We start from the raw sequence: 57,671 nt of genomic DNA, 5'->3' as shown, positions 1-57,671 counted from the left end.
GTGTGCACCTTGCCGCTGGCCACGTCGAGATAGAGCTGGAAGATTTCCCAACCCAGTTCGTCGAGGGTCATGCGCCCGGAGGTGACCCGGCCGGCGTCGACGTCGATCAGGTCCGGCCAGCGCTCGGCCAGCTCGGTGCGCGTGGCCACCTTGATCACCGGCGCCATGGCCAGCCCATAAGGCGTGCCGCGGCCCGTGGTGAAAATGTGCAGGTTCATCCCGGCGGCCAGTTGCAGGGTGCCGCAGATGAAGTCGCTGGCCGGGGTGGCGCAGTATTGCAGGCCCCTGCCCTTCACCCGCGCGCCGGGCGAAACGACCCCGGCGATGGCGCTGTTGCCGGACTTGGCGATGGAGCCCATGGCCTTCTCGACGATGTTGTTCAGCCCGCCCTTCTTGTTGCCGGGCGTCGTGTTGGCGCTGCGGTCGGCCATGCCGCGGGCGAGGTAGCGGTCGTACCAGTCCATCTCGGCGACCAGTTGCTCGGCCACCTCGCGGGTGGCCGCGCGGGCGGTGAGCAGGTGGATGCCGTCGCGCACCTCGGTGTTTTCGGAGAACATCACGGTGGCGCCAGCACGCACCAGCAGGTCCGCCGCCACACCGAGGCCGGGGTTGGCGGTGACGCCGGAGAAGGCATCGCTGCCGCCGCACTGCATGCCCACCACCAGCTCCGAGGCCGGCACGGTTTCGCGGCGGCGCTCGTTCAGCGCCACCAGACGCTCTTCGATCAGCTCGAGGATCTGCGCCACCATGCCCTGGAAGCCGTTGCCGGACTCCTGCAGGCGGTACAGCCACTGCGCCTCGTCCTGGCCGGCGGTGAGCGCATCGCCGTCCATCAGTTGCACCGGCTGCAGCTTCTCACACCCCAGGCCGATGACCAGCGCCTGGCCGCCTAGGTTGGGGTTGCGCGCCAGGTTGTACAACGTGCGAATCGGGATGATCGCGTCCGGCGCGTTGATCGCCACGCCGCAGCCGTAACTGTGGGTCAGCGCCACTACGTCATCGACGTGCGGGTACTTGGGCAGTAGCTCGCGGCGGGCGCGCTCCACGCAGTGGTCCAGCACGCCGGTCACGCACTGTACCGTGGTGCTGACGCCCAGCAGATTGCGCGTGCCGACGCTGCCGTCGGCGTTGCGGTAGCCCTCGAAGCTGTAGCCGGTCAGTGGCTCGGCGGCGGGCGGCACGTCGGTAGCCAGCGGCAGCGCATCCAGCGCCGGCGGCTCCGGCAGGCTGAGCAGCTGCTCGGTGACCCAGCGACCCTTGGCGATGGGTGCCAGCGCATAACCGATCACCGTGCCGTAGCGCAGCACCGGCGCACCTTCGGCTATGTCCACCAGCGCCACCTTGTGGCTCTGCGGGATCGACTCGGCAGCTACCAGTTCGTCTGGAAAGCGACCGCCAGCGGCCACGCCCTGGTCGTTGACGACGATGGCGACGTTATCGTCCGCGTGCAATTTCACGTAGCGCGGCGAGTCCTGGTGCGGGATCAACTGCATGACACTCATCTCCGAAATACCCCCGGAACTGCTCAGGAATTGGCCGGGGCCAGACGTTTTTCATCGACACGGCGCGGCGACTTGGGCGCTTCGTCGCTCAGCTCTACCCGCTCGATACGGCCGACGATGAACAGGTAGCTCAGCACCGCCACCAGGGCGTTGGCGCCGACGAACACCAGCGCCCACTTGAACGAGCCGGTGGCGCTGATCAGGTAGCCGATGACGATCGGCGTGGTGATCGAGGCCAGGTTGCCGAAGGTGTTGAACAGGCCACCGGAGAGGCCGGCGATCTGCTTGGGCGAGGTATCCGCCACCACCGCCCAGCCCAGCGCACCCAGGCCCTTGCCGAAGAACGCCAGGGTCATGAAGCCGACCACCATCCACTCGGCATCCACGTAGTTGCAGAACACCATGGTGGTGGACAGCAGCAGGCCGCAGACGATGGGCAGCTTGCGGGCGAAGGTCAGCGAATGGCCGCGGCGCAGCAGGTAGTCGGAGATGATCCCGCCCAGTACACCACCGAGGAAGCCCATCAGCGCGGGCAGCGAAGCGATGAAGCCGGCCTTGAGGATCGACATGCCGCGCTCCTGCACCAGGTACACCGGGAACCAGGTGAGGAAGAAGTAGGTGATCGCGTTGATGCAGTACTGGCCCAGGTACACGCCCAGCAGCATGCGGCTGCGCAGCAGCTGGCTGACGTAGTGCCATTTCGGACCGTCACTGGCGCGCTTCTGGTCCATGTCGACCATACCGCCGCCGGCCTCGATGGCGGCCACTTCAGCGGCGTTGGTGCGCGGGTGTTCCTTGGGGTTGTAGATGGTCTTCATCCAGATGCCGGCGAAGACCATGCCCAGCACACCCATCACCACGAACACGTGCTCCCAGCCGAAGTGGAAGACGATCCAGCCCATGATCGGGGCGAACAGCGCGGTGGCGAAGTACTGCGCCGAATTGAAGATGGCCGAGGCCGTGCCGCGTTCGGCGGTGGGGAACCAGGCAGCGACGATGCGCGCGTTACCGGGGAAGGACGGCGCCTCGGCGAAGCCCACCATGAAGCGCAGCAGGAACAGTGCGATCACCGCACTGGCCACCGGCAGGTAGCCGACGAAGCCCTGCAGGAAGGTGAACAGCGACCAGATGAAGATGCCCGCCGCATAGACCTTCTTCGAGCCGAAGCGATCCAGCAGCCAGCCGCCGGGAATCTGCCCGGCCACGTAGGCCCAGCCGAAGGCGGAGAAGATATAGCCGAGGGTGACCGCGTCGATGCCCAGGTCCTTCTGCAGGCTGGAGCCGGCGATGGAAATGGTGGCGCGGTCGGCGTAGTTGATGGTGGTTACCAGGAACAGCATCAGCAGGATCAGGTAACGCACATGCGTCGGTTTGGCGGTTGCTTGGCTCATCGATTGCGTCTCGTGTCTTGTTTTTATGGGAGCGACCGGCGCATGCCGGCCAGATTATCAGCCGGCCCGCTGCGGCGAGCCGTTACCGCCTCCTTGCCGACGTACGGCGGCCGGGGCCGGTACGTCCGTTCCGACTCGCGTACTGACGACATGCGCGAGCGACACAGGAAAGTGCGCGCCATGACCGGCAGGCAGCCGGATGGCGAAGTGCTTGAGAGCGTGGAGCGAAGAAAACAGCCCCGTCGGACGTCTGCCGAGCAGGCAAGACGACGCGACGCGGCCAGGGAACGGGCGCGGGGGAAGCCGGCGCGCGACGGCGCGGCGATGTGCAATCGGATGTGCGATCGATTGATTCAGCATGACGACCTACCAGCGAAAGTGAGCGGAGTGGGAAGCTCGCGGCGCGTTCAGCGCCTGGGTTCGCGGGTACGTGTCGACTGCGGGCAGACGATGGTCATGGTGGTTCCCCTGCTTTGTTCTTGTATCGGGGTTGCGGGTGCTTACGCAGCGGGCGGCGATGGCAAGGGCCGCCCGCTGAGCCGGTCAGGCGCCGACGTAGGCGGTCTTCACCGTGGTGTAGAACTCCTGGGCATAACGGCCCTGCTCGCGCGGCCCGTAGGACGAACCTTTGCGACCGCCGAACGGCACGTGGTAATCCACGCCGGCGGTGGGCAGGTTGACCATCACCATCCCGGCCTGGGCATGCCGCTTGAAGTGCGCGGCATGCTTGAGCGAGGTGGTGGCGATCCCGGCGGAGAGACCGAATTCGGTGGCGTTGGCCTGGGCCAGCGCTTCGTCGTAGTCCTTCACCTTGAGGATGCTGGCCACCGGGCCGAAGATTTCTTCGCGGTTGATGCGCATCTCCGGGGTGGTCTCGTCGAACAGCGCCGGGGCCATGTAGTAGCCGTCGGTGGCCAGCGCCAGACGCTCACCGCCGAACAGCAGGCGCGCGCCTTCGTTGCGGCCGATCTCGACGTAGTCCAGGTCCTGGCGCAGCTGCGCTTCGGAGACCACCGGGCCGATGTCGATACCTTCGTGCAACGCGTTGCCGACCTTGATCCTGCGCATGCGCTCGACCATGGCCTCGACGAAGCGCGGGTAGATACCTTCGGTGACGATCAGCCGGCTGGAAGCGGTGCAGCGCTGGCCGGTGGAGTAGAAGGCGCTCTGCACCGACAGTTCCACGGCGCTGGCGAGGTCTGCGTCGTCGAGGATGATCTGCGGGTTCTTGCCGCCCATCTCCAGCTGCACCTTGGCACCACGGGCCACGCATTGTGCGGCGATGCGCCGGCCGACACCGACCGAGCCGGTGAAGCTCACGGCGTCCACCTGCGGGTGGTTGACCAGGGCTTCGCCAATCACGCTGCCACGGCCCATCACCAGGTTGAACACGCCATTGGGGAAACCGGCGCGGGAGATGATTTCCGCCAGCGCCCAGGCACTGCCGGGCACCAGGTCGGCGGGCTTGATCACCACGCAGTTGCCGTAGGCCAGGGCCGGGGCGATCTTCCAGGCCGGGATGGCGATGGGGAAGTTCCACGGGGTGATCAGGCCGACCACGCCCACGGCTTCGCGGGTTATCTCGACGCTGACGCCGGGGCGAACCGAAGGCAGCAGGTCGCCGGCCAGGCGCAGGCATTCGCCGGCGAAGAACTTGAAGATGTTGCCGGCGCGGCCGACTTCGCCGATCGCTTCGGGCAGGGTCTTGCCCTCCTCCCGCGCCAGCAGCGCGCCCAGCTCGGCGCGACGGGCGAGGATCTCGCTGCCGACCTTGTCCAGTGCATCGGCGCGGGCCTGCACATTGCTGTTGGACCAGGCCGGGAATGCGGCGCGGGCCGCCTCCACTGCCTGGTTGACCAGCGCGGCGTCGCCCAGGGCGTAGTCGCCGACCACATCGGAGAGGTCGGACGGATTGCGGTTCGGGGTCGCGTCGGTAGCGGCCAGCCACTGGCCGTCGACGTAGTGCGAATACTGTTGTGCCACGGGAACCTCCGGCTTACTGCGGGCCGAGTTTCTTGATCAGCGCGTCGAGCATCTCGACTTCTTCGCCGGTGAGGTCGGTCAGCGGTGCGCGCACCGGACCCGCGTCATGGCCGACCAGCTTGGCGCCGGCCTTGATGATGCTCACGCCGTAACCTTCGCAGCGGTTGCGGATGGCCAGGTAAGGCAGGAAGAAATCGTCGATCAGGCGGTTGACCGTCGTGTGGTCGTCAGCGGCGATGGCGTTGTAGAACTCAATGGCAGTCTTCGGGATGAAGTTGAAGACGGCGGAGGAATACACCGGCACGCCCAGGGCCTTGTAGGCCGCCGCATAGACTTCGGCGGTCGGCAGGCCGCCGAGGTAGGTCAGGCGCTCGCCCAGGCGGCGGCGAATGGCGACCATCGGCTCGATCTCGCCGATGCCGTCCTTGAAGCCGATCAGGTTCGGGCAGCGATCCGCCAGTTTTTCCAGGCTGTCGGCGTTCAGGCGGCAGACGTTGCGGTTGTACACCACCACGCCGAAGTCCACCGAGCGGCAGACCTGCTCGACGTGGGCCACCAGGCCTTCCTGGCTGGCTTCGGTCAGGTAGTGCGGCAGCAGCAGGATGCCGGCGGCGCCCTGCCGTTCGGCTTCCTGGGCGTAGGCGATGGCCTGGCGGGTCGGGCCGCCGGCGCCAGCGAGGATCGGCACCTGGCCACGGCAGGTATCCACCGCGGTCTTGATGATCGAAGAGAACTCGTTGGGCTCCAGCGAGAAGAACTCGCCGGTGCCGCCAGCCGCGAAGAGTGCACTGGCGCCGTACGGGGCCAGCCACTCCAGGCGGCGGGCGTAGGTGTCCGCGCGGAAGTTGCCCTGGGTATCGAAGTCCGTCACGGGGAACGACAGCAGACCGGACGAAAGGGTGGACTTCAGTTCTTGTGGATTCATTGGCGATCACCCTGCAAAGCGAATTTTTATAGGAAGAGGTGGAACGACAATCGGCTTATGGCGTCTTGTTGTCAGTCATCGTACAACTACAAATAAAAGACGACAAGTCATCAGACAACCTTTTCTTCCGCCCGCTCGTCAGCCGAGTTTTTCTTCGGCCGATTCGTGGGCGCGGCGCAGGCGTTCGCGGGAGTTGGTGAGGTGCAGGCGCATGGCGGCGCGGGCGGCGTCGCTGTCGTGGCGGGCGATGGCCTCGAAGATGTCTTCGTGCTCGCGGTTGACGCGTGCCAGGTACTGGCCCTGGTCATCATGGGCCAGGCGCGCGGAGTTGAGCCGGGTACGCGGGATGATACTTGCCCCCAGGTGGCTCATGATGTCGGTGAAATAGCTGTTGCCGGTGGCCTCGGCGATGCGCAGGTGGAACTGGAAGTCCGAGGCCACGGCGTCGCGGCCATGGGCCTGGCTTTCCTCCAGGGCGTCCAGGGCTTCGCGCAGGCCCTGCAACTGCTCCGGCGTACGACGCTGGGCGGCGAGCCCGGCGGACTCCACCTCCAGGCTGATGCGCAGTTCCAGCACGGCGAGCACATCGCGCAGGGTCACGATGGTTGCCGGGTCAATGCGGAACGTGCCGTCCTTGGGCGTGTCCAGCACGAAGGTGCCGATACCGTGGCGCGTCTCCACCAGCCCTGCGGCCTGCAGCCGGGAGATCGCCTCGCGCACCACGGTGCGGCTGACACCCTGCTCGGCCATGATCGCCGACTCGGTGGGCAGCTTCTCCCCCGGTTTGATGCGACCGTCGCGGATACGCGCGGAAAGCTCGGCGACCACGTCGTGGGCGAGGCTGCGGGAACGTTTGCGGGGAAGCGGGCTGGTGGGCATGGGAGTCGCTGGATAGAAAATGAGAGGTAGTCATCGTACAACATCAGGCGCTACGGGGGCCATGGTCGACCAGGTTGTGTGATGACTGCCCTGCCCCACGCTCCCAGCTTCTTTATGTAGGAGCGAGCTTGCTCGCGAACGATTTTCCCGGTAGTTCCGGCGCTGGGAGGTTCGCGAGCAAGCTCGCTCCTACAGGAAGAACCGTAGTGGTGGATGCGAGGATCGACTGGCCGCCGTAGGAGCGAGCCGACCGCATGCCCCGCCCGGACATCCATGGCAGGTCGGCTCGCCCCTACAGTGCCACGCCCTTCCCTCCCCAGGTCCCCGGCCCTTTCCCGTCCGGGAAAGGAGGCGTACGCCGGGTGTTTCCGTGTTCACCTCATGGCCCGCCGGGCCATCCCCGGATGACCGTTCGTGCGGGGTACCTCGCTACATCAACCGCGCCTTGAGCAACGGCCGCAACAGGTAGTTCAGCACGCTGCGCTTGCCGCTGAGGATGTCCACTTCGGCGACCATGCCGGGGATGATCGGCAGCACCTCGCCGTTACGCGTCAACTGGCTACCGTCGGTCTTGATCAGCACCTGGTAGTAGTACTCCTTGCCGTGCACCGTCTCTTCTTCGATCGTATCGGCGCTGATCTGTTCCAGGGTGCCCTTCAAATCACCGTAGATGCTGTAGTCATAGGCAGTGATCTTCACCTTGGCCGGCATGCCCGGCACCAGGAAAGCCACGTCGCGCGGCTTGACCTTGGCCTCCACCAGCAGGCGCTCCTCCACCGGGATCACCTCCATGATCGGCTCACCCGGCTGCACCACGCCGCCACGGGTGCTGATCAGCACGGTGTTCACCCGCCCACGTACCGGCGAGAGGATTTCCGTGCGGCGCAACTGGTCCTTGCGCTGCTGGACGATGGGCTCGATCTGCGCCAGTTGGGCCTTCTTCTCCTGGCGTTCGGTGTAGGCGTCCTGGAAGTAGGTGTTCTTCAGTTCGGTGAGCTTGCCACTCAGGGTGGCGATGTCCTGGCTCAGCTTGAGTGCTTCCATCTGGCTCACCGCGCGTCGTGCCACCAGCGGTTCGACCAGGGCCAGCTGGCTCTGCGCCAGGCGGATCTGCTTCTGCAGCGAACGAGTATTTTCCTCCAGTTTGTCGCGCCGCGACTTGAACAGCTCGCGCTCGGAACGCGCCACCGGGCCATCGGCGGGCATGCCTTCGGGGAAGACGATGTGATCCTGGCCCATCACCTCGGCATCCAGCCGGGCAATGGCGGCGCCGAGCACTTCGGCCTGGTTGGCGGCTTCCTGCCAGGAGGTCTCGAAGTGCGTGCGATCCAGGCGTACCAGCGGCTGGCCCACCTGCACCAGCTCGCCCTCCTGCACCAGCAGACGGTCAAGGATGCCGCCCTCCAGGCTCTGGATCTTCTGCATGCGGCTGAACGGCACCACCCGGCCGTCGCCACGGGTCACCTCGTCCAGCTCGGCCCAGGCCGCCCAGGCAATGGCGGCGACCAGGCTCAACAGCAGCGCCCAGAGCAGCGGCCGCGACACCGGATGACTGGCGGCCAGCAGCGGGTCCTGCAACTCTCGGCGCAGGCGTTCGGCGGCACGGGATTCACTGGCCATGGACGGCTCCTTCCTGTCCGGGAATATGGACCGTGCGGTCCTTGACGATCTGGTCCAGGGTGCCGTCCATCACCACCTTGCCCTGGCTGAGCACCACAGCGCGAGAAGCCACGGCGAGCATGGTCTTCTTGTGCGTGGTCATCACCAGGGTGCGGCCTTCCAGCCAGCGTTGCAGATACCCGATGACGTGCAGCTCGGTACTCTGGTCAAAGGTGGCGGTGGGCTCGTCGAGCAATACCACGGGCGGGTCCTGCAGCAGCACCCGGGCCAGCCCCACGGCCTGGCGCTGGCCGCCGGACAGGCTGCCGTTGCCCAGCAGCGGCAGGTCCAGCCCCAGCGGGTGCGAGCGGACGAAATCGCCCAGGCCGACGCCGTCCAGCGCCTCGAACATCTCGTCGTCGCTGATCGCAGCGCCTTCCAGATTGAGGTTGTCACGCAGGGTGCCGAAGAACAGGGCGACGTCCTGAGGCAGATAGCCGATGTGCCGGCGGCGGTCGGAAGGGTCGATCTGCGCGATGGCCACGTCATCGAGCAGCAGACGACCGGATTGCGCGTCGTAAAGCCCGGCCAGCAGGCGCAGCAGGGTCGACTTGCCCGCGCCGTTGCCGCCCAGCAATGCGATGCGTTCGCCGGGACGAATCTCCAACGCCGTGATGTCCACCGCCGGCGGATTCTCGCCGTGGGCCAGCTTCAGGGCTTCCAGGCGGTAGTGCCCGGCGAGACGTTCCTTGCGCACGAAACGCTTGTCCTGCGGGCGCTCCATGGGCGCCTTCATCAATTGGTCGAGCCCTTCCATGGCCACTTTGGTGTGCTGCCAGCGGCCCAGGATGCCGGCGGCCTGGGCCAGCGGCGCCACCGCGCGGGATGCGAGGATCGAGCAGGCCACCAGCGCGCCGACGCTGAGCTCACCGGCACTGATGCGGTACACGCCGAACACCACTACGCCGACGTAGCACAGCTGCTGGACGATGCTCGCGCCATAGGACAGTGCCGTGGTCAGCGTGTGGGTGCGCATGGCGTTGCCAGCCAGCTGCGCGGTGAGATTTTCCCAGAGGTGCAGGCAGCGGCCCTCGGCACGGGTGGCCTTGACCGACTCGAGGTTCTCGATGGACTCCAGCAGGATGCCGTTCTTCACCGCGCCCTCGCGCAGGTTCTCCCGCGACAGCCGCGCCAGCAGCCCCTGGCAGAACAACCCGGGCAGCAGCATCAGCAGCGCCGCCACCGCCGGCACCCAGACCAGGTGCCCGCCGATCAGCGCGATGATCAGCAGGAACAGGAACACGAACGGCAGGTCGCTGATCATTGCAGCACTGGACGCCGTGAAGAATTCGCGCACGCCCTCGAACTCGCGCACCTGCGTACTGAACGCGCCCACCGAGCCGGGCTTGGCGGCCAGCCGGGTATTGAGCACGCGCTCGAACAGCAGGGTCGACAGCTGCAGGTCGATGCGCTTGCCCATGGTCGTCAGCAGGTGCCCCCGCAGGGCACGAATCACACCCTCCAGCACAATCGCCAGGCCCACGCCGGTGGCGAGAATCCACAAGGTGTCCATGGCCGCGTTGGGCACGACCCGGTCATACACCTGCATGGCGAACAGCGCTGAAGCAATCGCCAGCAGGTTCGCCATCATCGCCGCCATGGCGACTTCGAAGTAGGAGCGCCAGAGGCGTTTCAGCGGGCCAAAGAACCAGTGGTCCGGCTCGCGCCGGGCGAAGTCGCCGACGCGACCGTCCGCGCGGTAGCGGCACTTGGCGAAGATCGCCACGCCGCTGTAGCGGTGCTGCAGCTCGGCCAACGGAATTCGCTCGACGCCGCCGTCGCTGTACGGCACCAGCACGCTGGCCGTCTGTTCATCCTGCTCGCAGAGCACCAGGGTGCCGCCGTCTTCGAGCAGCAGCAGCGCGGGGAGCAGGTAGCTGTCCATCTTCGCCAGGGCCAGGCGCTCGACCCGCGCAACAATGTCTGCTCGGCGCAGGGCGCGGGGCACGAAGCGCAGCGGCAGGCGGCCCTGGTGCAGCGGCATGCCCTCCCCCAGCTCGGCCACTCCCAGCGGTCGGCCCAGCTGGCGGCACAGCAGGGAAAGCCCCTGGCGCAGCGGATCGGCTTCATCCTCGTGTTCCGCCAGCAGCACCACATTGTCGGCGTTCATCAGGAGGCTCCCGGAGACAGGTGGTTTTCCAGCATCGGCCCGAGCAGGCCGATCTGCGCGGCGGCGCGGTATTCCACGCGCTTGCGCTCGAAGCGCAGGTTGGCCAGCTGGCGTTCAGCCTCGAAGCGTTCGCGCTGCACGTTGAGCAGGTCGATCACGTCGCGCCGGCCGACTTCGAACTGGTCACGGTAGACGCCGCTCACCTGGTCCGATTCACGCACCTGCTGCACCAGCGAATCCTGCCGCCAGCGCAGGGTGTCGTCGGTGTCGAACAGGGTCTGCAGCTTGCGCTTGATGTCGCGTTGCATGGCATCGCGGGTCCAGCGGGTGGACTCCAGGTGTTGCTGGGCGGCGGTGGGCCGACGGAAGTTGGAGAGACCTTCGAAGGTATCCATGCGCAGGCGCAGCGAGACGACCGAGTCGTTCTCCAGGTGTCCACCGATCTCCCGGCGCAGCGACGAGGCCTCCAGGTTCACCTGCGGAAGCAGCGAGGCCTTGCTCTCGCGCAGCCTGGCCTCGGCCACCTCGGCGTCCTCGGCGGCCTTGCGGTACAGCGGGCTGTCGACGATCAGGCGATTCATGTCGGTTCCGACCAGGTAGCGTTGCATGGACAGGGGCTCCGGTTCGGCGAGGTCGGCCGGCGGCTTGCCGACCAGTACCTCGTACTGGTTGCGGGCGTCCTGCAGGGCGCCTTTCTCCAGCGCCAGCTGTTCCTGCGCGCGGGACAGTTCGAGGTTGGCGCGGTCCAGTTCGCTGCGGTCGGCATAGCCGTCGCCGCCGCGGGCCTGGGTCATCTCGCGGATGTCACCCAGGCGCTGGATGTGCTCGCGCACAGTCTCGATCCGCGCCTGTGCGGCAAGCACGTCGAGGTAGGTCTCGACGATGTCCAGGGCAGCGTCCTCGCGGCTCACCAGCGCGGACTCGTCGAGCTGGCGATGGGTGGCCTTGGCGCTGTCCACCTTGCTCTTCATCCGGCCCCAGTCGTAGAGCATCTGGGACGCGGTCAGGTCGTAGACGACTTCGCCGAAGTCGAATTCGTTGGGCCCTCCGGACATGCTCACCTGCGGGTAATAACCGCCCTTGCTGATCTCCACATCGGTCTTGCCGCGCTCCGCCTCCGCCACCGCGGCGCGGACTTCGGGATGGATGGCGAGGCCGGCGCGCACGGCCTCGTCCAGTGTCTGCCCCTGGCCTGCCGCGCTGATCAGCAGCAGGCCGTACAACCAGGCGTTGCGTGGTGTCATGCAGTGCTTTCCTTCTCCCGGAAACGACGGTTCAGGACACAACGACGTGGACGGTGTTTTCCTCCACCAGCAGCGTATTGCTGCCGAAGCTGTAGACGTCGTAGCTGACGCCGCCATGCACCTGGTTCACCCCCGTATCCACCGCGCCCCTTACCGTCAGCGTGTCGTTGGCGTCGCCGGTGACCTGCAGGACGTTGTTGGCATCGGTCACCGCGTCCACCTGGGCGGCGGTGAGCGTCAGGCTGCCGCCGGTATCGCCCTTGCCCATGTCCACCCGCTCGATGTTGGTCCAGGTGCCGGTGCCGGCCGCGCCGTAGTTGAGGGTGATGCCGTGGTCGAGCATCACGGTGTCGAAGCCGGTACCGCCGTCGATGGACTTGAAGTTGGTGGCCTGCAGCTGGACGGTGTCGTTGCCATCGCCGGCCTGGACGATGTCGCCGGTACCGACATGGAGGAACAGGTCCGCCCCGGCATTGCCGTAGAAATGCTCGGCACCGCTCTGCCCGACGAACACATCGGCACCCGCTGTCCCGGTGACACTGATCTCGCCGATGGCCAGGCTCAGCCCCGAGCCGGTGAGCGAGATGCCGTAGGTCGCGCTCTGGTGACCGCTGGCGTCATAGGCGATCAATTGCAGGCTGAGCTGGCTGCCCAGGTTGAGGATCTGCGTGACGGACAGGCCGAGCTGCCCCAGCAGGTCCGCCGCCAGCAGGTTGATGGTGAAGTGCCCGGTGGCATCGACAACCGGGTGCAGCGTGACGTTGGCCGCCGGCGTGATCACCTGCACCGCGAGGCTGCCCCCGGCGATCGCCGTGCCGCTGATGCCCAGTGCCGGCGGCAGCAACCCGACGGCCAGGCCGAGCCCGCCGATGGTCACAGTGTTCTGCGTGAGCACATTCTCCAGGTTGATGCTCGCCAGGTTGCCGAGGTTGCCGGCGGCATCCCGCGATCCCACCGACACACTGGCGTCCAGCAACTGGTCCCAGGTCAGGCTCAGGCCCAGGCCGCTGAACAGGTCCACCTGGGCGAGGCCCGCGTTACTGGCAGTCAGTTCGGTGTGCGAGGTCAGCCCACTGACGTTCACGTCCACCACCAGCGTGCTGTTGGCCTCACCACTGATACCCAGCAGGTTGCTCGCCAGGGTCAGTACCGGTGTGGCCGGCGCAAGGGTGTCGAGGACGAAGCTGGCCGGCGTCGCCGTCAGCCCGCCATTGACGTCTGCGGTGAGGGTCGCCGCGCCCTGCGGGATCACACCCACTCCGGCGGCAGGCAGCACGGTTACCAGGGCCACTCCCGCCAGAATCTCCGCGGCAGTGAGCACGTGGGCCTGGGTGTAGCTGTAGCCGCCCGGCTCGCTGTAGCGCAGGGTCAGGGTCTGCCCGGCGCGGGCACCAGCGGTCAGGCCGACACGCACCTGGATGCCGTCGCTCAGCTCGGCCTTGTTGATGTAGCCGTCGGCGGCCTCGGCGATGGTCAGCACCGGGCGCGTCAGGTCCGGCGCCTGGATCTGGATCGCCGCGCCGGCATTGCCGGCGGCATCCACGGCGTTCACCGTCAGCAACTGCCCTGCGGTCAGGGCCGGGCTGAGGTTGACGGTGAAGTTGCCGCTGGCGTTGGCCTGGACAGTGATCGGGTTGGCCGTGTCGCCATTGATGATGACCTTCACCGTGCTGTTCGCTTCGGCGATGCCGGTGAGCACTGTGCCATTGGCGGTCACGCTCAAGCCGCTGGGCGCGACCGGCGCCACGCTGTCGATGCCGATGGTGGTTGCCACACTGGTGTTGCCGGCAGCGTCCTTGGCCGTCACGCTGACCTGAGTGTTGTTCGCCAGCGGGCTGCCGGGCGTGAAGCTCCAGTTCCCGGTGGCATCGGCGGTGACCTGCGCGATGATGGCGCCGCCGACCTTGAGGATTACCGTCGAACCGATCTCCGCCGTGCCGCTGAGTACACTGCCGTTGCTCGGGGCGACTACCGGAGCGGTGGGCGCCACGGCATCCACCGTGACACTGGCGGCGACGCTGATATTGCCCACGGCGTCCTTGGCCACCACGCTGACCTGGGTGTTGTTGGCCAGCGCCACGCCAGGGGCGAAGCTCCATTGCCCCTGAGCGTTGGCGGTGACCTGGCCGATGATGTTGCCGCCCACGCTGAGCACCACCGTGGCGCCCGCCTCGGCCGTACCGGCAAGCAACACGCCATTGCTGGGATTGATCACCGGGGTGGCCGGCGGCAGCGCATCCACCGTGGTGCTGGCGGCGATGAGGCTGACGTTGCCGGCGGCATCCTTCGCCACCACGCTCACCACCACACCGTTGCCCACCGGTACTCCCGGTGTGAAGCTCCAGAGACCGCTGGCGTTGGCCGTGACCTGGCCGAGCAACGCGCCATTGGCTCCCGTGATGATGACCGTGGAGTTGGCTTCGGCAGTGCCGGTGAAGGTGATGCCGTTGCTGGCGGCAATGGTCGGCGTGTTGGGTGCGACGCTGTCCACCGTGACGCTCACCGCGCCACTGGTATTGCCCGTCGCATCCCGAGCCACCACGCTGACCTGCACGCCATTGGCCAGAGGCACACCGGGCGTGTAGGCCCAATGGCCGGTGCCGTCGACCACCACCTGGGCGATGGGCACGCCCCCGACGCTGAGTACCACCGTGGCACCCGCCTCTGCCGTGCCGGTGATCTGTCCGCCATTGCTCGGCGAGACCACCGGTACGTTCGGTGCCAGCGCGTCGACCACCAGGGTAGCGGCGCCGCTGAGGTTGTTGCTGGCGTCGCGCGCCACGACGCTGATCACGGCACCATCGGCCAGCGGTGCTGCGGGCGTGAAGCTCCAGCTGCCGTTGGCTTGCGCGGTCACCTGGCCGACGAACACACCGTCGACGCTCAGCAGGATAGTGACGTTGGCTTCGGCGGTGCCGCTGATCACCGTGCCGTTGCTCGGTGTGATGACCGGCACGGCCGGCAGGCTGGAGTCGATGACCACGCTGGTCCCCAGGCCTTCGTTGCCGACCGCGTCACGGGCGCTGACCACGACTTCCAGGCCGTCGGCCAGCGGCGAGCCCGGCACGTAGTGCCAGTTGCCGCTGGCATCGGCCTTCACTTCGATGATCAGGTTGCCGAAGCCATCGCGCAGGATGACCGTGGCATTGGCTTCCGCGGTGCCGGCGAGTACGGAGCCATCGCTGGGCGTAACGGTGGGGACCGGCGGCGCCAGGGCGTCGATGGTGACGCTGACGCTGGCGCTCAGGTTGCCCGTGGCGTCCACCGTCAGCACATCCACCACCGTGCCGTTGGCCAGCGCCGAGGGTACCGGGAAGGACCAGGTCCCATCGGCCTGCACCGCAACCCGCGCCAGTTCCACACCATTCACGCTGAGCACCACGGTGACGCCCAGTTCGGCGCTGCCGCTGAGCAGCGTGCCATTGCTGGGGTCGACCACCGGTGGCTCAGGCGCCTGGCTGTCGACTACCGTGGACGCAGGGCCGCTACTGTTGCCGGCGGCGTCCTGGGCCACGGCGGTGACCGTGGTGCCGTTGGCCAGCGCCGGGCTGGGACTGAATGTCCAGTCGCCGCTACCGTTGGCCTGGGTAGTGCCGATGAAGTTGCCGTTGCCATCGCGCAGGATGACGGTGGCGTTGATTTCGGCGGTACCGCTCAGCACGGTGCCATCGCTGGGCTCGATGGTCGGTGGCGGCGGCGCGACGTTGTCGACGGTGGTGCTGACCGTTGCACTGGTATTCCCGACCGCATCGCGGGTGGCGGCCTGGATGACCACGCCATTGCCCAGCGGCGTGGCCGGATCGAAGGACCAGTTGCCGGCGCTGTCGGCGACGGCGGTGCCGATGGGATTGCCGCCGCCATCGGTGAGCACCACGGTAACGCCGGCCGTGGCGGTACCGGTGATATGCACGCCATTGCTCGGGGCAATGGTCGGGACGGCCGGCGCCACGGCGTCCACCGTGGTGCTGGCTGAGCCGCTGGTATTGCCGGCAGCATCCCGCGCCACGACGTTGACCACGGTGCCATCGGGCAGCGCTGTGCCGGGTGCGAAGGACCACTGCCCCGCCCCATTGGCGCTGACCTGGCCGATGGGATTGCCGTTGCCGTCGGTGAGAATCACCGTGGCGTTGGCCTCGGCGGTCCCTTCGAGCAGCGTGCCGTTGCTGGCGTCAATGGTCGGGGTGGGCGGCGCCAGGTTGTCGACCGTGGTGCTGACCGGGCCGCTGGTGTTGCCGGTGGCATCCTGCGCCACTGCGTTCACCACAGTGCCATTGGCCAACGGGGTACCGGGTGTGAAGCTCCAGTTGCCGCTGCCGTTGGCCGTGGCCTGGCCGATCAGGTTGCCGTTGCCGTCGGTGAGGATGACGGTGGCGTTGATCTCGGCGGTGCCGTGCAGCTCGGTGCCGTTGCTCGCCGCGATGGTCGGTGCGGCGGGCGCGACCGAGTCCACGGTGGTGCTCACCGTGCCGCTGGTGTTGCCGGCGGCATCCTTGGCCTGGGCAATCACCTGCGTACCGTTGGCCAGCGCCGGGCTCACCGCCAGGCTCCAGGCGCCGTTGGCACCCGCGCGTACCTGGCCGATGGCGTTGCCATTGCCATCGGTGAGCAGTACCAGCGCATTCGCTTCTGCGGTGCCGGTCAGCAGCGTGCCGTTGCTCTGGTTGATGGTCGGGTCGGCCGGGGCGGTGGTGTCCACGGTGGTGCTGACCGAGGCGCTCTGGTTGCCGGCGGCGTCCACCGACACGGCATTCACCGTCGTGCCATTGGGCAACATCGTCGACGGCGTGAAGCTCCACTTGCCGTTGCCATCGACGCTGACCTGGGCGATCGAGTTGCCGTTACCGTCAGTGAGCACGATGCTCGAACCGGCCTCGCCGGTGCCGCTGAGCACAGTGCCGTTGCTGGGCAGGATGGTCGGCGTGGTCGGCGCGGTGGTGTCCACCTGGGTGCTGGCCGGGCCGCTGGTGTTGCCGGCGGCATCCTGGGCGATGGCGATCACTGTGGTACCGCCGAGCAGCGGTGGGTTGGGCGTGAAACTCCACTGCCCGGTGCCGGCATTGGCAATCACCTGGCCGATGGGGTTGCCGTTGCCGTCGATGAGGATGACCGTGGCCCCCGGTTCGACGCTGCCGGTCAGAACGTTGCCGTTGCTGGCGTCGATGGTTGGTGCGGCCGGTGCCAGCGCATCCACCGTGGTGCTGGCGGGTTGACTGGTGTTGCCGGCGGCGTCCTGCGCCACGGCATTGACCACCGTACCGTTTGCCAGCGGCGCGGCGGGCGAGAAGGTCCAGTGCCCACTGGGGTCGGCGGTAACTTGCGCGACCGGGTTGCCGTTGCCATCGCTGAGGATCACGGTGCTACCGGCCTCGGCAGTACCGCTGAGAACGGTGCCATTGCTCGGCTCAATGGTTGGAGCACCGGGCGCGAGGCCATCGATGGTGATGCTGGTTTCACCGCTGACCTGCCCGCCCTCCACCGCCACGGCGGAAATTTGTGTGCCATCGGGGAGCTTCGAGGGCGGCGTCCAGCTCCACTTGCCGTCGCTACCGGCGCCAACTTCGATCAGCATCACGCCGTTGCCATCGAGAATGCGCACGATGACGTTGGGCTCCGCGGTCCCGCTGATCACGCTGCCATCGCTGGGAGAGATGATCGGCGCACTCGGCAGCGTGGCGTCCACCGTCACCGTCGCTGGCGGGCTGATGTTGCCCGCCGCATCGCGGGCCAGGGCAGTCACCAGGGTCGTGTCGGCGATCGGACTGGCCGGTGTGAAGGTCCAGTGCCCACTGGCATCCGCCGTGGTCTGGCCGATGGCAGTGCCACCCACGCTCAGCAAGACGGTGCTGCCCGCCTCCGCCGTGCCGCTGAGCACTTCGCCGTTGCTGGCGCTGAGGGTCGGTGCGGCAGGCGGGTCGGCATCGATGGTGACGCTGGCCGGCGTGCTCTGGTTGCCGGCGGCGTCCCGCGCGATGACCTGCAGCACGTCGCCATCACCCGGCTGCGGGCTTGGGTTTAGCGTCCACTGGCCGTCCGGGCCGGCGGTGGTGCGGCCCAGTTCCTGGCCGCCCGCGGTAGTGACGATGACCGTGCTGCCCACCTCTGCCGTGCCGCTGAGTGCGCTGCCATTGCTCGGTGCGACGGTTGGCGCCGCCGGGGGCGCGGCATCGATGACGATGCTCGCCACGGCGCTGGCGTTGCCGGAAGCATCCTGGGCAATCACATCGATCCGGGTGCCGTCGGCCAGGGGCGGACTCGGGGTGAAGGTCCAGCTGCCGTCCGGGCCGGTGGTGGCCTGGCCGATCAGCACGTTGTTGGCGTAGACCAGCGTAATGGTGCTGGCGATCTCGGCGGTGCCGGTGATTACCGTGCCATTGCTCGGGTCGATGCTCGGGGCGACGGGCGCAGCGGAGTCCACCACCACACTGTCACTGCCACTGATGTTGCCGGCGGCATCCTGTGCGACTGCGCTGACGGTCACGCCGTTGCCCACCGCTGGAGTGGCGGTGTAGGTCCAGTGGCCCTCGGCATCCACCAGGGCGCGGCCGATCTCGCCGCCCGGCCCGCTGAGGATGACGGTGCTGCCCGCTTCGGCGGTGCCGCTGAAGGTGGTGCCGTTGCTCGGCAGGATATCCGGCGCGCCGGGAGCGACGCCGTCCACGCTGCCGTTGACGACAGGCGTGGTGTTGCCGGCCGCGTCGGTGCCCTGCACCGAGACGGCCGTGCCGTCGCCCAACGGGCTGCCGGGCGTGTAGCTCCAGCGGCCGTCCTGGCCGACCTGCACACGGGCGACCTCACTGCCGGCGACGCTGACGATGACCGTACTGCCGATTTCCCCGGTGCCGCCCAGGACGCTGCCGCTGCTTGGGTCGAGGGTCGGCGTGGTGGGCGCGCTGGAGTCCACCGTCACCTGGACCGGGCCGCTCTCGTTGCCTGCAGCATCGCGGGCGACGATGGTCACCACGGTTCCGTCGGCCAGAGGCTGGTCCGGGGTGAAGGTCCAGTTGCCGCCCGCACCGACGGTGACCTGCCCCAGCGCGTTGCCGGCGCCGTCGGTGAAGACCAGGATGCTGCCCTCCTCGGCGGTCCCGCTGAGCACGGTGCCGTTGCTCGGCGTGGCCGTCGGGTCCGTCGGCGCGCTGCTGTCGATGGTCACCACCGTGCCATTGCTGGCATTGCCCGCCGCATCGGTGGCGACCACCGTTACGCTGCTGCCGTTGGGCAACGGCGATGCCGGGGTGATGCTCCAGTTGCCCTGGCCGTCGGCGGTGGTCTGGCCCACCAGGTTGTTGTTCGCATCGGTCACCGTGACCGTGCTGCCCGGTTCGGCGGTGCCGCTGATCTGCGTGCCGTTGCCGGGGTTCACCTGCGGGTCTGCCGGCGGCGTGGCGTCGACGGTCAGCGTGGTGGTGTCGCTGCGGTTGCCGGAGGAGTCCACCGCGACCACGCTGAGGGTCGCACCATCGGGCAGCGGCGTGCTCGGGGTGTAGCTCCAGCTGCCGTCGGGCCCTACTGGCACTTCGGCGATCACCTGGCCATTGGCGGAGATCACCACCACCTGCGCGTTGGGTTCGGCGGTGCCGCTGAGCTCGCTGCCGGTGCTGGGTGCGACCACCGGCGCGGCCGGTGGCTGCGCGTCCACGGTCACACCCGCCGTGCCGCTTTCATTGCCCGCCGCATCGCGGGCCATGACCGTCACCTGGGTGCCGTTGGGCAGCGCCGGTTGCGGGGCGAAGCTCCAGACGCCACCCGCGTCGGCGAGCGCCTGGCCGATTACATTGCCGCCGGCATCGCGCAGGATCACCGTGGCGTTGGCCTCGGCGGTACCGGTGAAGAGCTGGCCATTGCTCGGATCGACCAGCGGGGTCGGCGGCGCCACGGAATCCACCGTGGTGCTCGCCGGCTGGCTGACATTGCCGGCCGCGTCGGTGGCCGTCACGTTCACCTGCGTGCCGTTGGGCAGCGCGGTACCGGGTGTGAAGGTCCACTGCCCGTTGCCATCGGCCGTGACCACGGCGATGGGATTGCCGTTGCCATCGCTGAGCGTGACGGTCGAGCCGGGTTCCGCCCTGCCCGACAGCGTCACGCCGGTGCTGCCGTTGATGGTCGGAGCGGCCGGCGCCACGGCATCCACGGAGCCCGTGACCGGTGCGCTTTCACGGCCGCTGACCGGGTCGACGGCTACCACCTGGTAATCCGAACCGTTGGGCAATGGCGTCGCCGGCGTGACGCTCCAGTGGCCATTTCCGTCGGCCGTGGTGCGGCCGATTTCATTGCCGTTGGCATCGCGCACTATCACCTGCTGGCCGGCCTCGGCGGTGCCGCTGATGACGCTGCCGTTGCTCGCATCCGGTGTGGGCGGCGTGGTCAGGTCGCTGTCCACCGTGGTGGTGGTTTCCGCACCAACGTTGCCGGCCGCATCACGCACCGCCAGGCGCAGCACGAAGCCACTGGGCAGCGCCTGGTTGAAGCGGAACAGCCAGGCTCCATTGAGCCCCACCGCCGCCTCGCCCAAGGGGTTGCCGGCGGCGTCCATGATGACGACGGTGCTGCCCGGCTCGGCGGTGCCGCTGATCTGCGTGCCGTTGCTTGGCCCTGCCGTGGGGGCATTGGGTGCCAGGTTGTCGACGGTGATCTGCCCCACCGGGCTGACGTTGCCGGCCGCGTCCGTCGCGGTGGCGAGCACCTGGGTGCCATTGCCCAGGGGCGTACCCGGCGTGTATGACCAGTCCCCGGTCACCGGATCGGCGGAAACCTGGGCGATGGGATTGCCGTTGCCGTCGGTGAGGGTCACCGTGCTGCCCGGCTCGGCGGTGCCATGCAGGACATCGCCGTTGCTCGCGTCGATCTGCGGAGCATTGGGGGCCTGGCGGTCGATGACCACGGGAGTTGGCTGGCCGACGTTACCGGCGGCGTCACGGGCGACCACGGAAACCTGCGTGCCGCTGGGCAGGGCCGACGGCGGCGTGAAGGTCCACTGCCCGGTGGCGGCGTCGGCGGTCACCTGGCCGATGGGATTGCCGTTGGCATCGAGGATGATCAGGGTGGCGCCGCGTTCGGCCGTCCCGCTGAGGACAAGGCCATTGCTGGCATTGACCTGCGGCGGCGGCGGCGCGGCGGCGTCGACCACCACGCTGGTGGGCTGGCTGGAGTTGCCGGCGGCGTCGGTGGCGGTGACCACCACCACCGTACCGTCTGGCAACGAAGCCCCCGGCGTGAAGGACCACGCACCGCTGATGCCGTCGGCGCGGACCTGAGCAATGAGGTTGCCCTGTGGGTCGGTGAGGCTGACCAGGCTGCCGGGTTCGGCGATGCCGCTGAGGACGGCGCCATTGCTGGTGTCCACCTGGGGCGCAACGGGTGCCACCCCGTCAACGACCAGCCCGATCACCGGGCTCTGGTGGCCGCTCAGCGGGTCCACGGCGACGACCTGCAACTGGGTGCCGTCAGGGAGCTGAGCACCGGGGGTGTAGCTCCAGTGGCCTCCTCCATCGGCAGTGACGGAGCCGATCAGGTTGCCGTTGGCGTCGCGGATCTCCACGCGGTCCCCGGCATCCGCCAGGCCACTGATGCTCAAGCCGTTGCTGGGGTTGACCGTGGGCGCCGAGGGAATGCTGGCATCCACCGTGACGCTGGCCGCCGGCCCGGTGTTGCCGGCGGCGTCCCTGGCGCTGACCGAGACCTGCACACCGTCGCCCAGCGGGGGGCTGAAGGAGAACTGCCAGTGGCCGCTGCCGTCGACCTGGGCCTGGCCGATCACCTGGCCGGAGGCATTGGTCAGCAGCACCGTGCTGTTGGCTTCCGCGCTGCCACTGAACAATCCGCCATTGCTCGGGTTGACCGTGGGCGCTGCCGGGGGCTGGGTATCCAGGGTGATCTGCGCCGGGCCGCTGAGGTTGCCGGCCGCGTCCCTGGCGACGACGGTGACCTGGGTGCCATTGGGCAATGGCGAGCCGGGCTGGTAGCTCCAGTGGCCGTTGCCGTCGGCGACGACGGTCGCCAGCGGGGCGCCGTTGCCGGTGGTGAGCACCACGGTCGCGCCGGCTTCCGCCGTCCCCTCCAGCCCGCTGGCGTTACCCGACGTGATGGCCGGCGTGGACGGTGCCACGGCATCCACCGTGACGCTGACGGGGCCGCTCTCCCCCTGCGGGCCTCGTGCAACGGCGGTAACCACTGTACCGTCGGCCAGCGGCGTGAGCGGGGTGAAGCTCCAGTGGCCGTCGCCACCCACCAGGGCCACGCCGATCAGGGTGCCCTGGGCATTGCTCAGGTAGACCTGGGTGCCCACAGTCGCCGTGCCCTGGAGGACATGACCGTTGCTCGGTTCGATGACCGGCGCCGGCACCGCGCCGCCCGGCGCGCTGACGGTGGCGATGGGGCTGGCGTTGCCGGCGGCGTCGCGAACGATGATGGAAATGACCTGGCCGGCGGACAGCGGCGACTCCAGGCTGAGATTGAAACGCCCATCGGGACCGACCTGCACGGTCAGGTCAGGGATGCCGTCATTGTTGAGATCGATGGACAATGAGCTACCCGGTTCGGCGATACCCGCAAGGCCACGACCGTCGGCGCTGATCGCCAGGTCATGGGCGGCCTCCGGTGGCGTGGTATCCGGCGCACTCACCACGGTGGCCGGTCCGCTGTTGCCGGCCGGGTCGGTGACCGTCACCGTGACGCCCTGGCCATTGTTCACCGGGGTGGGCAGGGTGATCTCGAAATGCCCGTCGGAGCCGGCAACACCGGTAGCGTCGGGAACACCATCTCCGTTGGTGTCGACCTTCACGGTGGAACCAGGCTCGGCGCTGCCGCTGACCTTGCTGCCATCTTCCGACACCGTGACACCGGTCGCGGCGCCAGGAGCCGTGGTATCCGGCGCGGTGACGGTGGTACCGGAGCTGGCACTGCCACCATTGGGGCCGCGCACTACCACGGTGACATTTTCGCCGTTGCTCAATGGCGGGCTGACCGGTATCTGGAAATTGCCGTTGCCGTCCACCGGCGCGGTGTAGTCGGGCTGGCCGTCACCGTTGACATCCACCTCGACGGTCGTACCCGGCGTTGCACGGCCGGTGATCACGCTGCCATCAGGGCTGACCGTGACATCGGTCGCCGGCGCGGGGGCGCTGGAGGGTTGCTGCCGCCGCCACCGCCGCCACCCCCGCCCCCACCGCCGCTGCTGGCAATGGCAGCGCCGCCAGCAATCACTGCGGCGCCGGCGAGGATGGTCCCGGCCGTGCCCAGCCCGGCGATGCCACCTGCCGCAGCGCCGGCCTCGGCACCGGTCAGGGACTCAAAGCCGGCGTCGATGGGCGCGGAGACGTAGGTGGGCATCAGCGTGCCGTCGGCCGCAACAGCATCCAGTTCGGTCACCACCAGGTCGCCCTTCTCGTCCACGAGATAAAGCTGGCTGGGCGGCTGCCCTTCGGCGAAGAAATTGGCGATGCGGATGGTCTCGCCATCCTTGAGCTGCACCACCAGGTCCGCACCAACCTGCTGGTAGCTGGCGACCGCGTCGGCGGTGACATCCAGGGCCACGTTGCTGGCCTGCTGGAGAACGATGCTTCCTTGTACCGTCTGCTGCGTGGCGGTGGCCACCTGCACTTGAGACGCCACGACCTTCGCCTGGATCGCCATGCTGACTTCCTCTGACCGGAATATTTTTTTGTTTATGGCCAGAAAGAGATAGCAGCTTCTGTACAAGGCGCCGGGAGCACTCTCAAAGGCTCCTGGCCAAAAGGTTTAATCGAAAGGTAGTAACCTAAGCACCCGCTGAAAAGTTCAGAGTTTATTGTCCACTCGCAGATATAAGCGCTGATATCGGGCCGGTTTACTCTCGACAATTAATTGACATTCTCTGTAAGCAGCGCCACTTACGGGGCTTACTCCCGCTATCGCGAATTGGTCGTCGCACTTCGCCGCCCCGACACGTCCACGACAATATTCAGTCGCTTGTTTGACTATCGCCAATGGCTTACACGGCTGTAATCCCTGGAGTACAAATTACCGTTCGTCGGAAAATATGAGTCCAGCAAACCTGTCGGTACGGTCATGCCAATCCACAGACCAGAGGGTCGCTGAAGCCCGGCGCAGAGCGAAGCGGCGAAACAGACTGGTTGACATGCAAAATTGAATGTAAAGGCCCAGCCTCCCACGGTTCGAATAGCAGTTCGTCACCGGCGTAGGCGCGAGCGCAAAACTTCGACTATTGCGCGGATTCGCCCTGTTCATTAATTCACCAGGGCAGGATCTGCGGTTTCGAAGTTGCCCGGCAGTTCACAGGACACTCGGACATCAAGGGAAGTGAGAGATAAAGCGGGAAGCCCGAGCGTTATACCGGGCAGATCGCCCTGACTAAAGTTCGGCAAATGGCGAAATAGAGGATGTTCAATAAAGGAATTCCGAAGACCGAACTTTAAGTCCGGCCTTCGGAACTCGCTTATTCAGCGAGGCAATTTAAAGCGCCATATCGCTGGAGGCCTTTTCCGGTGCCGGAGCGGCGTCGGTCGGCTGTGCAGCCGGAGCCTGGTCGATGGCCGGCGGCGGGTCCAGTTGCAGGACCTTGGCGGTGTAGCTCCACTCCTGGAAGGTTTTCTCCGGGCTGTCGTTGAGCTTGGTGCCGTAGCTGGGGACGATCTGGTGGACCTTGGCCTGCCACTCCGGGGTAGCCAGCTTGTCCTTGAACACCTTCTCCAGCACGTTGAGCATGATCGGCGCGGCGGTGGAAGCGCCCGGCGATGCGCCCAGCAGGCCGGCGATGCTGCCGTCGGCGGAAGCGACGATCTCGGTGCCGAGCTTCAGCACGCCGCCCTTGTCCGCGTCTCGCTTGATGATCTGCACGCGCTGACCGGCCTGCCACAGACGCCAGTCCTCGGCCTTGGCCTCCGGGAAGTACTCGCGCAGGGCGGCGAGGCGGTCGTCGTCAGACAGCATCAGCTGGCCGGCGAGGTATTCCACCAGCGGGTATTCGTCGATGCCTACGCGGGTCATCGGCCAGACGTTGTGGACATTGGTGCTGCCCAGCAGGTCGAGGTACGAGCCTTCCTTGAGGAACTTGGTGGAGAAGGTGGCGAACGGCCCGAAGAGGATCACGCGCTTACCGTCCAGCACGCGGGTGTCCAGGTGCGGCACGGACATCGGCGGAGCGCCGACCGATGCCTTGCCGTAGGCCTTGGCCAGGTGCTGCTGGGCAATGGTCGGGTTCTCGGTGACCAGGAACGAACCGCCCACCGGGAAACCGGCGTAGTCCTTGGCTTCCTCGATGCCGGATTTCTGCAGCAGACGCAGTGCACCGCCGCCGGCGCCGATGAAGACGAACTTGGCGTCGGTTTCGGTGACGCTGCCGTCCTTGAGGTTCTTGTACTCGACGCGCCAGGTGCCGTCGTCGTTGCGGGTGATGTCCTCGACTTCGCTGGAGAGCTTCAGGCTGAAGTTCGGCCTGGTCTGCAGGTAGCCGGCGAACTGGCGGGTGATCTCGCCGAAGTTCACATCGGTGCCAATCGGCGTCCAGGTGGCGGCGATCTTCTGCGCCGGGTCGCGGCCCTGCATCATCAGCGGCACCCACTTGGCGATCTGCGCCGGGTCCTCGGAGTACTGCATGCCACGGAACAGCGGGCTGGCCTGCAGCGTCTCGTAGCGCTTCTTGAGGAAGGCGATGTTGTCGTCGCCCCAGACGAAGCTCATGTGCGGGGTGGAGTTGATGAACGAGCGCGGGTTCTTCAGCACGCCGTTCTGCACCTGCCAGGCCCAGAACTGACGGGAGATCTGGAAGGACTCGTTGATCTCCACCGCCTTGGCGATGGTGACGTTGCCATCTTTATCTTCGGGGGTGTAGTTCAGCTCGGCCAGGGCGGAATGGCCGGTGCCGGCGTTGTTCCAGCCGTTGGAGCTTTCCTGGGCGACGCCGTCCAGGCGCTCGACCATCTCCATGCTCCAGCCCGGCTCCAGCTCGTTGAGCCAGACGCCCAGGGTGGTGCTCATGATGCCGCCGCCGATCAGCAGCACATCGACCTTCTTGGTTTCCGCGAACGCGGGCGCGCAATTCATTGCCAGAGCGAGGCCCAGCAGCGCCCCGCTAACTTTCTTGATCATCGAAAGGTTTCTCGTCGTTAGGGCTTGGCCTTCCCCACCAGCGTCATTCAGCGTGAAGGCCGGACCCCGCGCACAGGGCGCGAACGATGGGCAAGGCGACAGATGACGAGGATGAGTCGGGACTCAGTTCCCTCCTCCGCCGGCTCTGAGGCCTGCTTGATGGAATGAGGGACGTCCTGCGCAGAGAGACACGCAAAGCCTTCGGCTTTGGCTTTTGTTGTGGGAGGGATGCATGGTCTGCTGAAACGTTTGCGCATTCTATAGAAAGCGCACCTCATCACCAACCGTTTCGCTCAACTATCCGTTACGCGGTGTTCCTGCCAGCTGTCGCGCCCCGGTCGCAGGTCGCGCACGGCACTGGGCACCCGCCCCGTCCAGCGCTTGAACGAGCGACGGAAGTTGGTGGTGTCGGTAAAGCGCAGGTACTCCGCGACTTCCTCGTTGCTATAGCCCTGTGACCAGTACAGATAAAGCGCCACGTGCTTGCGCACCTCATCGTGCACAGCCTGGAAGTGCGTCTGGTGCTTCTGCAGCTTGCGCTTGCAGGTGGCCGGGCTGATGCCCATGCGCTCGGCCAGCTGATCGAGGCTCAGCGGATCGCGGGCCTCGCGCTGCAGCAGGCGGTACACATGTTCCAGCACGCCTTCGCGCAGGCCCAGTTGGTCCTGCTCGCGCCGGGCATCGCGCTGCGCCGCCTGGCCAGCGGTGAGTGAGGCGCGCGGCCAGGGTTTCACCAGGTATTCGCGGGGGATCAGCATGGCGTCGACATGGCAGTCGAACTGCAGGTTGAGCCCCAGGTGCGCCTGGTACTGCTCGATATAGTCAGGTCGTTCATGGGCGAACAGATACTTCCACGGCAGGCGCTCCTCCGACAGCCAACGTGACAATGAGGTGACCGCCGTCATGCCGCTCTCCACCAGAAAACGCCGGGCACCACCGATACCGCAGGCATCCACCCAGTACAGACAGGCAACGCGCTCCTCCACCAGCAGGCGCGGTGCAAGCAGCGGGCTGAAACGCGCACGGTGGCGGATCAGCAACTCCAGCGCCTCCTGCAGGTTGGCCGCGTGCATCAGCGCACCACTGGCGGCGCCCTGATGTCCCGGCAGCAAGCGCTGGCCAAAGAGAAAACCCAGTTCCTCGCCGCCGCTGCCCTGCCGGCAATTGTCCACCAGCCGCAGGTACTGCTCGACGCTGATCAGCCGCTGGCCCGCGATGATGTCTTCCTGGAACAGCCCCGTGCCACGCAACAGGCGATGGCTGTCCAGTTCGCGGCTGAGCGCCAGGTCGAGCAGGCAGGCGGGCTGGTGCTGCGCCGGGATGAAGCGCAGGTCGCGCTCGTAGTAGTTCAGTCGGGCATCCATGCGGCACACCTCACGCGCTGCGCGCCAGTCGCGGCCGCGATTTGGCCCGCGCCATGGCCAGGCTCAGGCGCTCCAGCAGGTTGTCCGCTGATTCATCACGCGCCATGCAGGCCACGGCAGTGGCACTGAGGGCGAGGCTTTCGCCCTGCGGCATGCTCTTGTGCGCATAGGAACGCACCGCGCGCTCCAGCTCCCCGGCGATGCGCCAGGCCTGGGCCTCGCCAGTGCCAGGCAGGAGTGCGACGAAACGGTCGCCCGCCAGCCGGCACAGCAGATCGGAGTGGCGCAGGTTGAGCAACAGTAATTGGCTCACCGCCTGCAGCACCCGGTCACCCTCGGCATGACCATGCTGGCGATTGAAGGGCGCGAAATCGTCCAGGTCCACCAGCACCAGGGAAAACGCCTGTTGCTCCTCGCCAGAGCGACGCTGCTCCAGCTCGATCTGCCGGCGCAGGTAGGCCGCGCCATTGAGCGGAGTAAGGCGGTCATGGTGCAGGTGCTCGCGGAACAGCCGCTCGCGCTTGCTCAGCTGTTGGCCGAGGGCCTTCTGCTCCTTGCTCCAATGGTACAGACCCAGGGTGATCAGCAGCAGGCCGATGGGCATCGGCGCCGACTCGAGCCAGTGGTCCCAGGAAATCTCGGCGGGCAACTGGATGAACTCGTCGAGAGCGTCCATCCACATGGAGAAGAACACCGCGCCCAGCCCCACCGCCAGCAAGGTAGTGACTCGCCCGGCAGGCCGGTGCGCGAGCACCAGGCATACCCAGCAGAACGCCAGCAGCGCCGACCCACCCTCGCCCACCACGTCGAGCCAGTCGATCCGCTCCCAGGTCTTGATGTGCCCGGCCGCGAGGTAGAGCAGCAGGCCAATGTTGGCGAGCGCCACCAGCGCGATCAGTTTCAGCCGGTGCAGCTTGAGCAGGTTGGACATGGGAGTGGTATCCGCGAACGAGTGACGGAGGCCAGCCAAACAGGTCCGCGTGATGCTTTGATGACAGTACCGAGGGTGCAATCGGCTCACTCGAAACTGCCCTCATCCTGCAAAAAAAACCTGTGCCGCCAACACCGACGCCACGCGGCGCGACCTGCCGCCGGGGCTGAGCCGAACGCACCGGGTCAATTGGGCTCAAAAACACCCTTGCCACGGCTGAAACCCCGGTATTCCGGGGCTCGCAGGCCATCGCTGTCACGTAACCGTCATTCCCGCTGCCTAGCTTCCGCTCCCCAGTTGACCGGGCCGAATCGCCCCGGTCGAAGGAACGGGCACAAGGGGAAATGCCGTGATCGATCAACAATTGCCGCGGACGCTGCGTCCGCTGTTCAAGGTCAGCGCCCTGGCGCTGGCGATCGCCGCCACACCGTCGGGCTGGGCCGAGGAAGCTGCCGAGGTTGGCGAAAGCGTCACCGTGTACGGTCAGGCCGACAGCCTCGACAAGGCCCTGCGCCAGCAGCGCCGCTCCGACAGCGTGGAGAGCGTGGTACACGCCGACAGCATCGGCCAGCTGCCCGACAGCAATGCCGCCGAAGCCCTGCAACGCGTACCGGGGACCTCCATCGAACGCGACCAGGGCGAAGGCCGCTTCGTACGGGTTCGTGGCCTCGGCCCGGACCTCAACGCCGTCACCATCAACGGCACCCTGGTGCCCTCGCCCGAGGCCGGACGCCGTGCCGTGGCGCTGGACGTGCTGCCCAGCGAACTGATCCAGTCGCTGTCAGTGGTCAAGACCCTGACCCCGGACATGGACGCCAACTCCCTGGGCGGCACCATCGAGGTTGAAAGCCTCTCCGCCTTCGATCACGACGGCCTGTTCTTCAGCGGCACCGCACAGACCAGCTACGACGAGAACACCAACCGCTTCAGCCCGAAATACTCCGGCGCCGCCAGCCAGCGCTTCAGCCTCGGCGACGGCATCGACAACTTCGGCGTGGCCGCCGCACTGAGCTGGCAGAAGCGCAAGTTCGGTTCCGACAACGTCGAGACCGGCGGCGACTGGGATTTCGACGACGGTGCCCGACTCAACAGCCTGGAGCAACGTGACTACGACATCCAGCGCGAGCGCAGCGGCGGCGCGCTGAACTTCGACTACCGCCCCGACGACGACAGCAAGCTCTGGCTGCGCACGCTCTACAGCGAGTTCAAGGACAACGAGACACGCCAGTCCACCAAGATCGACTTCGAGGACGCCCTGGCCGAAGGCGAAAGCGGCGAAGCCGAGGTGGAGCGCCGCCTGAAACACCGCGAGGAAACCCAGACCATCCAGTCCTACGTCTTCGGCGGCGAGCAACGCCGCGGCGACTGGACCTTCAGCGGCCAGGCCGGCTGGAGCAAATCCGACGAGGACAGCCCCGGCCACATCGACCCGGCCGTTTACAGCGGCGGCGACATGGACAGTGGCTGGTACGACAGCGAGAAGCCACGCCTGAACATCGACCCGGCGTTCTACGACCCGAGTCAGTTCAGCCTGGACAAGGTCGAGTGGGGCAAGTCCTACACATCGGACCGCGAGAAGAACCTGCGTCTGGACCTGGCCCGCGACTACGACCTGGCCGGCAACCCGTCGACCTTCAAATTCGGCGGCAAGCTCAGCCGGCGCACCAAGGACAACGACGAAGAGGTCTGGCAGTACGAGGACCTCGCCGACGCCGGCCTGAGCGACGACCAGCTGAACCTCGCCAACGCCCTGGACGGCACCGTGCACTACCGCCTGCAGAAGTTCGGCCAGGGAATATCCGCCGACGCGGTCAAGCGCCTGATCGGCGGGCTGGATTCGGCGCAGTACTACGACGAGGAAGCCTCCACCATCAATGACTTCCGCATGCACGAAGACATCGACGCCGGCTACTTCATGAACACCGTGGACGTCGGTGACTGGCGTTTCATCGCCGGCCTGCGCTACGAGGGCACGCACTTCGAGGCCAGGGGCACCGGCATCGACAACGGCGACTACCAGGCCATCGAGCGCAAGCGCGACTACCACAACTGGCTGCCAGGCCTGCATGCCCGTTACCAACTGGACGACCAGACGCAGATTCGCGCCGCCTGGACCAACACCGTGGTGCGCCCGACCTTCGAACAACTCGCGCCCGGTTATGCCATCGATGGCGACGAAGCGGAGTTCGGCAACCCGGACCTCGCCGCCCTGCGCTCGCACAACCTGGACCTGGCCATCGAGCGCTACCTGGGGCGCGCCAGCGTGGTTTCGGCGTCGCTGTTCTACAAGGACATCAAGAACTTCGTCTACAACACCGACCTCGCCGGCAGCGGCGCCTGGGCGGACTTCGACGAGGCGTCCACCTTCGCCAATGGCGACAAGGCCAAGGTCTACGGCCTGGAACTGGCCTGGTCGCAGAAAATGGTCATGCTCCCGGCGCCCTGGGACGGCCTGCTGCTGGGCGCCAACGCCACCTTCAGCCGCTCGCGCGCCGAGATCGCCGATGCCGACGGCAACCAGCGCAACATCGACTTGCCCAGCCAATCCGACGTCACCGGCAACCTGCTCATCGGCTACGAGAAGGACCGCCTGAGCCTGCGCCTGACCGCCAACTACAAGTCCGACTACATCTATGAGGTCGGCAACGTCAGCGACAAGCGCTACGACAGCCGTGTCGACGACCAGACGCAGATCGACTTCAGCGCGCGCTACTCGCTGACGGACAACCTGCAGGTGTTCTTCAACGCCGAGAACCTCGGCGATGAGCCTTACTACATCTACAGCGGCCACCGTCGCTACAACTACCAGTACGAAGAGTACGGCCCGACCTACACCGTCGGCCTGACCCTCACCCACTTCTGAGGACCGCGCACGCCGGTCCGCCGGCGTCCGCGCAGCACCACAAGGACAGACGCCCTCCATGAAACGCCGCTACTCCCTTGCTCCGCTGCTCGCCGGCCTGCTGCTGGCCGGCCATGCCTGCGCCGAATCCGTCGCCCTGCAACCCTGGCCGACCCGTGCCAAGGCCCAGGCCATCGCCTTGCTGCCCGGCGCCGGCAGCGTCGTCGCCAGCAAGCGCGACGGCCTCCTGCTGCTGGACGAGACAGGCAGCGAACGCGGTCGTCTCGCCGGCCGCTACGACTTCCTCGACCAGCGCCCCTGGGGCGACGGTAGCCTGCTCGCCACTTTCGACCGCGAACGCCAACAGCCGCTGTTGCAGCCGTTGGCCGGCAACGGCCACTGGGGCGCTGCACTGCGCCTGCCAAGCCCGGACTTCGCGGTCAACGGCCAGTGCCTCTACCGTGACGCCAGCGCCAACCTCTACCTGTTCCTGGTCGGCGAGAACGGCCAGGGCGAGCAATGGCTGGTCGGCCACGGCCAGCGACTCGAACGCGAGGCGCGCAAGGTGCGACGCCTGGCCCTGCCGCCGAGCGCCGAGCTGTGCCGTACCGACGACAGCGACGGCACCCTGTACGTCGACGAACCCGGCATCGGCCTGTGGGCCTATGGTGCCAACCCGGAGGCAGACGGCAGCCGCCTGCCGGTGGACCTGAGCGCGCCCTATGGCAATCTCGCCGGATCGGTCAGCGGACTGGCGGTGGTATCCGGCGGTGTGCTCGCGCTGGACAAGGGCCCGGCCCTGCAACGCTACGTGCGTCAGGGCAACGGTTGGGAGAACCTCGGCGCGATTGCACTGAGTGGCCCGAAGAAAGCCGAACAACTCGCAGCCGCCGAACAGGCCGGCACGCTGCGCATCGTCCTGCAGGACGATACCAGCGGGCACTACTACCACGCCGAAGTCCCTGCCCTGCCCGCACACGCCGAAGGCCCCCGCGCGCTGCCCGAGGTGATGCCGGCGGTGCAGACGCAGAGCGTGCAGCGTCATGGCGACGCCGCCGATGACCCGGCGATCTGGGTCAGCGCGAAAAACCCGAAACTCAGCCGCGTACTGGGCACCAACAAGCAGGAAGGCCTGCTGGTCTTCGACCTCCAGGGTCGCCAGTTGCAGAGCCTGGCTTCCGGTCTGGTGAACAATGTCGACGTGCGCCACGGCTTCCGGCTCGGCAATCGCCGCGTCGACCTGGCGGTGGCGAGCAACCGCAGCGACAACAGCCTGACGCTGTTCGCCATCGAGCCGGCTGACGGCAAGGTGCGCGAGATCGGCCGCGTGCCAACGCCACTGGAAGAAGTCTACGGCCTGTGCCTGTACGCCCCTCGCGACGGCGACATTCAGGCCTTCGTCAACGACAAGGACGGTCGCTTCCAGCAATACCGCCTCAGTGCCCCCAACGGCAAGGTGAAGGGCGAGTTGCTGCGCGAGTTCCGCGTCGCCAGCCAGCCCGAGGGCTGCGTTGCCGATGATCGCAACCAGCGTCTGTTCCTCGGCGAGGAAGACGTGGCCGTCTGGACCCTCGGCGCCGAGCCCGACACACCTGGCGTGCCGGAACAGGTACTGGCCGTGGGCGACCTGCTGCATGACGACGTCGAGGGCCTGGCCCTTTACCAAGGCGCCAAGGCGAGCTACCTGCTGGTCTCCAGCCAGGGCAACGACAGCTACCTGGTGCTCGACGCCAAAGCACCCTACCGCGTGCGCGGTGCCTTCCGCGTTGGCCTGAACGCCGCTGCCGGTATCGACGGCACTTCGGAAACCGACGGCATCGAGGTTACCTCGGCCAACCTGGGCGGTGCGTTCGGCCAGGGCATGCTGGTGGTGCAGGACGGCCGCAAGCGCCTGCCCGAAGGCACGCAGAACTTCAAGTACGTGCCCTGGGCGGAAGTCGCCCGTGTCCTCGATCTCGACTGACCACCGCGCTCCCCTCAAGGGGAGCCCTACCGGGAGACCACCATGCAAGCCACACTCGAACATACCAGCCTCTGGGGGCTGGTCGAAGCCGCCAGCCCGCTCGCCCAGGCCGTGCTGCTGATCCTCCTGGCCGCCTCGCTGTTGAGCTGGTACGTGATAGTCCAGCGCAGCCTGTTGCTAGGCAGCGCCCGTCGCCGCCTGCGCACCTTCGAAGCCCGCTGGCGGGCCAGCGGTGACCTGCCGCGGCTGTTCCGGGAAACCGCCGAGCCCGGCGAGGACGCTGGCGTCGAACGCATCTTCCACGCTGGCTACCAGGAATTCCTGCACCTGCGCGACGAGCCGGGAATCGACCCGGCGCTGCTGATCGAAGGCAGCGAGCGCGCCATGCGCGTGGTCATCGCCCAGGAGGAAGAACGCCTGCAGCGGGGCCTGCCGTTCCTCGCCACCGTTGGCTCCACCAGCCCCTACATCGGCCTGTTCGGCACCGTCTGGGGCATCATGAACGCCTTCATCGGCCTCTCCGGCGTGCAACAGGCCACACTCTCCACCGTCGCACCGGGCATTGCCGAGGCGCTGGTGGCCACCGCCGTCGGCCTGTTCGCGGCGATCCCGGCGGTGATGGCCTACAACCGCTTCGCCGCCGGTTCCGATCAGCTGCTGGGGCGCTACTGCGCCTTTGCCGAACAGCTGCAGGCCCAGCTCAACCGCCGCATCCACGCCGCCCCGGCGCTGGCCGCGGCGGCCTGAACGGAGGCCGGCCATGCGACGCATACGCAGCAAGCACGCGCCCAAGGCGGAAATGAACGTGGTGCCCTACATCGACGTCATGCTGGTGCTGCTGGTGATTTTCATGGTCACCGCACCCATGATCCAGCAGGGCCTGAAGGTGGAGCTGCCGAAGGTGACCAGCAAAGCGCTGCCCAGTGAAACCGAGCGCCCGGTGCTGACCCTCACGGTACAGGCCGACGGCGGCTACCACTGGTACCTGGGCAGCCAGGTGGACACCGAGCAGCGCACCGACGTTGCCGGCAGCCTGGACGAGCTGACCGCCAAGCTCACCCGCCTGGGTACCGACACCCAGGTGCTGATCCGCGCCGACCAGGCGGTGGACTACGGCCGGGTGATCGCCGCCATGGCCGCGCTGCAACGCGGCGGCGTCAGTGATGTCGGGCTGATCACCGAGGCCCCGCAATCGTGAACCCGAGGATCACCCGCCGCGCCCTGCCGGCCGCCATCAGCGCGGGGCTGCACGCCCTGGCGCTGGTCGGCCTGTACATCGGCTTCCATCCATCCGCGCCGACGACACCGGCGCCGAAGGTGATGCGCACCGCGCTGGTCAGCCTGCCGAGCCCCTCCCCCGTGGTCCCGACGCCCCCCGCGGTGCAGCCTCCCGAGCCCGTCACCACGCCAGCGCCGCAGGCCGAGCCGCCCCCGTCCAAGCCGCAACCCGATGTGGCCCAACTGGCCAGGCGCAAGGCCGAACAACGCGAGCGCGAGGATCGCCAACGCGAAGAGCGACGCCAGGAGCAGCAGCGCCTCGCCGAGCAGCAACGCCGGGAACAGGAGCTGCGCGAACGTCAGCAGGCCGAACAGCAGGCCCGTGCCGAGCGCGACCGCCAACTTGCCGCGCAACAAGCCGCTGCCGCCGAAGCTGCCCGCGCCGCGCAGAACTACCAGCCGCTGGTGAAGAAGGCCCCGACTTACCCGGACACAGCCCTCGATCGGCGCCTGGAGGGGGACTGCACAGTGGAATACACCGTCACCCCCAACGGCTCGGTGCGCGACCCGCGCGTGGTGCCCGGCGCCTGCAGCCACAGTGTGTTCGAGCGCCCGTCGCTACAGGCCGCCACCCGTTTCCGCTACCAGCCACGGGTGATCGACGGCCAGGCCGTCACCGTGGCCAACGTGCGCAACACCTTCCATTACCGGATCCAAGAGACGTCCCGATGAGTGCTGAACCAACCGATTTCCACGCCCAGCTTTCCGCCTTCGACGACCAGCCGATCAACCCCTCCGGCAACGTGCCGATGAGCGAGCTCATCGATGCCTCGCGCCGCCGCCTGCTGAAGAACAGCCTGGTGCTGGGCGCCGTCGGCTTCCTTGGCGGCAGCCTGTTCCCCGGCCGCTCGCTGTTCGCCGCCGACGCCCCGGTGCCCACCGGGTTGCTGGGCTTCAAGGGCGTGCCGGTGCAGCAGGACCCGAAGTTCGACCGGGTGATCGTCGCCGAAGGCTACAGCGCACGGCCGTTCTTCTCCTGGGGCGACGCCGTGGTGAGCGGCTCGCCGGCCTGGAAAGGCGACGCCAGCGAGGACTGGAAAGCCCAGGAGCTGCAGGCCGGCGACAACCATGACGGCATGCACTACTTCCCCTTCCCCGATGCGCCGGACAGCCACGGCCTGCTGGTGATCAACCACGAGTACATCAACCCGACGCTGCACCCCAAGGGCCAGACCTTCGAGGCCCGCCCCGATGGTTCGCGCGGCCGCCCGGAAGGCGAAGTGCGCAAGGAGATCGCCGCCCACGGGCTGAGCGTGATCGAGGTGAAGAAGGACGCCGGCGGCCACTGGCAGCGTGTCGAAGGCTCGAGCTACAACCGCCGCATCACCGGCAGCTCGCCGCTGGACCTGTCCGGCCCCCTGGCCGGCCACGACCTGCTGCGCACCGCCAGCGACCCCGAGGCCAGACAGGTGCTCGGCACCCTGAACAACTGCTCCATGGGCGTCACGCCCTGGGGCACTTACCTGGCCTGCGAAGAGAACTGGCACCAGTACTTCGTCAACCGCGACAAGGACGACTACGCCCAGCGCGTTTCGCACAAGCGCTACGGCCTGTCCAACGGCCAGTTCAGCAACTATTACGCCTGGGAAGCGGTGGATGAGCGCTTCGACGCCACGCCCAAGGCGGACCAGCCCCACGGCGGCCATGTCAACGAGCCGAACCGGTTTGGCTGGGTGGTGGAGATCGACCCCTTCGACCCCGGCTCCACGCCGAAGAAGCGCACCGCCGTCGGCCGTTTCTGCCGCGAGTGCTCGACCCTCTCGCTGGGCGCCGACAACCGCATGGCCTTCTACTACGGCGATGACACCAAGGGCGAGTACATCTACAAGTTTGTCCCGGCGGGCCAGTACGAGCCGAACAACCGCGCGGCGAATATTGACCTGCTGGATGAGGGCACCCTCTATGTCGCCCGCTTCAACGCCGACGGCAGCGGACAGTGGCTGCCGCTGGTGCACGGGCAGAACGGCCTGACCGCCGAGAACGGTTTCGCCAGCCAGGCCGAAGTGCTGGTCAACGCCCGCGCTGCCGCCGACAAGCTCGGCGCCACGCCCATGGACCGCCCCGAATGGGTCGCCGTACAGCAGACCACCCGCGAGGTCTATGTCAGCCTCACCAACAACGACGCGCGCGGCAAGAAGCAGCCGGTGGACGCCGCCACCCCCCGCCAGGAGAACCTCCACGGGCAGATTCTGCGCTGGAACGAAACCGGCGGCGATCCGACCGCCACCACCTTCCAGTGGGAAATCTTCCTGCTGGCCGGCGAGCACAAGGGCGCCAACGCGCCGGAGAACCTGATCGGCACCATCAACGGCGACATCTTCTCCTCGCCGGACGGCCTGTACTTCGACACCGCCGGCCGCCTGTGGATCGAGACCGACTACGACGACGCCGAAGCGCCAATGCAGGCCATGGGCTGCAACCAGCTGCTCTGCGCCGACCCGCACAGCCGCGAGGTGCGGCGCTTCCTGGTCGGCCCGCGCGGCTGCGAGCTGACCGGCATCACCCAGACGCCGGATGGCAAGACGCTGTGGGTGAATATCCAGCACCCGGGCATCAGCTTCCCGGCCAGCGACGGCAAGAGCATCCCGCGTTCGACGACGCTGGTGATCACCAAGGACGATGGGGGCGTGATCGGGACGTAACCGCCGGCCGAGCCGGTTCGCGAGCAAGCTCGCCCCTACGAAGAGCAGGAGCGAGCGTAGAACCTATAGAAGCGGCCACACCCGCGATCCGGCCGGTATCCAACCCAATTTTCCGGCCACAAGCGCCCGACACGGGTTTGGTAGCGGGCATGGCCCGCTCCTACACATACGCGCCCACCATGCACCACAACGTTACCGAAGCGCACCGCAAGCGCGCACGAAATACCCTATCCGTTACCGTTTCGCCCCGTCCCATTCCGTCATTCCCACCCCGCCTTCCTACGCCTACCGCTCTACCCCGGCCAGTTCCGATCATTTCGCCAGCATTGGCACGGCAACTGCTTAACTGCATGCATGGATAATTGGATCCAAAAATCCACGAGGAAACACCCCATGCGCCTGGTACCCGCTGCCCGCCCGCCGATGAGCGCCGAAGACGAGGCCTACGACTATCTCCTCCAGGCCATCTGCACCGGCCGCTACAAGACCGGCGACCGCCTGGTGGCCGAGGACATCGCCAGCGACATCGGCATGAGCCGCATGCCCGTGCGTGGTGCCTTCAAGCGCCTGGACGCCGAGGGCCTGGTGACCCTGCGACCCAATCGCGGTGCCATCGTCAGCGGCCTGAACATCGAGGAAATGCGCGAAGTCTTCGAGATGCGCAGCGCCCTCGAAGGCCTGGCCATCCGCCTCGCCGTGCCACAACTCACCGACCGCGACCTGTCCCGCCTCGAACGCATGCTCGACGAAATGGACGACTACCGCGACGACAGCGCCGGGTGGGTCAGCCGCCACCGCGCCTTCCACGAATACCTCTGCAGCCTTTCCGGACGTCCGCGCCTGCAACGGCAGATCACCGCGCTCTACTCCGTGATCGAGCCGCACATGCGCCTGTGGCTGCAGCACGTCGACAAGCCCATGAGCGCCCGCGAGGAACACGCGGTGATCCTCGACGCCCTGCGCTCGGGCGATGCCCGCGAAGCCGAGCGGGTGATCTGCGACCACATCGAGGGAACCATCCCGTCCCTGGCGAAATTCCTCGAGGCGCAAGCCACCTGAGGCGCCATCCACCAACGCGCAATCCACCCAAACGAAATCCACGAAGCCGATCCACGAAGAAGAGAATCGAAGCAACGGGCGCCTAGACCCGTACTTCTGTGTCCCTGAACTGCCCCTGGCAACCCCACCCCGGAGAGCAACATGTTCGAACGCAGGATCCCGCAATGCCTTCTCGCCCTTTGCCTGGCCGCCCCCCTGGCGCATGCCGATGTGAAGATTCCCGACCGCTTGCAGAACGCCAACAAGGTCACCTTCTGCGGCGGCATGGACTCCCCGCCCATGGGCTTCTATGACGCCAACCAGAAGCTCACCGGCGTCACCATCGACCTGGGCGAAGCCATCGCCAAGCGCCTGGGCGACAAGAAGATCGACTGGCGCATCACGCCCTTCTCCGGGCTGATCCCGGCGCTGCTCGCCGGTCAGTGCGACATGCTTGTCGACCAACTGTTCGACAAGCCCGAGCGGCGCGAAGTGATCGACATGGTCAACTACATGTACTCCAGCCAGGCCGTGGTCGTCGGCAAGGGCAACCCCGAGGGCATTCACACCCTGGACGATCTCTCCGGCAAGAAGGTCGCGGTGCTCAACGGTTCAACCATCCGTACCCTGCTCGAGGCCCACAACGAGAAGCTGGCAAAGGCCGGCAAGCCGCCGATGAAAGTGGTGGTCTACAACACCGACACCGACGCCTTCCAGTCCCTGCGCATCCGCCAGACCGACGCCTACGGCACCACCGTGGAAACCGCCGGTTACTACCAGAGCACCGCGCCGGACCTGTTCGAGATCGGCGTGCCGGCCTTCGCGCGCATCCTTACCGGCCTGGGCATCCGCAAGGAAGACAAGCAGCTGAGCGAAGCCGTCACCCAGATCATCAAGGACATGCAGGCCGACGGCAGCTACGCCGCGCTCCTGGCCAAGTGGCATATCGAAGGCGACAAACTGGACTGAGGTAACGAGACATGAACTTCAGTTGGGACGTGTTCTGGCAGTACCTGCTGCGACCGAGCGATATCTACCTCTACGGCCTGTGGCTGACCTGCGTGATCGCCGTCAGCGCCATGCTCCTGGGCTGCGTGCTCGGGCTGCTGGCGGCGCTGATGCGCCTGTCGACCAATCCGCTGCTGCAATACCCGGTGCGTTTCTACGTGTGGCTGATGCGCGGCACGCCGCTGCTGGTGCAGATCGTCTTCCTCTACACCGCGCTGGCTGCTGGCGGGATCTTCCGCTTCGAGGACCTGGACCTGGGGTTGTTCATCCTGCCGGGCAATATCCAGGCCGCGATCATCGCCCTGGGCCTCAACGAAGGCGCGTACATGGCCGAGATCATCCGCGCCGGTATCGGTGCGGTGGACAAGGGCCAGTACGAGGCCGGCAAATCCCTCGGCATGACCTTCCCCAAGCTGATGCGCCGCATCGTGCTGCCGCAGGCCTTCCGGGTGATCGTTCCGCCGCTGGGCAACGAGTTCAACGTGATGCTGAAGAACACCACGCTGGTCAGCGTGATCGGCGTACAGGAACTGTTGCTGAGCACCCAGATGGTCACCTCGGCGACCTTCCGCGTGTTCGAGCTGTACCTGGTCGTGGCGATCTACTTCCTCGCCCTGACCACCCTGTGGGGCTTCTTCCAGCGCTGGCTGGAAGTGCGCTTCGGCAAATCCGATGGCCAGCCAGCCGCCTCGAACCGCCTGTTCGGCCGGCAGGCGATGAAACTGCTGAGGGGGCGTTGAGATGATCCCGGACATGAAAGACGTGGTAATCCAGGCCCGCGACGTGCACAAGGCCTTCGGCGAACTGGAAATCCTCAAGGGCGTTTCCCTGGAAGTACGCCGGGGCGAAGTGGTGGTGCTGATCGGCGCCTCGGGCTCGGGCAAGACCACCTTCATCCGCTGCATGAACCACCTGGAAGACATCCAGGGCGGCAGCATTCGCGTCAACGGCGAGCTGATGGGCTACCGCGAACGCCCGGACGGCAAGCTGGTGCGCGACTCGGAAAGCAACATCGCCCGGCGTCGCCGCGACATCGGCATGGTCTTCCAGCGCTTCAACCTGTTCCCGCACATGACCGTGCTGGAGAACATCATCGAAGCGCCGACCCAGGTGCTCGGTGTGCCCAAGGGCGAGGCGCTGGACCAGGCCCGCCGTCTACTGGCACGGGTGCGCCTGTCGGACAAGGCCGAGCACTACCCCGGCCAGCTCTCAGGCGGCCAGCAGCAGCGCGTGGCCATTGCCCGCGCCCTGGCGATGAAGCCCCAGGCCATGCTCTTCGACGAACCCACCAGCGCGCTGGACCCGGAAACCGTGGGCGAAGTGCTGCAGGTGATGAAGGAGCTGGCCGACGAAGGCATGACCATGGTGGTCGTCACCCACGAGATGGGCTTCGCCCGCGAAGTGGCCGACCGCGTGGTGGTCCTGCACCAGGGCGAGCTCATCGAAGAAGGCCCGCCCGCGCAGGTCTTCGGCAATCCGCACCACCCGCGCACGCGGGAATTCCTCAGCCGCGTTCTCTGAAGATAAGGACAAGTCATGCGTAAACGCGTTCTGTTCGCCAGCACTCTCACCCTCCTCGCCTGCGCCACCGCCGCCCAGGCCGACGACAAGCTGGTGCGCTTCTACAACTGGTCCGACTACATGGGCCCGGACACCCTGAAGAACTTCGAGAAGGACACCGGCATCAAGGTCCAGTACGACGTCTTCGACACCAACGAAATGCTAGAGGCCAAGTTGCTCTCCGGTCACTCGGGCTACGACCTGGTGGTGCCGTCGAGCCAGTTCCTCACCAAGCAGATCAACGCCGGCGTCTACCAGAAACTCGACCGCGCCCAACTGCCCAACTGGAAGCACCTCGACCCGCGCCTGATGAAGCGCCTGGAAGCCGCCGACCCGGGCAACCAGTACGCCGTGCCCTACATGTGGGGCACCGTGGGCATCGGCTACAACTACGACAAGGTCAAGGCCGCCCTCGGCGACAACGCTCCGCTGGATTCCTGGGACCTGATCTTCAAGCCGGAAAACCTTGCCAAGCTGCATGGCTGCGGCGTGGCCTTCCTCGACGCACCGGTGAAGATCATCCCGCAGGCGCTGCACTACCTGGGCCTGGACCCGAACAGCACCAACCCCGAGGACTACACCAAGGCCTCCGCACTGTTGCAGAAGCTGCGTCCGTCGATCACCTACTTCAACTCCTCGAAGTACACCACTGACCTGGCCAACGGCGACATCTGCGTGGCGGTCGGCTACTCGGGCGACGTGATGCAGGCGCAGAGCCGCGCCCAGGAAGCCGGCAAGAAGATCGACGTGCGCTACGTGATCCCCAAGGAAGGCGCCAACCTCTGGTTCGACATGCTCGCCATCCCGCGCGACTCGAAGAACCCCAAGGGCGCCCACGAGCTGGTGAACTACCTGCTGCGCCCGGAAGTGATCGCCCCGGTCAGCGACTACGTCGGCTACGCCAACCCCAACCCCGACGCCACCCCGCTGCTCGATCCGAAAGTCCGTGACAACCCCGGCATCTACCCCAGCGACGCGGTGATCGAGAAGCTCTACGTCTCCGCCGACCTGCCGCCGAAAATCCAGCGCGTGATCACCCGCGAATGGACCCGTATCAAGACTGACCGCTGAACCGAAGAGAGTTTTCCATGCTGAGCTTCTCTGCCCACGAGTACCCCTACGCCTCCCAGCGCCAGAGCGTGTTCGCCCGTAACGGCATGGTCGCCGCCTCGCAGCCCCTGGCTGCCGAGGCCGGCATTGCCATGCTGCGCGCCGGCGGCAACGCCATCGACGCCGCCATCGCCACCGCCGCCGCGCTGACGGTGGTGGAACCCACCGGCTGCGCCATCGGCGGCGACGCCTTCGCCCTGGTCTGGGTCAAGGACCAGTTGCACGGCCTCGACGCCAGCGGCCATGCGCCCGCCTCCCTTTCCATCGACAAGGTAAAAGCCGCCGGGCACGACAAGATGCCGGTACACGGGTGGCTGCCGGTCACCGTGCCGGGCATCCCCTCGGCCTGGGCCGAGCTGTCCGCGCGCTTCGGCAAACTGCCCTTCGCCGACCTGCTGCAACCGGCCATCGCCCTCGCCCGTGACGGCTTCCCGGTGTCCCCGGTGGTTGCCTACCAGTGGGAAATCGCCCGCCAGGAATACCAGCAAAGCCGCGCCGCCGTGCCGGCCCTGGAAGCCTGGTTCGACACCTTCACCCTTGACGGTAAAGCCCCCCGTGCCGGCCAGCTGTTCCGCAACCCGGCCCAGGCAAAAACGCTCGCAGAACTGGCCGAGACGAAGTGCGAAAGCTTCTACCGTGGCGCCATCGCCGAGCGTCTGGCCGCCCACTCCGCCGCCACCGGTGGCGAGTTGAGCGCCGCTGACCTGGCCGGCTACAAACCCAAGTGGGTCGAGCCGATCAAGACCAATTACCGTGGCTATGACGTCTGGGAAATCCCGCCGGCCGGCCAGGGCCTGATCGCCCTGATGACCCTGAACATCCTCCAGGGCTACGACTTCGACCAGCGCGACAGCCAGCTCACCTGGCACCGCCAGCTCGAAGCCATGAAGAAGGCCTACGCCGATGGCCTGCACTACATCACCGACGCCGAGCACATGCGCGTCAGCACTGCCGCGCTGCTCTCCGAAGACTATGCCGCGCGCCGTCGCGGCGAGATCGGCGAACATGCCGCCGAGCCGAAACACGGCGACCCGCTCTCCAGCGGGACCGTGTACATCGCCACCGCCGACGGCGAAGGCAACATGGTCTCGTTCATCCAGAGCGCGTACCACGGATTCGGCTCTGGCGTGGTGCTGCCCGACAGCGGCATCGGCCTGCAGAACCGTGGCTCGGAGTTCAGCCTCGACCCGGCGCACTCCAACGCCCTGGCGCCGGGCAAGAAGACCTTCCACACCATCATCCCCGGCTTCCTCAGCAAGGACGGCGTGGCGGTCGGCCCGTTCGGCGTGATGGGCGGCTACATGCAGCCCCAGGGCCACGTGCAGATGGTGATGAACCTGGTGGACTTCGGCCTCAACCCCCAGGCCGCGTTGGACGCCCCGCGCTGGCAATGGCTGGGCGGCATGAAGGTCGGCATCGAGCAGCACGCCAACCGCGACCTCGCCTTCGGCCTCGCCCGGCGCGGCCACGAAGTGGAGATCGCCTGCGACCTCACCGACTACGGGCGCGGCCAGATCATCGTCCGCGATCCTGAAACCGGCGTACTCTGCGGCGGCACCGAACCGCGCGCGGATTCACATATCGCGGTGTGCTGAGGAGAAAGCCATGCATGCTCGTGACCTGAACCTTTCACCACTGATACTGGGCGGTAACGTGTTCGGCTGGACGGTGGACGAAGCGATGTCGCGACGCCTGCTGGACGCGGCGTTCGACGCGGGGCTGAGCAGTATCGATACTGCGGATATGTACTCAGTCTGGGTGCCGGGTCACGAGGGCGGCGAGTCGGAGGCCATCATCGGCCGCTGGCTCGCCAGCCAGCCGGGGCGCCGCACTGAGGTGACGCTGTGCACCAAGGTCGGCGCCGAACTCTCGGTACAGCGGCGCGGGCTGTCGTGCCGCTGGATCCTGCAGGGTGTCGAGGACTCCCTGCGGCGCCTGAACACCGACTACATCGACCTGTACTTCAGCCATTACCCCGATGACAGCACGCCCCACGAAGAAACCCTGCGCACCTACGAAGACTTGATCGCCTCGGGGAAGGTACGCGCCATCGGTGCGTCCAATTTCAGCCGACAACAACTGCAGGCAGCCGAAGCCACTTCACGTAGCAACGGCCTCCCTGCGTATTCCGCACTGCAGGTCCAGTACAACCTCTACGACCGCGCGGGCCACGAAACGGAAACCGCAGCCATCGCCGCCGAACACGGCAACGTCGTGGTGACCTATTTCAGCCTCGCCTCGGGCTTTCTCACCGGCAAGTACCGCGCCCCCGGCGACCTCGCAGGTAGCGCCCGTGGCGAAGACCTGGAGGGCTACTTTGATACCCGCGGATTGAAGATTCTCGCGGCGCTGGGCCAGGTCGCCGAAGAAACCCACTCGACGCCGGCGGAGGTCGCGCTCGCCTGGCTCCGCCAGCAGCCAGGCATCGCCGCCCCCATCGCCAGTGCCACCAATGAACGCCAGCTCGCCAGCCTGGTAAGGGCTACCCGGTTGAGCCTTTCCGCCCCCCAGCTGACAACCCTCGACCTAGCTAGCCGGGCAGGCTGACAAGCTACTGCATGCCATCCTTCAAGGGGGCTTGTGAGCAGAGCGCAGCAACCCTTATCATGAGAAGCATTCTCAAATGATAAAAATTCCGCCATGCCCCCGGTCGATGCTCCCCTCCATGCCGCCGTTAGCGAGCTTTACCAGCACCATCACGGCTGGCTGCAAGGCTGGCTACGCCGTCGCCTGGACTGCCACGAACAGGCAGCGGACCTGGCCCAGGACACTTTCACCCGCCTGCTCGGTTCACGCCGGGTGTTGGATGCACGCGAGCCGCGGGCTTACCTTACAACGATAGCCAAGGGGCTGATGATCAACTGGTTCCAACGCCAGTCGCTGGAACGCGCCTATCTCGAAGCCCTGGCCGGGCTTCCGGAAGAGCTGGCCCCCTCCCCCGAACAGCGCTACCTGGTGCTGGAAACCCTGCACGAGATCGACGCCCTGCTTGCTCGTCTGCCTGACCCGGTACGCCAGGCCTTCCTGTTGGCGCAGATCGAGGGGCTGAAATACGAGGCCATCGCCCAACGCCTGGGCGTGTCCCTTGGCTCGGTGAAGCGCTATATGCAGCAGGCCTTCCGTCATTGCCTGGAGTTGATGGAATGACTGCCGCCGAGCCCATCGCGCCTCGCATCCTCGACGAAGCGGCGGACTGGCTGGTGCGCCTGCAGCACGATGCCAGCGAGGAAACCCGCCGCGCCTGCGCCGACTGGCAACGGCAGAGTCCGCAGCACGCCCGCGCCTGGGACCGCGCCGAGCGCCTGCTGGGCCACCTTGGCAGCTTGCCTCCCGCTCTGGCCATGCCGACGCTGGGCCGAGAACGCACGCTGGACCGCCGCCGCGCCCTCAAGCAGCTTGCCGTGCTGCTGGCCGTCGCTCCGGTAGGCCTCGCTACCTGGCGCACACAACCCTGGCAGGATTGGCTGGCCGACCAGCACACCGCGGTGGGCGAGCAGCGCAAGCTGCCGCTGCCCGATGGCAGTCTGCTCACGTTGGACACTGACAGCGCCGTAGATATCGCCTTCACTCCCGCACAACGCCTGGTGCGGTTGCTGCGCGGCGAAATATTCCTCGATACCCGCGCGGACGGCCGCCCGTTCCTGGTCACCACCCGCGAAGGCCGGATGCAAACCGCCGAGGCACGCTTCAACGTACGCCAAGCCGACGGCGCGACCCGAGTTGCCGTGCAGCACGGGCGCGTGCAGGTGTCGCCGTTGCAAAGCTCCGGCCAGTGGCTGGGTGCCGGGGAGTCCGTACTGCTGACCGCGCAATCCATCACTGCCATGCCCAGCACGCCGAACCCGGATGCCTGGACCCACGGCATGCTGATGGCCGACCGCCTGCCCCTGCAGGCACTGCTGGGCGAGCTGAGCCGATATCGCCGCGGCGTGCTGCGCTGTGACCCTGCGGTGGCGCAACTGGCGGTGTCAGGGGCTTTCCCGCTGCTGGACAGCAACCTCGCGCTGTCGATGCTGCAGGCCACCTATCCCCTGCGAATCCGTCGGGTAACGGACTTCTGGATCACTCTGGCAGCCGCCTGAAGACAGGCACCGGGCGTTGATGCAAAGTATTTTCAAAAAGAAGTGAGACTTTTTCTCACTTCAGCTGGCAACAGGGGAACATCTCCCGACACGAAGCCCGCAGAGGCCCGAAGGTACCCCGTCCATGTCCAGCAGCAGACACGCACACCCCTCTTCACTTTCCCTGGCGGTACGCACCGCCCTCCTCTCCCTGGCGGTGGCCGTGGCGACGCCGGTGACGGCCGCGCCGGCAGCCAGCGAAGTACGCAGCTACAGTATTTCCCCCGGTCCACTGGGCCGCGCCCTGGCCTCGTTCGCCGCCGAGACCGGCGTGCACCTGTCCTTCGACCCGACGCTGACCGACGGCCTGCAGAGCCCCGGGCTCAAGGGTGACTATTCAACCCGCGGCGCCCTCGAGCGCCTGCTGCAAGGCAGCGGCCTGGAACTGGAGCAGCGCGGTGACGGCACCTTTACCCTGATTCGTTCACCCAGTCCCGATGCGTTGCAAATGCAGCCCTCTCTGATCACCGGGCAGGCTTCCGGCCCTGAAGACCTGCCTGCCGAGTATGCCGGTGGCCAGGTGGCGCGTGGCGGACGCCTCGGCCTGCTGGGCAACACCGACCTGATGGACGCGCCTTTCAGCATCACCAGCTATACCGAGCAGACCATCAATGACCAGCAGGCCCGGAGCGTCGCCGACGTACTGGCCAACGAACCTTCAGCGCAGATCGGCAGTGCGCGCACCAACCTCAACGAGGACTTCTCGCTGCGCGGCTTCCCGGTGGTCAGCGCCGACGTCGCGCTCAACGGCATGTACGGCCTGGCGCCGTTCTTCCGGGTACCGGTGGAGATGGCCGAGCGCGTGGAGGTGGTCAAGGGTCCGAGCACCATGCTCAACGGCATGCCGCCCAGCGGCAACGTCGGAGGCGCAGTGAACCTGGTAACCAAGCGCGCCGGTGCCGAACCGCTGAACCGGGTGACCCTGGAGTATCTGTCCGACTCGGTGTTCGGCACCCACCTGGATGTCGGCCGTCGCTTCGGCGAGGGCAAGGAATTAGGTGTGCGCTTCAATGGCGTGTACCGCAACGGCGACACCACGGTGGACAAGCAGGAACTGGAAGACAGCCTGGGTTCCCTCGGCCTGGACTACACCGGCGAGCGCCTGCGTCTGTCCGCCGACTACATCACCCAGCGCGAGGACCTCACCAACGTCGTCCGCCAGTTCAGCGTTGGCCCCGGTGTCACCAAGATTCCCCATGCACCGGACAACGACCTGAACTATCCCGGCTACGGCGATTCGGAGATGACCGACCGCACCCTGGTGTTCCGTGGTGAATACGACATCGCCGACTGGCTGACCGGCTACGCCGGCTATGGTGATCGCCGCAGCGAGATGGACGCCCTGGCCGGCAACCCGGTGCTGATGGGCAACCAGGGCGATTTCGTCTCCAGCCCGGCCTGGCAGGTCTACGACGTCGGCTCGCACTCCGCCGAGGCCGGCCTGCGCAGCACTTTCGACACCGGTCCGGTGCAGCACAAGCTGATTTTCGGCGCGACCCGCGTGGTGCAGAACTCGGACATCTTCTTCCTCTACACCGCCTTCCCGTCGCGCGCATCGAACCTCTACAACCCGGTCTACTCCGGCACGCCGAGCACGGACGATTATCCGAAGAACGTGCAGAAGTACACCGCCGCTACCCTCACCAGCTACGCGCTAGCCGACACTCTGTCGATCCTCGACGGCCGCGTCGAGCTGACTCTCGGCGCACGCAAGCAGCGGGTGGAATCGCAGAACTACGAAATGAACGTCGGCACCCCGGTAGGTGAAGGCTACGACGAGGAGAAGACCACGCCCATGGGTGGCATCGTGGTCAAGCCGTGGGAAAACATCTCGCTCTACGCCAATTACATCGAAGGCCTGAGCCCCGGTGAAACCGCGCCCATTGGCACCGTCAACGCCGGTGAAATGCTCACGCCCTACGTTTCCAAGCAGAAGGAAGTCGGCGTCAAGGGCGAGTGGGACGGTTTCGGCGCTACCCTGGCTGCGTTCGAGATCAAGCGCCCGAGCAGCGTCAACGACAACGGCCGCTTCACTCGTGGCGGCGAACAACGCAACCGCGGCCTGGAGCTGAGCCTGTTCGGCGAGGTAGCCAAGGGCGCGCGCCTGCTCGGCGGTGCTTCCTACACCCAGGCCAAGCTGACCAAGACCCAGGACGGCCAGTACGACGGCAACAACGGTATCGGCGTACCGCGCCGCCAGCTCAATCTGGGCGGTGAGTACGACATCACCCAGGTGCCGGGCCTGACTGTCACGGCCCGGACGATCTACACCAGCGAGCAGTACGTGGACCAGGCCAACGCCCTGAGCATTCCCGACTGGTGGCGCCTGGACCTGGGCGCGCGCTATCGCTTCGAGACCCTCGGCAAACCGGTAGTGCTACGCGCCAACCTGGATAACGTGTTCGACAAGGACTACTGGGGCACTTCCACCGCCGGGTACCTGTACCTGGGCGAGGGCCGCACGCTGCAGTTGTCCGCGAGCGTGGATTTCTAAATGGATGTTTAAAGAAGAAAGAGCCTGACGATGACCGCCAAAGCCCTCCGCACCTGGTACCTGGTGCACAAGTGGACCAGCCTGATCTCCACGGTATTCCTGCTGATGCTCTGCCTCACAGGCCTGCCGCTGATCTTCCACGAAGAGATCGAGCACACCTTCGAGCCGCACCCGGAGCTCAAACCGCTCACCGAGCAGTCGCCGAAGATCGACTACGACGATGTGGTCGCCCGCGCGCTGGCGACACGGCCGGGTGAAGTGGTGCGCTTCGTGTATTGGGAGCAGGACGATCCGCTGGGCGGCGTCATCACCGCGCCAACCCTGGTGCCGCCGCCGGAAGATGGCCACGTGCAGCCTTTCGACGCGCGCACCGGGGAGTTCTTCGAGGCCCTGCCGCCGCCGGGCGGCTTCATGTACATCATGCTCAAGCTGCACACCGACCTCTTCATGGGGCTGCCCGGTTACCTGTTCCTCGGTTTCATGGGCCTGCTGCTGGTGGCTTCGCTGGTCTCCGGCGTGGTGGTCTACACGCCGTTCATGCGCAAGCTCGACTTCGCCACCGTGCGCTTGCAGCGCAGCTCGCGCCTGAAGTGGCTGGACCTGCACAACGTGCTGGGCATCGTCACCCTCGCCTGGGTGCTGGTGGTGGGCGTCACCGGGGTGATCAACACCCTGGCGCTGCCGATCCTCATGCTCTGGCAAGGCGGCCAACTGGCGGAGATGACCGCACCGTACAAGGACGCGCCGCCGCTGGAGCAGCTCGGCTCGCTGCACAAGGCTATCGACACCGCACGCAAGGCCGCGCCGGACATGGAGGTCAGTTTCGTAGGCTTCCCCGGCACACAGTTCAGCAGCAAGCATCACTACGCCGTGTTCATGCGCGGTAATACGCCGCTGACCGAACGCCTGCTCAAACCCGCCCTGGTGGATGCCGAAACCGGCGAACTGACCGACATGCGCGAGATGCCGCTGTACGTGAAGACCCTGCTGCTGTCCCAGCCGCTGCACTTTGGCGACTACGGCGGCATGCCGCTGAAGATCGTCTGGGCGCTGCTGGATATCGTCAGCATCGTGATCCTCGCCAGCGGCCTGTACCTATGGCTCGGACGCCGCCGCACGCCCATCGAGAAACGCCTCGCGGAACTGGATTCCGGCGGCCTGAGCACGGAGATCAAGGCATGAGACGCGGACTCTGGATGATCTTCCGCTGGCCCGTCGCGCTGGCCGTGCTGAGCACCTTCGGGCTGCTCTCGGCGCTGTTGGGCGACGGGGTTTTCGACGTGTTGTCGTGGATTTCCCTTGGTGTTCCGCTGCTCCTGATCGTCATTGTATGGATGAGAATGCCCCGCCGTCCCAAGGAGCCAACCCCGAAATGACCGCCATGCCGCCCCAGGCCCCCACCCTCAACCTGCGCCCGCTGATGTTCGAAACCTTCGTCTGCACGGTAGCGGTGATGTCCTTCGTCGCGCTGATCGGCCCGGTGGCGCGCACCCTGGGCCTGGCGCCCTGGCAGGCGGGCATGACGGTCACCATGGGCGGTATCGCCTGGATGCTCATGGCGCGCGTCTGGGGCATTGCCAGCGACCGTCTCGGCCGCCGTCGCGTGCTGCTCAGCGGCCTGGCTGGCTTCGCGGTGACCTATGCCCTGCTCTGCGCCTTCATGGCCCTGGCGCTGAATACCTCGATGTCTCCGCTGCCGGCCTTCATCGGAATTGTTGCGCTGCGCGGACTGGCGGGAGGCTTCTACGCCGCCGTGCCGGCCTGCTCGGCGGCATTGGTGGCCGACCACGTGAACGCGGACAAGCGTGCTTCGGCCATGGCTGGGCTCGGTGCCGCCAGCGCCGTGGGCATGGTGGTCGGCCCGAGCTTCGCCGGCCTGCTGGCCATGCTCGGCCTGGCCTTGCCGCTGCTGCTCACCTGCCTGTTACCGCTACTGGCGCTGGGCGTGTTGTGGAAATGGCTACCGCACCACGAGCGCACCCACGAGCGTAAAGGCCCCGCCCTGGCAATCAGTGACAAGCGCCTGCGCCGCTCGCTGACCCTGGGCTTCATCGCCATGGTCTGCGTGACCGTGGCGCAGATGACCGTTGGCTTCTTCGCCCTCGACCGCCTGCAGCTCCCCCCGGCAGACGCCGCCCGTGTAGCTGGCATCGCGCTTACATCCGTGGGCGTGGCGCTGATCTGTGCGCAGATGCTGGTACGCAAGCTGAACTGGGCGCCGCTGCGCCTGATCGGCGTGGGCGGCAGCATTTCCGCGCTGGGCTTCGCCACAGTGTGCTTCGCCGTGGCACCGTGGATGCTCTACGCCTCCTGCTTCGTTGCCGCCGCCGGCATGGGCTGGGTCTTCCCTGCCGTCTCGGCGCTCAACGCCAACGCCGTGGAAGCAGACGAGCAAGGCGCTGCTGCGGGCAGCCTGGTGGCCGTGCATGGGCTGGGCATGATCAGCGGCCCATTGCTGGGCACCCTGCTGCACCAGGTCGATAGCCGTGCGCCTTATGTGCTGGTCGCCGCCTTGCTGCTGTTCGGCATCGCCTGGACCGTACTGCCGCGCAAAGGCGCCGCTGCATGACGCTTGCCGACGGCCTGCTGCTCGCCCTGCTCGTCGTCGCCTTGCTTGGCTGGTGGCTGCGTCGTCGGCCCCTGGCAAATGCCGCCGCCCTGCTCGCGCTGCTCGTGGCGCTGTATGGCATGTGGGACGATCGCTGGCAGGCTGCCGTCGGCGCAGTCGTCGCCGTACTCCTGGTGCTGGCCCTGTTGCTGCGGCGCAGGCACCCGGCACGAGTGCCAGTCTGGTCGGGGATGTTCTTTACTCTACTGACGAGCCTGGCTGTCGCCGCACTGTATTTCTTCCCGGTCTCGCCGCTACCCAAGCCCGGTGGCCCCTACCCGGTCGGCATGCGCGACTTCGAGCTGGTCGATGCCAGCCGTACTGGCCTCCTTGGCGCACCAGCCGGCAAGGCTCGGCGTCTGTTGGTGCGCGTCTGGTATCCGGCCAGGCCGGCGATGGACGCGCAACCGCGTCACTACTTCAGCGATGCCGAAAGCCGCAGCACCGCGCGCGGCTTCGGTGAGCTGTTCCATTTCCCGCCGTTGCTCACGCACCTTCGTCACTTGCGTACCAATTCCTACGAAAACGCGCTGCTGCGGGCCGACCTCGGTCGCCTGCCCGTGGTGCTCTACAGCCACGGCTACGGCTCTTTCACCGGCATGAACGGGCGGATCATGGAGGAACTGGCCAGCAATGGATATGCGGTCTACTCCGTACAGCACACGGGGGATGCCTCGCCCACGCTGTTCCCAAACGGCGAAGTGGCCCCCACTGATCCGGCGCTCTACGTCCACCTTCGCGATGCCTTAGAGCACGGCTTCTCGCCACTTCTGCTGCAAGGTTACGGCGAGGACGATCTGGCCCGCCGCCTCGACGGCCAATTGCGTTTCGCGACCGAACTCAAGCCGCCGGCGGACCGCGCCATCCATCTCAGCGCGCCGGTCTGGCTGGCGGACCGCCTGTTTGTCCATGACCGTCTTCAAACCGGCGAAGTCCCCCCGAGTGTCGCCGAAGTGGTGGCCGCCAGTGACTTCGATCACGTGGGAGAGATGGGGATGTCCTTCGGCGGTTCGACTACTGGTGCGGTCTGCATGGTCGATCAGCGCTGCGCAGCGGCAGTGAACCTGGACGGAGGCGACTTCGACTTCACGCCCTTCGACCGGGACCTGCCGGTACCCATGCTGATGCTGCATTCGGACCTGTCGATGTTCTACCGCATGCTTGGCGTCACGCCGCCGACCCAGCCGCGCAGCTTCAACGACTTCGCCTACGAAAGCCTGGCGCACGCCGGCCAGAATCCACGCATCCACCGTCTGGTCATGCGCGACACCCTGCATGCCGGCCTCACCGACAATGCGCTATACCTGCGTCGCCCACTGCGCGACAAGCTGATCGGCAGCGCCCCCACCGACGTGCTGATCGAAGCACCGGCCACGCTGGTGCTGGGCTTCTTCGACCACTACCTGCGCGGCCGCGACAATGGTTTTCCGCAGACGCAGATGGCGCACTGGTCCGACTGGGTGACGCCTTACAGCAACCGTGCAGTGAGCCAGTGGTGGAACGCTCTGCCGGAAACCGAGCGCGCCCAGTGGGAACAACGCATCCGAGCCATGCACGTGCAGCGTCAGGCGTTGGGGCGGTAACTCGGCGAATCAATCTGTTGGAGCGAGCCTGCTCGCGAACCCAGCATCAGCCTGAATCGGCCCGCTCGACTTTTTCGCGAGCAAGCTCGCTCCTACAAATGCAGCCGGTCAGGCATGCCAGCAACGGTACCAGCCCTCCTGCTCGGTCACCTTCAGCGGCGCCTGGTACAGCGCAGATAGGTGCTCACTGGTGAGGACCTCGGCCTTGGGCCCGTCGGCGACCACCTTGCCCTCGGCAATCAGCACCACGCGTTCGATCTCCGGGATGATCTCGTCGAGATGATGGGTGGTGATGATCATCGCGTGCTCCGGGCCGCAGAAGCGCCGCAGCAGGGTCAGCATCTGCAGGCTGGCTCCCATGTCCAGACCGTTGGCCGGCTCGTCGAGAATCAATGCGCGGGGCTCGTGGATCAGTGCGCGCGCTAGCAGCAGGCGGCGCTTCTGGCCGGTGGAGAGGCGCTGGAACATGCGCTCAGCGAAACCGTCCATCTCCACGATGGCCAGCATCTCGCGCGCTTTGGCGACCTGCTCCGGCGTGGGCTGCAGGTGGCCGTGGCTGCCGATGGCGCCGAAGAAACCGGAGATCACCACCTCCAGCGCCTGGGTGAAGGGCGTGTAGTCTTCCTGCAGGTCCTGGGAGACGAAGCCGATACGGCTGCGCAGGTCCCAGATAGTGACGTTCTCCAGGCCAAACAGGCTCAGCGAACTGCCCTCGCGATCCACCGGGTAGAGCTCGCGGCTGATCAGCTTGAGCAGCGTACTCTTGCCAGCGCCATTGGGGCCGAGGATGGCGACCTTCTCGCCTTCGCCGATATGCAGGGAGAAGCCGTCCAGCACGCGGGTCTGCTGCTGGTAGGCGGTGACATTGTTGAAGTCGATCATGGGGCGTTTCATGTCCGGGCTTGGGGCAGCCGCTGACAGTAGGCGCGTTAGCCTTCGTACTCAAGCCTTCATCGAATCGCAACTACGCTTTCCACATTTCCCGCCAGCGAGTGAAACGCGATGAGTAAGCAGGAACCTCCCAGCCTCGATGACGACATCTGCATCCACATCTTCTCCGTCTCCGCCACCATGGTCGGCGTGTGCCTGACGGTGATTGGCATCATCCGGGTCATCCTCACCCTGCGCCGGGAAGACCTGATCATCGACGACCTGGTGGCAGTCAACATGATGTTCTACCTGGTCTCGGCGTTAACTTCCTACTGGAGCTTGCGTACTCACCGCACCCTACGTGGTCAGCGGATGATGCGGGTAGCTGACACCGTATTCCTGATCGCCTTGGCTTTTACGGCTGTTAACGCCGGGTTCATCACTTGGGCAATGACCTCTGTGCCCACCTCCTGATCCGCTGCCCTGCATTCATGCCACCGGACTGCAACTGCTCCAACGTCCCGTCCAGAGAGATGAACAGCGAGCGATCTCTCCCAGGCTGAGCGGAAACTGACTTAAGGTGGATAATATCCACCGCAAGGACTGTTCATCCCCCAGACCAGACGACATTTTCCCGAATCCGTCAAACGCGAAGCGGTAGACCAAATACTTGCCGGCACGCCGCTTCGTCACGTAGCCGACACATTGGCCATCGCTGAAAGCCCGCTGGGCAAATGGAAGCGCCAGTATGAACAGAAAGGTGACGATGGCTTTCCAGGCAACGGCAAGCAGCGCAGTGAGAGCTCGGAGCTCTGGTCGCCTACGCCAGCAGTTGGCGCAGGTCACCGTGGAGCGTGATACATAAAAATACGCTCACCATCTTCTCGCAGCGCACTAGTCGCTCGACTGATTCGCGAAGCCGGCCTGCGTGTTCGTTCGCGAAAGCGTTGGCGGCTGGATTCCAGCTGTCGCCAAGATCTGCCGATTGCACCGGATCATCTAGATCGCCACTTCGCCTCGGATCACGCCAACCGGCATTGGGTTTCGGACATGCCCCACGTACGGACGGCCCAAGCCTGGTTATATCTGGCCGTCGTGCTTGATCTCTATTCGCGCGCCGTTGTCGGTTGGGCGATGCACTACCCATGCAGCAGGCCCTAGTTCACGCCGCGCTAGAGATGGCTGTGGCACGCCGACAGCCACAAGCAGAGATGCTGTTGCACTCGGATCGCGGCAGCCAGTACTTCACCTACTGCTACCTGGCCTTGCTTCGACGACATCGCATCGCGCCAAGCCACTCGCGGCGAGGAAACTGTTGGGATACTCAGTTCACTTTCCTTCTGAACGTCAGCCCAATCTAACTCGTGCGGGGATTGGCTTGCTGGATTGCCTCTGCATTGACCTGTCGATTGGATGCTGAGGTTTCCCGGCATTACTAGGCCTGCCGTCAGTGACCGGATAGGAACCTTGTGTTGCACCCTGAATGACCTGTCCTACCCGTGGGGTAGCGATGCGCCTACGACACAGGAGGATCTCTCATGCCAGCGCTAATGACGAATAACCCTGATTTAAATAAAACACTAAGCACAGCGCGTCTTAATATTTACAAAACATCATAGTCTCCCGCATAAAAGCCATGACCGAACGCAATCAGCCATGGCTTTTATTCCGAATCGCAGACCTATTCATCTATCAGGGTGCTTTCTAAATTAGCGTCTAGCTCGTCAATCCTAAAAAGAACCCGCTCAATCACTTCCTCCTCCACCCAGCCTACACAATGCCTCAGAGAAGATGACTCTGGGAATTCGCCACCAGCAAGGAGTCTATAAATGGTTGACTTGGCTAAGTCTATGACCTTCCAAGGATTCTCGAAGTCGTATCGTCCTCATGAGCGGGCTCCTATTCTTCGTTCAAAGGATAGGCAGATTCGTTAGAAAATCACCTCCAGGCTTTACAACACGTAAGCCTCTCGAGCGCTCCCAGGCCGGCTACCTAGCGCCTCCCCCACCCCCCGGAAATAATTGCTCTAGATCAATTCTTTCTGGCATCGTCCCAAATCGCATGAAAACTTAAGGCCCTACGTTGACGTGGCCTGCTATTTTCGCTAGCCCTAGCGGAAATAGCGGAATAATCAATGTGAGCGAGATTTTTGATGCGAGGTTTGAAGACACTGACCCCGCAGACCCGAGAATGCAAGATGGGTGGCCGTGCTATCGAGAGCACAGCCTTTTTGAAGGGGCAGTGGAGGAGTCATCTCGTCAATTAGAGGTATCGCGAGAGATGAGCATGATGTGTGCATTCGGCGCTATGGCTACGACCTGCCAACGGCATGTAGATGTGCAGATGCCTCCGGGGAACAAGTCGAACACCTCTTTAATGCTGTTAACCATCGCCGAGTCGGGTGAGCGCAAGACCACCACGCAAAATTATTTTTTTGAGTCAATCTCAGCAGTAAACCAAGAGGCCATAGACGCTCACGACGAGACTCTGCGGGAGCACCGCATAAAGCAAGAAATCTGGAGCACTCAAAAGCAGTACTTAGAGCGCTCGTGGGGAAAGCTAGCCAGCTCAGGAGGTAAGGGGGAAGCAGATGCCGCGCTCCAAGAGCTTGAAGACCATCTAAGGAAAAAGCCTGAGCCTAATCCCTCAGAAAAGTTCCTATACGAGGACACAACACCGCAAGCCCTGGTGCAATATCTTTACGAAAACTCAGCACACGGCTGCCTACTTACCAGCGAAGCCAATAGTATTTTTAACGGAAAGATCGTCAACGAACTCGACAAGCTAAATACTCTTTGGGATGGAGGGAGTCTGATAGTAGATCGTCTCTCTAGGGCCCCGATCACCCTTAAGAACGCCCGACTCACAATGTCGCTGATGGCACAACCCAGCGTGATATCAAACTTCATGGGCCGTCGCGGCGAAGAAGCGCGCGGGACAGGATTTCTCGCTCGTTTTTTGATTTCAAAACCTAAGTCCATGGCTGGAGAGCGCTCTAGCGGGGCAGGAAAAAGGGAAACCCCACGAAAGACCCTATTTAATGAAAGAGCTAGGAATCTATTGGAGGCGCCCTCCCCAAAAGTGCGACAAGTACTAACATTCTCCGAACCAGCAAAGAGCCTATGGTTTAAAATAAACGAAAATCTCGAGAAGCAAATGCAAGATGGCGGCTGGTACCGCTACATGAGAGACCACGCATCCAAGCTATTGGAAAACACCAGTCGGCTAGCGGCAATTATTCATGCATTTGAGCGCAAATCTGAAGACGACTCAGAAATAGACCTTTTCACTTTAAAATTCAGCTGGAAATTTGCCCAGGCCTGCTCTAGAGATTTCAAGAAAAATCTAGCCAGCGACCCACAAATTGTTACAGACACCTGTGAGCTTGCAAGCTTCTTAATACAGGAGTGTTACAAGGACATTCGAAACAAAGAAATTCTTGAAGATGGCCTGCATAAACGGAGCAATCGAGGACTCGAGCGAAGCCTTCCAGCCCACTTGAGAGATGGAATGAGAACCACAGTAACTCTTACCAAAATAAAACAGTACGGCCCGAACAGACTTCGGGGACGAGCCAATGCAGAACGACTACTCGCATCCATGGAAATTCTCACCAGGCTCGGTCATCTCGCCAAGAACGGATCCCAATATAGTTTCAGGGAGTCAATCATAAACAATAGCGAGCCAGAACTGAGAAACGGCGAAAGTATTACAATAAATATTCTCCCGCTATTCAGCGACCAAGAACTCTACAAACCTGAACATCCCATCCGCCATTTGACGGAAAAGCGCTACTGCATCAGGCTACCGATCTGAAATAGCTGAGTAATTGCGGGTTTCCATCGAGGCCCGCAAGAGCGTATCCCGCTATAGCGCAAGCGATATCTCCAACTTCTGGCGAGAATTTTCGTGGTGGTGAATCATGTAAACGTTCGACGAAATAATCTCGGCGGCTTGCCTTTTCGATATCTTTCATGCAATTCGCTGCAGCTCACACCACTTAGAAGCGCAACCGCACCTCCAACGCCAAGTGCCGAGGCCCCTAGGCCAAAAATTAATTTGGAACCCCAAATCCGAATACTGTATTCAGCCACTGGGGAAAAGCACAAAAGCGACAAAAGCAATCCGCCCACGTTCCCTCCTATCTGCATTGCATATGCGCCCTACTGCTGCATTGCGCTACCGGCGCCAGACATCTTCCTGCTGGCCGACGGGGACCAGAGCGCAAGCACGCCGGAAACCTGATCAGAACCACCAACGTTGACATCGTCACCTCGTCGGACAGCCTGTACGTCAACACTGTCGGATGCCAGTAGGTAAACGATGAGATGCCGGCGATTCTATCGGTGGGTTGCAACCAACTGCTCTAGGGCGCTCCGCACGGTCGAGAGGTACACCGTTTTCTTGTCGGACCGCGCGGAATCGAAAGCAATTTCATGCAACGACCTCACTCAAAAAAATCTCAGTCCTATATCACAGCA

General features: G+C 65.6%; 40 protein-coding genes (1 of these 40 cut by a window edge). 25 read left to right on the top strand and 15 right to left on the bottom strand.

The genetic code is table 11. From position 1 onward, the window contains the following. The 13 genes from garD to RS899_RS09960 all read right to left on the bottom strand — a co-directional run. Window positions 1-1,493: the 5' portion of a galactarate dehydratase gene (gene garD, locus RS899_RS10020; RefSeq protein ID WP_315809790.1), read on the bottom strand. The gene continues 64 nt to the left of window position 1, outside the view; the window shows 1,493 of its 1,557 coding nt (coding positions 1-1,493); the start codon lies at window positions 1,491-1,493; its stop codon lies beyond the left edge, outside the window. A gap of 32 nt (window positions 1,494-1,525) precedes the next feature. Further along, window positions 1,526-2,893 (bottom strand): MFS transporter, encoded by a 1,368-nt coding sequence (locus RS899_RS10015; RefSeq protein WP_138525422.1) that lies wholly within the window; start codon window positions 2,891-2,893, stop codon window positions 1,526-1,528. 543 nt (window positions 2,894-3,436) lie between these two features. Further along, the gene (locus RS899_RS10010) at window positions 3,437-4,876 is read right to left on the bottom strand and encodes an aldehyde dehydrogenase family protein (protein ID WP_315809789.1); all 1,440 of its coding nucleotides are present in this window, start codon (window positions 4,874-4,876) and stop codon (window positions 3,437-3,439) included. Window positions 4,877-4,889: 13 nt separating this feature from the next. Further along, on the bottom strand, window positions 4,890-5,801 hold the full coding sequence (gene kdgD / locus RS899_RS10005) for a 5-dehydro-4-deoxyglucarate dehydratase (protein WP_315809788.1): 912 nt from the start codon (window positions 5,799-5,801) through the stop codon (window positions 4,890-4,892). 138 nt (window positions 5,802-5,939) lie between these two features. Then, a complete protein-coding gene (locus tag RS899_RS10000; RefSeq protein ID WP_315809787.1) occupies window positions 5,940-6,680 on the bottom strand; it encodes a FadR/GntR family transcriptional regulator in 741 nt (246 codons plus the stop codon). Between the two features lie 429 nt (window positions 6,681-7,109). After that, entirely contained in the window at window positions 7,110-8,300 is a 1,191-nt protein-coding gene (locus RS899_RS09995; RefSeq protein WP_315809786.1) for an HlyD family efflux transporter periplasmic adaptor subunit, read from the bottom strand. Further along, window positions 8,290-10,449 carry a type I secretion system permease/ATPase gene (locus RS899_RS09990; protein WP_315809785.1) on the bottom strand — a complete coding sequence of 720 codons (2,160 nt, stop codon included), beginning with the start codon at window positions 10,447-10,449 and terminating at the stop codon, window positions 8,290-8,292. The genes RS899_RS09995 and RS899_RS09990 overlap by 11 nt, the downstream gene beginning before the upstream one ends. Further along, window positions 10,449-11,693: a TolC family protein gene (locus RS899_RS09985; RefSeq protein ID WP_409978054.1), complete on the bottom strand. Its 1,245-nt coding sequence runs from the start codon at window positions 11,691-11,693 to the stop codon at window positions 10,449-10,451. Before RS899_RS09985 ends, RS899_RS09990 begins: the two co-directional genes overlap by 1 nt. 31 nt (window positions 11,694-11,724) lie before the next feature. Beyond that, complete coding sequence (locus RS899_RS09980) at window positions 11,725-22,767, bottom strand: Ig-like domain-containing protein (RefSeq protein ID WP_315809784.1); 11,043 nt, start codon at window positions 22,765-22,767, stop codon at window positions 11,725-11,727. Then, window positions 22,764-23,303 (bottom strand): BapA prefix-like domain-containing protein, encoded by a 540-nt coding sequence (locus tag RS899_RS09975; RefSeq protein WP_315809783.1) that lies wholly within the window; start codon window positions 23,301-23,303, stop codon window positions 22,764-22,766. The genes RS899_RS09980 and RS899_RS09975 overlap by 4 nt, the downstream gene beginning before the upstream one ends. Window positions 23,304-24,143: 840 nt before the next feature. Continuing rightward, window positions 24,144-25,778 carry a malate dehydrogenase (quinone) gene (mqo, locus tag RS899_RS09970; RefSeq protein WP_315809782.1) on the bottom strand — a complete coding sequence of 545 codons (1,635 nt, stop codon included), beginning with the start codon at window positions 25,776-25,778 and terminating at the stop codon, window positions 24,144-24,146. A gap of 293 nt (window positions 25,779-26,071) precedes the next feature. After that, window positions 26,072-27,142, bottom strand: a complete 1,071-nt coding sequence (locus tag RS899_RS09965; protein WP_138525413.1) for an AraC family transcriptional regulator — start codon at window positions 27,140-27,142, stop codon at window positions 26,072-26,074. Between the two features lie 10 nt (window positions 27,143-27,152). After that, entirely contained in the window at window positions 27,153-28,073 is a 921-nt protein-coding gene (locus RS899_RS09960) for a GGDEF domain-containing protein (RefSeq protein WP_280056337.1), read from the bottom strand. A gap of 349 nt (window positions 28,074-28,422) precedes the next feature. Between RS899_RS09960 and RS899_RS09955 the strand changes: the two genes are divergently transcribed. The 20 genes from RS899_RS09955 to RS899_RS09860 all read left to right on the top strand — a co-directional run bounded on the left by RS899_RS09955 (window position 28,423) and on the right by RS899_RS09860 (window position 52,320). Beyond that, complete coding sequence (locus RS899_RS09955; protein WP_315809781.1) at window positions 28,423-30,936, top strand: TonB-dependent receptor; 2,514 nt, start codon at window positions 28,423-28,425, stop codon at window positions 30,934-30,936. 58 nt (window positions 30,937-30,994) lie between these two features. Then, entirely contained in the window at window positions 30,995-32,878 is a 1,884-nt protein-coding gene (locus RS899_RS09950) for a phytase (RefSeq protein WP_138525410.1), read from the top strand. 42 nt (window positions 32,879-32,920) lie between these two features. Next, complete coding sequence (tolQ, locus tag RS899_RS09945; RefSeq protein ID WP_138525409.1) at window positions 32,921-33,625, top strand: protein TolQ; 705 nt, start codon at window positions 32,921-32,923, stop codon at window positions 33,623-33,625. A gap of 13 nt (window positions 33,626-33,638) precedes the next feature. Beyond that, on the top strand, window positions 33,639-34,076 hold the full coding sequence (gene tolR / locus RS899_RS09940; protein ID WP_315809780.1) for a protein TolR: 438 nt from the start codon (window positions 33,639-33,641) through the stop codon (window positions 34,074-34,076). After that, window positions 34,073-34,828, top strand: a complete 756-nt coding sequence (locus tag RS899_RS09935) for an energy transducer TonB (RefSeq protein ID WP_246084913.1) — start codon at window positions 34,073-34,075, stop codon at window positions 34,826-34,828. Before tolR ends, RS899_RS09935 begins: the two co-directional genes overlap by 4 nt. Next, window positions 34,825-36,798: a PhoX family phosphatase gene (locus RS899_RS09930; RefSeq protein WP_315809779.1), complete on the top strand. Its 1,974-nt coding sequence runs from the start codon at window positions 34,825-34,827 to the stop codon at window positions 36,796-36,798. The genes RS899_RS09935 and RS899_RS09930 overlap by 4 nt, the downstream gene beginning before the upstream one ends. Before the next feature lie 393 nt (window positions 36,799-37,191). Beyond that, window positions 37,192-37,857, top strand: coding sequence for a GntR family transcriptional regulator (locus RS899_RS09925; RefSeq protein WP_138525715.1), 666 nt, complete (start codon window positions 37,192-37,194; stop codon window positions 37,855-37,857). A 141-nt stretch (window positions 37,858-37,998) separates the two neighbouring features. Next, a complete protein-coding gene (locus RS899_RS09920) occupies window positions 37,999-38,805 on the top strand; it encodes an ABC transporter substrate-binding protein (RefSeq protein WP_315809778.1) in 807 nt (268 codons plus the stop codon). Between the two features lie 11 nt (window positions 38,806-38,816). After that, on the top strand, window positions 38,817-39,584 hold the full coding sequence (locus RS899_RS09915; RefSeq protein ID WP_045207506.1) for an amino acid ABC transporter permease: 768 nt from the start codon (window positions 38,817-38,819) through the stop codon (window positions 39,582-39,584). 1 nt (window position 39,585) lies between these two features. Beyond that, a complete protein-coding gene (locus RS899_RS09910) occupies window positions 39,586-40,365 on the top strand; it encodes an amino acid ABC transporter ATP-binding protein (RefSeq protein WP_138216802.1) in 780 nt (259 codons plus the stop codon). A gap of 15 nt (window positions 40,366-40,380) precedes the next feature. Next, on the top strand, window positions 40,381-41,475 hold the full coding sequence (locus RS899_RS09905) for a polyamine ABC transporter substrate-binding protein (RefSeq protein WP_138525713.1): 1,095 nt from the start codon (window positions 40,381-40,383) through the stop codon (window positions 41,473-41,475). Between the two features lie 17 nt (window positions 41,476-41,492). Beyond that, window positions 41,493-43,109 (top strand): gamma-glutamyltransferase family protein, encoded by a 1,617-nt coding sequence (locus RS899_RS09900; protein WP_315809777.1) that lies wholly within the window; start codon window positions 41,493-41,495, stop codon window positions 43,107-43,109. Window positions 43,110-43,119: 10 nt separating this feature from the next. Beyond that, window positions 43,120-44,061, top strand: coding sequence for an aldo/keto reductase (locus tag RS899_RS09895; RefSeq protein ID WP_315809776.1), 942 nt, complete (start codon window positions 43,120-43,122; stop codon window positions 44,059-44,061). 93 nt (window positions 44,062-44,154) lie between these two features. Then, a complete protein-coding gene (locus RS899_RS09890; RefSeq protein WP_138525710.1) occupies window positions 44,155-44,661 on the top strand; it encodes a sigma-70 family RNA polymerase sigma factor in 507 nt (168 codons plus the stop codon). Then, window positions 44,658-45,596 (top strand): FecR family protein, encoded by a 939-nt coding sequence (locus RS899_RS09885; protein WP_315809775.1) that lies wholly within the window; start codon window positions 44,658-44,660, stop codon window positions 45,594-45,596. Before RS899_RS09890 ends, RS899_RS09885 begins: the two co-directional genes overlap by 4 nt. Before the next feature lie 124 nt (window positions 45,597-45,720). Then, the gene (locus tag RS899_RS09880; protein WP_315809774.1) at window positions 45,721-48,129 is read left to right on the top strand and encodes a TonB-dependent receptor; all 2,409 of its coding nucleotides are present in this window, start codon (window positions 45,721-45,723) and stop codon (window positions 48,127-48,129) included. 30 nt (window positions 48,130-48,159) lie between these two features. Beyond that, entirely contained in the window at window positions 48,160-49,311 is a 1,152-nt protein-coding gene (locus RS899_RS09875; RefSeq protein WP_315809773.1) for a PepSY domain-containing protein, read from the top strand. After that, a complete protein-coding gene (locus RS899_RS09870; protein WP_315809772.1) occupies window positions 49,308-49,505 on the top strand; it encodes a hypothetical protein in 198 nt (65 codons plus the stop codon). The genes RS899_RS09875 and RS899_RS09870 overlap by 4 nt, the downstream gene beginning before the upstream one ends. After that, window positions 49,502-50,698 carry an MFS transporter gene (locus tag RS899_RS09865; RefSeq protein ID WP_138525706.1) on the top strand — a complete coding sequence of 399 codons (1,197 nt, stop codon included), beginning with the start codon at window positions 49,502-49,504 and terminating at the stop codon, window positions 50,696-50,698. The genes RS899_RS09870 and RS899_RS09865 overlap by 4 nt, the downstream gene beginning before the upstream one ends. Continuing rightward, window positions 50,695-52,320, top strand: a complete 1,626-nt coding sequence (locus tag RS899_RS09860) for a hypothetical protein (protein ID WP_315809771.1) — start codon at window positions 50,695-50,697, stop codon at window positions 52,318-52,320. The genes RS899_RS09865 and RS899_RS09860 overlap by 4 nt, the downstream gene beginning before the upstream one ends. A 108-nt stretch (window positions 52,321-52,428) precedes the next feature. Here the strand turns inward: RS899_RS09860 and RS899_RS09855 are convergent, their stop codons facing one another. Next, a complete protein-coding gene (locus tag RS899_RS09855; protein WP_138525704.1) occupies window positions 52,429-53,202 on the bottom strand; it encodes an ABC transporter ATP-binding protein in 774 nt (257 codons plus the stop codon). A gap of 120 nt (window positions 53,203-53,322) precedes the next feature. On the opposite strand from RS899_RS09855, the gene RS899_RS09850 reads away from it, so the two are divergent. The 4 genes from RS899_RS09850 to RS899_RS30800 all read left to right on the top strand — a co-directional run bounded on the left by RS899_RS09850 (window position 53,323) and on the right by RS899_RS30800 (window position 54,551). Further along, window positions 53,323-53,664 (top strand): hypothetical protein, encoded by a 342-nt coding sequence (locus RS899_RS09850; RefSeq protein ID WP_315809770.1) that lies wholly within the window; start codon window positions 53,323-53,325, stop codon window positions 53,662-53,664. Between the two features lie 129 nt (window positions 53,665-53,793). Then, on the top strand, window positions 53,794-54,048 hold the full coding sequence (locus RS899_RS30810; protein WP_409978079.1) for a transposase: 255 nt from the start codon (window positions 53,794-53,796) through the stop codon (window positions 54,046-54,048). Between the two features lie 192 nt (window positions 54,049-54,240). After that, window positions 54,241-54,351, top strand: coding sequence for a hypothetical protein (locus RS899_RS30805; RefSeq protein WP_409978053.1), 111 nt, complete (start codon window positions 54,241-54,243; stop codon window positions 54,349-54,351). After that, the gene (locus tag RS899_RS30800) at window positions 54,336-54,551 is read left to right on the top strand and encodes a DDE-type integrase/transposase/recombinase (RefSeq protein WP_409978052.1); all 216 of its coding nucleotides are present in this window, start codon (window positions 54,336-54,338) and stop codon (window positions 54,549-54,551) included. Before RS899_RS30805 ends, RS899_RS30800 begins: the two co-directional genes overlap by 16 nt. A gap of 320 nt (window positions 54,552-54,871) precedes the next feature. Here the strand turns inward: RS899_RS30800 and RS899_RS30795 are convergent, their stop codons facing one another. After that, window positions 54,872-55,021 carry a hypothetical protein gene (locus RS899_RS30795; protein WP_409978078.1) on the bottom strand — a complete coding sequence of 50 codons (150 nt, stop codon included), beginning with the start codon at window positions 55,019-55,021 and terminating at the stop codon, window positions 54,872-54,874. A 305-nt stretch (window positions 55,022-55,326) separates the two neighbouring features. Between RS899_RS30795 and RS899_RS09845 the strand changes: the two genes are divergently transcribed. Beyond that, the gene (locus RS899_RS09845; RefSeq protein WP_315809769.1) at window positions 55,327-57,006 is read left to right on the top strand and encodes a YfjI family protein; all 1,680 of its coding nucleotides are present in this window, start codon (window positions 55,327-55,329) and stop codon (window positions 57,004-57,006) included. Window positions 57,007-57,671 lie beyond the last annotated feature (665 nt).

The organism is Pseudomonas sp. C9-3 (genome assembly GCF_032392015.1).
GTDB lineage: Bacteria > Pseudomonadota > Gammaproteobacteria > Pseudomonadales > Pseudomonadaceae > Pseudomonas > Pseudomonas nitroreducens.
Note: the sequence above shows the minus strand (reverse complement) of the source record. Positions and strands in the feature narration are given on the sequence as shown.

Bases quoted from the DNA above. Each gene is read 5' to 3' on its own strand.
- RS899_RS09900 (WP_315809777.1), top strand. From the start codon at position 41,493: ATGCTGAGCTTCTCTGCCCACGAGTACCCCTACGCCTCCCAGCGCCAG.
- RS899_RS09855 (WP_138525704.1), bottom strand. From the start codon at position 53,202: ATGATCGACTTCAACAATGTCACCGCCTACCAGCAGCAGACCCGCGTG.
- RS899_RS09930 (WP_315809779.1), top strand. From the start codon at position 34,825: ATGAGTGCTGAACCAACCGATTTCCACGCCCAGCTTTCCGCCTTCGAC.
- kdgD (WP_315809788.1), bottom strand. From the start codon at position 5,801: ATGAATCCACAAGAACTGAAGTCCACCCTTTCGTCCGGTCTGCTGTCG.
- RS899_RS10000 (WP_315809787.1), bottom strand. From the start codon at position 6,680: ATGCCCACCAGCCCGCTTCCCCGCAAACGTTCCCGCAGCCTCGCCCAC.
- RS899_RS09890 (WP_138525710.1), top strand. From the start codon at position 44,155: ATGCCCCCGGTCGATGCTCCCCTCCATGCCGCCGTTAGCGAGCTTTAC.
- RS899_RS09910 (WP_138216802.1), top strand. From the start codon at position 39,586: ATGATCCCGGACATGAAAGACGTGGTAATCCAGGCCCGCGACGTGCAC.
- RS899_RS09905 (WP_138525713.1), top strand. From the start codon at position 40,381: ATGCGTAAACGCGTTCTGTTCGCCAGCACTCTCACCCTCCTCGCCTGC.
- RS899_RS09960 (WP_280056337.1), bottom strand. From the start codon at position 28,073: ATGTCCAACCTGCTCAAGCTGCACCGGCTGAAACTGATCGCGCTGGTG.
- tolR (WP_315809780.1), top strand. From the start codon at position 33,639: ATGCGACGCATACGCAGCAAGCACGCGCCCAAGGCGGAAATGAACGTG.
- RS899_RS09865 (WP_138525706.1), top strand. From the start codon at position 49,502: ATGACCGCCATGCCGCCCCAGGCCCCCACCCTCAACCTGCGCCCGCTG.
- RS899_RS09985 (WP_409978054.1), bottom strand. From the start codon at position 11,693: ATGACACCACGCAACGCCTGGTTGTACGGCCTGCTGCTGATCAGCGCG.
- RS899_RS09990 (WP_315809785.1), bottom strand. From the start codon at position 10,449: ATGAACGCCGACAATGTGGTGCTGCTGGCGGAACACGAGGATGAAGCC.
- RS899_RS09850 (WP_315809770.1), top strand. From the start codon at position 53,323: ATGAGTAAGCAGGAACCTCCCAGCCTCGATGACGACATCTGCATCCAC.
- mqo (WP_315809782.1), bottom strand. From the start codon at position 25,778: ATGATCAAGAAAGTTAGCGGGGCGCTGCTGGGCCTCGCTCTGGCAATG.
- RS899_RS09870 (WP_315809772.1), top strand. From the start codon at position 49,308: ATGAGACGCGGACTCTGGATGATCTTCCGCTGGCCCGTCGCGCTGGCC.
- RS899_RS09995 (WP_315809786.1), bottom strand. From the start codon at position 8,300: ATGGCCAGTGAATCCCGTGCCGCCGAACGCCTGCGCCGAGAGTTGCAG.
- RS899_RS09895 (WP_315809776.1), top strand. From the start codon at position 43,120: ATGCATGCTCGTGACCTGAACCTTTCACCACTGATACTGGGCGGTAAC.
- RS899_RS09950 (WP_138525410.1), top strand. From the start codon at position 30,995: ATGAAACGCCGCTACTCCCTTGCTCCGCTGCTCGCCGGCCTGCTGCTG.
- RS899_RS09925 (WP_138525715.1), top strand. From the start codon at position 37,192: ATGCGCCTGGTACCCGCTGCCCGCCCGCCGATGAGCGCCGAAGACGAG.
- RS899_RS09915 (WP_045207506.1), top strand. From the start codon at position 38,817: ATGAACTTCAGTTGGGACGTGTTCTGGCAGTACCTGCTGCGACCGAGC.
- RS899_RS09860 (WP_315809771.1), top strand. From the start codon at position 50,695: ATGACGCTTGCCGACGGCCTGCTGCTCGCCCTGCTCGTCGTCGCCTTG.
- tolQ (WP_138525409.1), top strand. From the start codon at position 32,921: ATGCAAGCCACACTCGAACATACCAGCCTCTGGGGGCTGGTCGAAGCC.
- RS899_RS09965 (WP_138525413.1), bottom strand. From the start codon at position 27,142: ATGGATGCCCGACTGAACTACTACGAGCGCGACCTGCGCTTCATCCCG.
- RS899_RS09880 (WP_315809774.1), top strand. From the start codon at position 45,721: ATGTCCAGCAGCAGACACGCACACCCCTCTTCACTTTCCCTGGCGGTA.
- RS899_RS09885 (WP_315809775.1), top strand. From the start codon at position 44,658: ATGACTGCCGCCGAGCCCATCGCGCCTCGCATCCTCGACGAAGCGGCG.
- RS899_RS09920 (WP_315809778.1), top strand. From the start codon at position 37,999: ATGTTCGAACGCAGGATCCCGCAATGCCTTCTCGCCCTTTGCCTGGCC.
- RS899_RS09875 (WP_315809773.1), top strand. From the start codon at position 48,160: ATGACCGCCAAAGCCCTCCGCACCTGGTACCTGGTGCACAAGTGGACC.
- RS899_RS30800 (WP_409978052.1), top strand. From the start codon at position 54,336: ATGCAGCAGGCCCTAGTTCACGCCGCGCTAGAGATGGCTGTGGCACGC.
- RS899_RS30805 (WP_409978053.1), top strand. From the start codon at position 54,241: ATGCCCCACGTACGGACGGCCCAAGCCTGGTTATATCTGGCCGTCGTG.
- RS899_RS10015 (WP_138525422.1), bottom strand. From the start codon at position 2,893: ATGAGCCAAGCAACCGCCAAACCGACGCATGTGCGTTACCTGATCCTG.